Consider the following 55,268-nt stretch of genomic DNA (forward strand, 5'->3'; position numbering starts at 1 on the left):
CTCGACGGGAAGGTCGACCTTGATCGGGTCGGCCTTCTCGAAGTGCAGCTCGATGCTGACCTTGTCGCCCTGCTTCGGCTTGGTCTTCAGCCCCATGAACATGATGTGGTTGCCGCCACGTTCGAGGTCGAGTTCGCCGTTCGCGGGGATGTCGAAGGACTTCACCTGCTGCATCTTCTGGTTCTTCGTCTCGTGGATCTGGACGTCGTCGGAGAGGGAACTCGTCACGGAGGTGAGCTTGTCGGCGGTGCCGCTCTCGTTCTTGATGGTCAGGAAGCCGCCGGCCATGTCCATCACGGGCTGCGGCATGAACGCGCCGCTGACCTTCAGTTCGGGCTTGCCGTCGGACCCGGCGGCTCCCGAGGAGCTGTCGGAGGAGCATCCGGACAGCGTCAGGGCGGCCGTCAGGGCGACGACGGCGGTGGTGGACAGGACGGTGGTGCGGCGGTTCACGGGTTCTCCCCCTTGATGAGCTTCGGCAGATCCTTGGCGTAGTCGTCGACGGTCGTGTCCTCGCCGTAAAGGACATAGCCCTGGTCGGTCGTGGGCGAGAACGCGATCACCTGCGCTCCGTGCATGGAGACGACCGAGCCGTCCTTCTCCTTCTTCGCCGGATCGATGCCGATGCCGATCTGGCGGGCGCCGGCCTGGATCGTGGCGAAGTCGCCGGTGAGGCCGATGAAGGACGGGTCCCCGGCGGCGGGCAGCCACTTGGCCAGCTCGGCCGCGGTGTCCCGCTCGGGGTCGGTGGTGACGAAGACGACCTGGAGCTTGTCCTGGTCGGCCTTGGGGAGCTGCTTCTTCGCGATGGCGATGTTGCTCATCGTCAGCGGGCAGACGTCGGGGCAGTGCGTGTAGCCGAAGTAGATCAGCGTCGGCTTGCCCTTGGTCTGCGCGCGGAGGTCGAACTTCTGGCCCTTGGTGTCCGTGAGGACGAGGTCGGGCTTGGTGAAGGGGCGGTCGAGGACAGTGGCCGCCTTGTCGCTGCCGCTGCCGCCTTCGGCGGAGATCTCGGCGACGGCTCCGCTGCCGGAACCGCCGGCCTTGTCCTCTCCGCCGCCGAGGCCGACCGCGACCGTCACCGCGAGGGCGGCGACGACCGCGACGGCGGCGAGGATCAGGGGTGCGCGTCGGCTGGGCCTGGCCCGCTCGTCGGTGGCCGGCTCGGCCGCTTCTTTCTGGACTGACATGGAACGTGCTCTCTCGTGTCTCGCGTGTGTCGCGTGTCCGTGGGGTGTTCTGACTCGGTGTTCTGAGTCTTCGGCGCTCTCGGCGCGCGGGGTGGTCAGGCCGAGCGGCGACGGCCGGCGAGCAGACCGAAGGCGACACCGGCGACACCGATGAGGATGCCGACGACGCCGAGCACGCGCGCGGTGGTGTCACTGCTGTCGGACGCGGACGCGGCGGACTCGGTGTGCCCCTTGCCGTCCTCGGCCTTGGCGTCGTGGCCGGCCTTGTCGTGGGCCTTGTCGTCGGCCTTCGCGTCCGTCGTCGCACCGCCGCCGTGGTGGTCGTCCTTGGCGGCGGAGAGCTTCAGGACGGGAGCGGGGTGCTCGGGCTCGGCGGCGCCCTCCTTCGGCTCCTCGATCCAGCGGACGACCTCGTTGTTGTCATAGGTCTGGATGGCCTTGATGACGAGCTGGTCGGCGTCCTCCGGCAGCTGGCCGAGGGAGAGCGGGAACTGCTGGAACTGGCCGGGGCCGATCTTCGCGCCGCCCTCGGCGGTCCAGGTGACCTTGGTGACGGCCTGCTTGATCGTCTTGCCGTGCAGCTCCAGCGGCTTGGCGAGGTCCGACTTGGTGACGTCGGCCTTCCAGCCGGGGACGGGCTGCGGCATCACCGAGGCGAGCGGGTGGTCGGCCGGGAAGTTCACCTCGACCTTGATGGTGGAGGCGTTGTCGCGCTCGTTGGGGACCTTGACGTTGACGGTCGCGTAGCCACCCTTCGCCGCCTCGCCCTGCGGCTGCACGCCGACATGCGCGAAGGCGGTGCCGGAGAGCAGCACGACGGAGGAGAGGGCGATGCCGCCGGCGACGGCGATACGGGAAACGTTCATGGCAGAAGACACTCCAGCTCTGGAGAGGGGTCAGGGTTCCGGCACGCCGACGCCCGGCAGCTTGCGAATCCAGGTACGTGCGGGTGCTGGTGGTGCGGGGCGCGGGGCCGGCGTACGGACGACGGACGTACGGACGACAGGGCTACGGACGACGGAGGTACGGACGTGCGGACGTAGGGGCGGACGGAGGTGCGTACGCGGGTGTGAGTACGGGAGTACGCACGGGTGTCGGTGGTACGCGAGTCGGTCCTACGGATGCAGGTCGTACGGATGCGGTCGTACGGATGCCGGTCGTGCCGAACGGTTGGATCCGGGTACGGCCCCGGTCCCGCCATTGGCCCAGGCCTGTGCCGCCCTTGCCGCCTGCACGGTCCGCGAACGGCGGAGATTCCGCCGCTGACGAGTCGTCCGCGTCAGGCCGCGAGGACGAGGCCGGAGGCCGGCGGCCCGCGCCGGACGACCGTGTGCTGGAGTGCCTCGGCGCCGGTCGGCGGCGAGACGTCGTGGCCGGTCCGGGCGGGCCGGCGCGGCTCGGCGGCCGGCAGCCCGGGAAGACCGGAGAGCAGAGCCCGCGCGAGCGTCAGCGCGGCGCGCAGGGAGCGTACGAGGGCGCATTCGGCGAGCTCGGTCGCCCCGTGCGCGGAGAGCCGGGCGAGCCGGCGGAGAGCCAGGTCGCTGCGGCGCAGCAGCCAGCCGGTGGCGAGCGCCGCCAGCAGGTGGCCGAGCACCATCGGCAGACTGGGCAGGAGTTCGCCCCCCTGCGCGGCCGTGCCGGTCGCAAGCTGGGCGACGTGGCCGGGATGCGCGTGGGTGGCGGTGGCCGCCGGGCCGAGACCCGCGTCGGCGACGATCCGGGCGGCGTCGGCGGGGCTCAGGGAGCTCGCCGCGGGGCCGCAGACGATCTTCGCGGCCATCCGGATCAGCGCCTCGTCCGTGGCCGGTCCCAGGGAGCCGGCCGTGAGAGGCCGCTGCCCGAGCCCGAACAGGACGTGCAGCCCGAGCTGTCCGCCGGCCAGGGCCGCGACGATGACCGGCAGCGAGCGTTCCCGCCCGGCGAAGAGCACGGTGACACCGAAGATGAAGAGGAATCCGGCGACGAGCGTCCACAGGGCGATCCCCGCACATGCGGCGATCGCGTGCCCGAGGCCGGACAGCACGACGCAGACCGCGGTGAACACCGCGGCCCTCAGCAGTCGTGGCGCGAGCGCGGGGGCAGACATGGCGGGAGTCATCATCGCACCAGGCCCCCACCCGCCATGCGGCAGGTCCGTAAGATCGCTTTTCGGCCCGTTCGGGCGCGACATACACCGGTGCGCGGTGTGCACACATCCGCCGAACGAGCCCTCTTCTGCCTCGCGGGGGCTTACGGACCGCTCGACGCGGCAATAGGTATCGGTATGTCGCGCCGCAGCATGTCGAGCCGCAGCCAGGAGGCTGAAGCATGAGCATCTGGTGGTCCCTCCATTTGAGGCGCGAGGCTGCGAGCGTCCCGCTCGCCCGGCGGCTGCTGCTCGGCACGATGGAGACGGCCGGGGTCGACCCCGATGTCTCCTACGACCTGTCGGTGGCCCTGACCGAGGCGTGTGCCAACGCCGTCGAGCACGGCGGAGACACCGGTTCCGGCCCGGCGTCGGAGGCGTACCGGGTCACGGCCTATCTGGACGGCGAGACCTGTCGTATCGAGGTGGCGGACGCGGGACCGGGCTTCGCCGGTGTGGCGCGCCCTGCTGCCGCCGTCCCTTCGGACGCGGAGAGCGGGCGCGGGCTGCGGCTGATCGAGGAGCTCGCGGACCACGTCCACTTCGGCCGTACGGGCCGGGGCGGGGCGCTGGTCAGCTTCGACAAGATCGTGAAGTGGCGCGCGGACGCGCCGCTGGCGCTGACCTGAAGCGCTGCGCGTACGTTTCGGACGCGCATACGTGCAGCGGAGTACGTAGATGTAGACGTGCGGCCGCGTAGACGCGCAGGCGCGTAGACATGCAGACATGCAGGCGTGCACGCGCGCACGCGGGTACGGGAAAGGCCCCCGCCGACCGTCGTCGGTGGGGGCCCTTCGCGTGGTGCGTCGTGCGCGAGCGTTCCGGCTCAGCCCTTCAGGCCGGCCATCCACGCCTCGACCTCGTCGGAGCGGCGCGGCAGGGAGTCGGAGAGGTTCCGGTTGCCGTCCTCGGTGACGAGGATGTCGTCCTCGATCCGGACGCCGATGCCCCGGTACTCCTCCGGCACGCTCAGGTCGTCGGCCTGGAAGTAGAGCCCCGGCTCGACGGTCAGGCACATGCCCGGCTCGAGCGTCGTGTCGACGTAGGCCTCGGTGCGCGCGGCGGCGCAGTCGTGGACGTCCATGCCGAGCATGTGGCCGGTGCCGTGCAGGGTCCAGCGGCGCTGGAGGGCGAGCTCGAGGACGCGGTCCACCGGGCCCTCGACGAGGCCCCACTCGACGAGCTTCTCGGCGAGCACGCGCTGGGCGGCGTCGTGGAAGTCGCGGTAGGCGGCACCCGGCTTGACCGCCGCGATGCCCGCCTCCTGCGCCTCGTACACGGCGTCGTAGATCTTGCGCTGGACGTCGGTGTAGCGGCCGTTGATCGGCAGCGTGCGGGTCACGTCGGCGGTGTACAGCTCGGTGGTCTCGACGCCGGCGTCGAGCAGCAGCAGGTCACCGGAGCGCACGGCGCCGTTGTTGCGCACCCAGTGGAGGGTGGTGGCGTGCGGTCCCGCGGCGCAGATGGAGCCGTAGCCGACGTCGTTGCCCTCGACGCGGGCGCGCAGGAAGAACGTGCCCTCGATGTAGCGCTCGCTGGTCGCCTCGGCCTTGTCGAGGACCTTGACGACGTCCTCGAAGCCGCGGGCGGTCGAGTCGCAGGCCTTCTGCAGTTCGGCGATCTCGAACTCGTCCTTGACGAGCCGGGCCTCGGAGAGGAAGACGCGCAGCTCTTCGTCGCGCTCGGCGGTGACCTTGTCGGTCAGCGCGGCCTCGATGCCGGCGTCGTGACCGCGCACGGCGCGGACCGGTCCGGTGGCCTCCTTGAGGGCGGCGGCCAGCTCGCGGACGTCCTTGGCGGGGATGCCGAGGAGCTGCTCGGCCTCGGTGAGGGAGTGCCGGCGGCCGACCCACAGCTCGCCCTGGCCGTCGAGCCAGAACTCGCCGTTCTCGCGGTTGGAGCGCGGCAGCAGGTAGATCGTCGCCTGGTGGCCGGCCTTCGTGGGCTCCAGGACGAGGACGCCGTCCTCGGTCTGGTCGCCGGTGAGGTAGGCGTACTCGGTCGAGGCGCGAAAGCTGTACTCGGTGTCGTTCGAGCGCGTCTTCAGGTTGCCCGCGGGGATCACCAGGCGCTCGCCGGGGAAGCGCGCGGACAGCGCGGCGCGACGGGCGGCGGTGTGCGCGGCCTGGGCGATCGGCCGCAGGTCGTGCAGCTCGGTGTCGGCCCAGCCGGACTTCATGTTCTCGGCGAGCTCGTCGGACACGCCCTGGTAAAGGCCGTTCTTGCGCTGCTTGATCGGCTCTTCGGTCTCGTCCGGGGTTTCCGGGGTGAGCTCGTCTGCCACGGGGGGTCTCCTTCGGTACGACGCTGAACCCAGTCCATCGTACGGTCGTACGGGAAAAGGCCCAGGGCCGGAAGACCCGTCAGCGCAGCGTCACGCACAGCTCACGCGAAGCGGTCGAAGTGCCAGAAGCATCTGGAATGTCCGCACTGCCTGCGGTGTGTGAGATGGTCCCGTCTCACTCGAAGCGGGCCGCGAGCAGGACCACGTCCTCTCCGTCGACATCCACACCCACGGCAGCGTCGCCGCCACCGCCCGGTCCCTCGGGCAGCAGCGTGCGCAGGATGTGGTCGGCGACGGCTCCGGGGTCCGTACGGTCCGCCTTCGGGACGCTCGCCGCGGCGGCGTGCAGCCGGGCGAAGGCCCGGTCCATGGGGTCGCCGGTCCGGCGGAGCAGCCCGTCGGTGTAGAGCAGCACCGTTTCTCCGGGGGCGGGAGCGATCTCGACGCTCGGTGCCTCCCAGCAGGCGAGCATGCCGAGCGGCGCCGACAGCGAGGTCTCGACGAACTCGGTCCGGTGCTCGCCGATGATCAGCGGCGGCGTGTGGCCCGCCCCGGCGAGGACGAGCTTGCGCTGCTTGGGCTCGGAGTACGCGAAGAGCGCCGTGGCCGAGCGGGCCGGCTCGGTGAGCCGGAGCAGGAGTTCCAGGTCGGACAGGACGGCGACCGGGTCCTCGCCCTCCATGACCGCGTACGCCCGCAGGGAGGCGCGGAGCCGGCCCATCGCGGCGAGCGCGCTCGGGCCGGTCCCGGAGACGGAGCCGACGGCGAGGCCCAGGGCGCCCTCGGGCAGCGGCAGGGCGTCGTACCAGTCGCCACCGCCCTGGGGGCCGGTGCGGTGGCGGGCGGCGAGCTGGACGCCGGGTACGCGGGGGAGGCGGCTGGGCAGCAACTCCTCGGCGACGGTGGCGACCTGGACGCGGGCGCGCTCGAGATCCAGGAGACGGGCGAGGTGCTCGGTGGCGTAGCGCCCGTAGAGACCGACGAGATCGCGCTGGCGCTCGACGGGTTCGGCGGGCTCGTCGTAGAGCCAGACGACGGCCCCGAGCTTGCCGGCGGCCTCGGTGGCGAGGGGCAGCGCGTAGCTGGCGGCGTACCCGAGCCGTGCGGCGACCTCGCGGTGACGCGGGTCGAGCTCGGGCTCGCTGAGCAGGTCGGGGACGGCGATGGGGTCGGGGATGGCAGCGGTACCGGCGAGGGTGCCGGGGCGGGCCTCGGTGGAGCCGGGGGTGCTCAGTGGGTCGGCGGGGGCGCCCGGCGACCTCGACCCGGTCGGTGGCCCGGTCCGCGACCCGGCCGGTGACCCGGTCGGTTCCGGGAGGCCGTCGAGGATGCGGCCGTAGGAGGTGACGCTGCGCGGAACCGTCTCGATCGTGCCGAGCTCGGCGTGGGCGAGCCCGAGCCCGATGGTGGACGCGGGGCCGCGTCCGTCGGCCGGCTCGAAGACCGCCATGCCGCGGCGCGCGCCGACGAGGGCGGCTCCGGCGCGCAGCACCTCGCGCAGTGCTTCGTCGAGCGAACCGGTCTTGATCAGGCGTTCGGTGAGTTCGTGGAGCGTGGTGAGGTCGGAGACCCAGCCGGCCAGCCGGTCCTGGATCAGCGCGCCGGGGATGCCCGGAAGAGCCGCCGCGGAGGGGTTCACGGGCGCGGCGGGCGCGGTAGTGTGCGCGGGCGAGGGAACCGTGGAATCGATTCCAGCCACTTTCGGCAGGTGTGGGGCGCTCATGTCGGACGGCTTTCCGACGGGTGCGTTTCGCTCAATAGCATCGCAAACCCCCATGTCAATCTGCGCCGCTAGCAATGCATCCACATGTACACGCACAAGAGGAGCGATGTCCAGCATTGTCCCCACGGGACTTGTGGTGTCCGTGGGGTTTGGCAGAAGGGTTGAAGTGCAGGCCAAGTTGGCTGAAAATTGCCCCCTCGGTGCACCATTTGCGGTCGACTGGCGTCGTTTGAAAGCGCGTTGATTTGAACGTGATGGGTACGTAATCGGTGATGGCCAGGGGCAGTTGGAACAGCCCCGGAACCTGGCAGGGTGCCTGGGCGTCCTCACCGCCGCAGGCCGCGCCCCCTCTAGTGGACGACGAGCCTCAGCTCGGCCCCTCCCGCCCCACCGCACGGGGCGGTGACCCGCCGACCTTGTACGCGCTGCTACGCACGGTGAAGTGATCTGCACATGGTGTGATGTGGATTCGGCGTTCAACGGAAAGGAACGAGCGCTCATGCGCGAGATCCTCGGAAGGCGACGCAGGTTCCGGCTTCGGCGCAGGGAAAGGACCGTCCAGCTCGACGCGGCGCTCGTCTGCGCCACCGAGTGGGGCTGGCCCGTCCTGCCGGGTGTCGGGCTCAAGGCGACGACCCGCACGTCCAGAGGGGCCGGCTGCGCCTGCCCCGACCCCGGGTGTGTCGTCCCCGGCGCGCACCCCTTCGACCCCGGACTGCTCGCGGCCACCACCGACGAGCGCATGATCCGCTGGTGGTGGACCCGGCGCCCGGACGCCCCGGTCGTCCTGGCCACCGGAGGTGGCGCGCCCTGCGCGGTCAGCCTCCCGGCGGTCGCGGGGGCGCGCGCCCTGGCCGCCCTCGACGCGATGGGCATGCGGCTCGGTCCGGTGGTGGCGACGCCCACGCGCTGGTCGCTGCTGGTCGCGCCGTACGGGCTCGAACAGCTCGGCGACCTGCTGTACGCGAAGGACAGCGTGCCCAGTTCGCTGCGGTTCCACGGAGACGGCGGCTATCTGCTGCTGCCTCCGTCGGTCGCGGGGACGGGCCAGGTGCGCTGGGAGCGCGCCCCGCTGGAAGGATCGGCCCGGCCCTGGCTGCCGGACGTCGAGGCGGTCGTGGACGCCCTGGTCGAGGCCGGCACGGGCGCGCCCGGGGGCGGCAGCAGACTCTCCTACTGACGGGGCGCCGGGGCGTTCGGCCTCACCCATACGGGTGTGAGGCCGCCCGACTTGTCAGGGAAACGGGCGCGCGGCGCACGATGCGCCGCCGGTCCGCCGATATCTTCGGCGGACCGTTCACGAAGCGTCGTAGCCAGCCGGGCAGGTGGGTCCCATGAATCTCCGCATGATCGGGCTCGGGGCCGTCGTGGCGTGTGCCACGCTCCTGCCGCTCGTGGCCCTCGCGGGCCCGGCGTCCGGCCCCGGGCGCGACGGTGACTCCAAGCCGCGGGCGGACGGTGGCGCGGGCGGGCGTGCGGACGGCGGTCTGCTGCCGGGCCTCGGCGTCGGCGGGTCGGGGGCCGGGGCGGAGCGGGGGCGGCAGGCGGGATCGGACTCCGGCGCGGACTCCGGCACGGCGCGCGGTTCGGACCCCGGCGCCGCGGGCCCCGGCGCGGACCGCGGCGCGGCACCCGGTTCGGCATCGGGCGCGGAGGCGGGTGCGGAAGCCGGTGTGCGGGACGGATCGGGGGGCGCACGGGACTCCGCGCCCCCGAGCGCGCTCCTGGGCGCCCCCGGGGCTTCCTCCCCGGTTCCCGCCCGCAGCGCGCACTGTGGCCCGGAACTGACCTCTCCCGACGGGATCGAGGCGCAGACCTGTGTGCTCACGGAGGGCCCCGACACCTGGGGACGTACGTACTACCGCAACGCCGGCGGCCAGCGGCTCGACGCGGTACTCACCCTGATGGGGCCTGCCGGGCGGACCGTACAAGTGCGATGTGCCGTTGTCGCGCGTGATGAACCGGGGGTGTGCGAGACGCCCAGGGAGCGTGCGCGGGGCGCGGTCTCGGCATATTCGGCCGTCGCGGAATTCGCGGGTGCGGGAGAGGGATCAAGCACGCCTCTGCTGCTCCGAGCCGGGAGCAACACGGCCGGTGCGGGCGGAAGTTGAGATTCCGGATAACTCCGTCCGGGCATGAGAAGACCCGATCGCTGGCGACGGGGGATGCACCAGCGACCGGGCTTCTAGAACGGTAACAAGAGATCTGCGGTTCGCAAATTCGATCTCGGTTATTCGGACAGGGATTTACCTGACCGCACAGGGAGTTGTGGCGGATGTCACCGACTGGTCGGTCTGTCAGTTCACACCGTCACCGCACGCACCACGCCTATCAGCTGAGCGTGACCTGGCGGTTGGTGAGGCCGCCGCGCGCCCGCCGCTCCTCGGGGGTGAGCGGGGCGTCGGAGGCCAGCGCCGCGGCCAGCCGCTCGGCGAACTCGGCCGCGGGCTTCTCGCAGTCCTCGGCGCTCATCGACGTCGGCAGGTCCCAGACGGGGACCATGAGGCCGTGGGCCCGGAAGGAGCCGACGAGCCGGGTGTTCTCGCCCAGGGAGGACGTGCCGGCGGCCTGGAGCCGGGCGAGCGCGTCGAGGAGCTTCTCCTCGGGGTGCGGCATGACCCAGCGCAGGTGGTTCTTGTCCGGGGTCTCGCACCAGTACGAGGAATCCACGCCGGTCAGCTTGACCGTGGGGATCGCGGCGGCGTTGGCGCGCTCCAGGGAGGCGGTGACCTCGGGGTTGGAGTTGTCGGCGGACTCCGGAATCCAGAATTCGAAGCCCGTGTGCACGACCGGCGAGAAATCGCTGTTCGGGTCGAGCAGATCCTGCAGGCGCGGCCCTTCGGCCGGTACGCGGCGCGGGGTGACCGGGGAGCCCGGCTCCGTCTCCAGGGCGCGCAGCAGCGTGTCGGCGAGGTCGCGGGCGAGGTCGCCGGAGGAGGAGTCGTTCTGGAGGGCGAGGAGGACGGAGCCGTCGTCGCGGCGGAGTGCGGGCCATGCCATGGGCAGCACGGTCGCGAGCGTCACGGACGGGACGCCCTCGGGGAGGCCGTCCTTCAGCGTGAGCGGGACGGTGGCGGCGGGCACCAGCTCGCGCAGCGCGACCCAGTCGCACTCGCCGGGCAGCCCCTCGAAGGGACGCTGGACCAGCTCGGTCACGGCGTGCGCGGCGGCGCGGCCGTGGCACGCCTTGTAGCGGCGGCCCGACCCGCAGGGGCACGGCTCGCGCGCACCGACGACCGGGATCTCCCCGTTCGTGACCTGTGCCTTGGCGGCCTTCGTCTGGGGGCGCTTCTTGGCCATGGTGTGGCTTCTCCCGATCGCGGCAGTGCTGTGGTGCAGGGCCGCACGTGGTGCACGGCTCTGTGTCGGGCGAGCCTAGCCGTACGGGAGTGCCGAGGGGCTCAAGCGGGGACGTTCCCCGCCCGGAGCGCGGTTCGCGCGCCGGGGGCGCGGTCCCCGTGCCGGGGGGCGCCGTCCCCGTGTCGAACGGGGCGCGCCGGGGCGGTCGTCCGGTCGGGGATCGAGGCGCACGCTGTCGCCCCGATCCGGGGTGGTCTCAATCCAGGTCTTCGTACGCGTCCAGGAACTCGAAGCCCGAGCCGCCGCCGACCCGCGCGGCGAAGTCCTCGCGGCGATGGCCCTCGGTGACCAGCACCCAGACCGTCACCTCGCCCGACGCACTGTCGCGCACGCCCCAGTCCTGGGCCAGGGCGCTGATGATGTTCAGCCCACGACCACCGCGCGCGGTGACCGAGGGCGTCGACGGAACGGGCCGGGTCGGACCACCGCCGTCCGTCACCTCCACCGTCAGCCCACCGGACGGATCGACGCGCCAGGCCGCGCGGACGTCTCCGTCGCCCACGTCGGCGCGCCCCAGCGGCCTGCCGTGCCGGCAGGCATTGCTGAGCAGTTCGGAAAGGATCAGTACCGCGTCGTCGACGACCGACTCGGACATCCCGCTGCGGATCAACTGCTCCCGCATACGGTGTCTCGCTTCACCCACGCCCGCAGGGCCATGGGGTACGGCCATGCTCGACGACGTGGGCACCTCCTGTGCCACCACCAACGCCACCCCCGAGACCTCCTTTGCCCCACGCCACGGTGTGGATGCCCCAATGGCCTGGACCGGAAACCGCCCCATGAGCGTGCGGTGACGCACTCGTGACGATCGAGTACGGACCGAACGCGCCGGTGCACTCCCTGTAAGTCAGGAGACGGGTGGGGCGGAGGGGGCGGAAGGGGCCCGCGAAGGGGGCGGAGAGGGGGTCAAAGACGGCCCAACTGGGACAGCACCTGCTGGGGCCGGTTGGTGATGATCGCGTCCACGCCGAGCCGCACGCAGAGTTCGACGTCCTCCGGCTCGTCCACCGTCCATACATGGACCTGATGTCCGGCCTTCTGGAGGCGGAGGATCACGGCCGGGTGGTGGCGGACGATCCGGATCGACGGTCCGGCGATGACCGCGCCCGCCGGCAGCCTGCCGTCGCGCAGTCGCGGGCTGACGAACTGCGAGAGCGAGACGGTGGGCAGCGTCGGCGCGGCGGCGGCGATCCGGTGCAGGGAGCGCGCCGAGAAGCTCATGACCCGTACGGGAGACTCCTCGGGGCTCGCGGGCTCCGCGAGTCCGAACCTCTTGAGCAGGTGCAGCAGCCGTTCCTCGACCTGACCCGCCCAGCGGGTGGGGTGCTTGGTCTCGATGGCCAGTTCCACGCGGCGCCCGGCGTCCGAGACCAGCTCCAGGAGGCGTTCGAGGGTCAGTACGGAGGTGAGCCCGGGGTCCTTCCAGTCCGGGCTCTCGCCCGCCTCCTCGCGCCCCTTCCAGGTACCGAAGTCGAGGGCGGCGAGGTCCGCGAGCTCCAGGGCGGAGACGGCGCCGCGGCCGTTGGAGGTGCGGTCGACGCGCCGGTCGTGGACGCAGACGAGGTGGCCGTCGGCGGTGAGCCGGACATCGCACTCAAGGGCGTCGGCGCCGTACTCGATGGCCTTCACATAGGCGGCGAGCGTGTGCTCGGGGGCTTCTTCGGAGGCCCCGCGGTGGGCGACCACCTGGACGGGGGTGGAGTTCGGATGCGGCCGAGGGTGCTGCCGTGCGTGGGTCACCGCGTCATGGTGCCATTGGCGGAGCGGACCCACGGGGTCGCGTCCGTTCTGTCCGTAAATAAAGAATGGGACGCAGACGCACAGCTCCGCCTTACAGTGGCCTGACGTCCCGTGGGAAAAGCTGTTCGCAGCACCTTGCGAGGCATCCACCCGCGCAGTGAACCGCAGTGAACGAGGAGAGAGCCGTGAGCACCGAGAACGAGGGCACCGAGGTTCCGGCGGACCCGAGTGCCCCGTCCGTCCCTCCCGCCCCTCCTACGCCTCCGGCACCCACGGCGCCGCCCACCGCGCCCCCGGCGGACCTCCCGAGGTCGGATCAGCCGACGCAGGTGCAGCCGCAGGTCCACGACCAGGCGCAGCCCGACGCGCAGGCGCAGTCCCCTGCTCACGCGCAGGCTCAGGCGCCGGCGGCCGGCGCTCACGCACCGGCCGCACCGGCCGCGGCCGGTGCGGGCGGCTGGCCTCCGCCGCCCCCGGCCGTGCCGGCCTGGGGCGCGTCGGTCCCGCCCGTCCCGGAGCCCTCCGCTCCGCGCAAGCGGACCGGCGGCCTGGTCGCGGCGGTCCTCGTGGCGGCTCTCGTGGCCGGCGGTGTGGGTGGCGGCATCGGCTACTGGGCGGCTGAGCGCGGCGACGACGGCATCAGCTCGACGACGGTCTCCGCGGGCGACTCCCCGGCGTCCTTCAAGCGCGACCCGGGCACGGTCGCTGCGGTGGCCAACAAGGCACTGCCGAGCGTGGTGACCATCCAGGCGAAGTCCGGTGGCAGCGGCGGCGGTGGTGACAGTGAGGGCGAGGGCGGCACCGGCACCGGCTTCGTCTACGACAAGGAAGGCCACATCGTCACCAACAACCACGTGGTGGCGTCGGCGGCGGAGGGCGGCACGCTCTCGGCGACGTTCTCGAACGGCAAGACGTACGACGCGGAGGTCGTCGGCCGGGCGGAGGGCTACGACGTGGCCGTCCTGAAGCTGAAGAAGGCGCCGGACGGGCTGGCTCCGCTCCCGCTGGGCGACTCGGACAAGGTGGCCGTGGGCGACTCGACGATCGCGATCGGCGCCCCCTTCGGCCTGTCCAACACGGTGACGACGGGCATCATCAGCGCCAAGAACCGCCCGGTCGCCTCGGGCGACGGATCCGGCGGCAACAACTCGTACATGAGCGCCCTGCAGACGGACGCCTCGATCAACCCGGGCAACTCCGGCGGCCCGCTCCTCGACGCGAGCGGCGCGGTGATCGGCATCAACTCGGCGATCCAGTCGACGGGCAACGGCTTCGGCCAGTCCCAGGCGGGCTCGATCGGCCTCGGCTTCGCCATCCCGGTCAACCAGGCCAGGAACGTGGCCGAGCAGCTGATCAAGACGGGCAAGCCGGTGTACCCGGTGATCGGCGCGACGGTGAACATGACCGACAAGGGCGAGGGCGCCACGATCGCCCAGGAGGGCGCGGGCGGCACCCCGGCGATCACCCCGAACGGCCCGGCGGCGAAGGCGGGCCTGAAGCCCGGCGATGTGATCACCGCGCTCGGCGACCGCCAGATCGACAGCGGCCCGACGCTGATCAGCGAGATCTGGACCCACAAGTCCGGCGACACGATCAAGCTCACCTACGAGCGCGACGGCAAGCCGACCACGACCACGGTCACCCTCGGCGAACGCACGGGCGACAACTGACCGGCTAGGCTGTCCCCCGCGCCACCCGAACGGGACCCGGCGCGGGGTGGGTTGCCCGAGCGGCCTAAGGGAACGGTCTTGAAAACCGTCGTGGCAGCGATGTCACCGTGGGTTCAAATCCCACACCCACCGCCAGGTGAAACGGCCTCTGACCAGGATCGACGGTCAGGGGCCGTTCTCGCGCTGTTGCGCGTCGATCACCTTGGTTCCCCGTCAGTTCCCGCTAGATCGGGCACGCGAGGGGCACGGCCACCGAGCCCGTTGCGGGGCGGCCAGCCCTTCGGCCTAAGCTGCGCCTATGTGGAAGGAAGCCGCTGCCGAAGCCTTGCCCGGCGTCGAGTTCAGGGCACCCGTTGACGCGACGGCTCTAGCCGAGGCGGAACGGCGACTTGGCCGAGGCTTGCCGGCGCAACTGACTGCTGTCCTGACCGAGACAAATGGGATCGTCGGCGAGTACGGGAAGGACGTCGTCTGGTCCCTGGATCGGATTGTGGAGCAGAACCTGCTGTTCTGGTCCCCCGATACGTTCCCAGGCCTGTACATGCCCTTCGACCCTCTGCTGTTCTTCGGCGACAACGGTGGGGGCGACCAGTTCGCCTTCGTGCTGACGCCGGAGCGTCCGGACATTTTCGTCTGGGACCACGAGGATGACAGTCGGCTGTGGGCTGCAAACGAGCTGGAGGACTACCTGCACCGCGCCCTCGCGGGCGATGGCGACTGGTACCGGTAGCCACCGTCCACGTCCCTGGTTTGGAAGACCCCGTATGCAGGTGCCCGCTGAGCTGCGGATACGTTGACCTGCGGCGGAGCGCCTTTGCTGCTGGTGTTCCCCCTGGTTCCCTCCTCGCCCCCGCTCGATCGGGCACACCAGGGGCACGAGACCCTGGTGCCGTGACTCGTGAACAGTTGGCCGCAGCCCTCGCTTCGCATAGCGGCGCCTGGGCGCGTGAAGCCCGCGCCGTACTACTTGGTGGGGCCAAATTCGAGTTGCTCGGAGCGGGGGGAAGAACCGTGTCCGCTCAGAGGCTTTGGGACACATGGTCTTGGCGCCTCGAAGGGCTGAGGGAGGCTGGTATCCCGCCGACGACAGGGGTCGCAGAGGTGGTCGATGCCCTCCGTGATGCAGGTGATGAACAGATTCGAATGGCGATGATTCTGGGTCCCGATCGAGCGCGCACGGTGTTCCTCTCGGCTGACCTCCGCGTGTGCATTGCTTGCACGTGAGGAGAAACTCGGTCCTGTCTTTGAGCGACACGCTCATCAGCCACAACGAGACCCAGACCGACGCGGAGCGACCACACCGGCCCCCGCCGCATCGCGGCAGCAGCTGCTCCCCGCCCGCCCATTCCCGGTGGTGCGGTCGCCTCACGCTCCCGTCATCCGTGACGACGGGGGTACGGCGCTCCGCCCCACTCAGCCCGGCAGTCGGCCGGCCATGCGCAAGAGGCCACCCCTCCCCCGCTGCTAGCCGTCTTTGGCCGCCCGTCTCCGCCGCAGTCGGCAACGCTCGTGGCTACGCATGCCATGTGACGGCTGCCGTGCTTGAAGGCCCGCTTCTGCTGCCCATCAACCCAAGCTGTCAGGCGTGCGGACGGCGGCCGGGCTGGAGCGGGGCGTAGACAGGAGCGCAGGCCCGGGCGACGGGCCGCGCGCGCCGCGCTGTGCGCGGCGGGTGCCTTGATGAGGTAGAGAAACCTGTAACAGCTCCCCGCTCCCCTACGGGTGGATGTACGCAATCGTCGCGTCGTCGTACTGCTTGCTCCGGGGCCATCGGCTGAGATCGGGGTCAGATCGCTCCGCTTCACGAACCTGCCGGATCACGTAGTCGGGGCCGTTACGGGCGAGGAGATCCATGTACCCCCGCCAATCCGCCGCATGGAACGTGGTCACGAGTCGCGCCGCACCGTCGGTCAGTAGGGCGCCCGTGTGGACATCAGATGTGCTCTGCACGCCGGTGAGTGCCCGGCTTGCTGCTGCCGGGTCGGCCGCTGCTACCCAGTACCCGCCGGGCGTGTTGCGCATGCTGCGTTCCTCACTGACGAGCGCCTGATGGGCTGCTCTCCGCGCTGCTGAGCCAGGAGTCGCCCCTGAAAGAGCCTCGCGGGCTTGCTGTGCCACGAGGGCAAGGCGGTCGTCCGTCGTAGCCGCGACGATGCCGTTGCTGTCCACGAGGAGCGTGCAGTCTCCCAGGACCAGCCATTCGAAGCGATCACCTTGTGCCCGGACGATGCCCACCGTCGCGGATGGCGAGAGCGGATCATCGACAGCACATGAGCCCCTGTGCAGAGCAGCCGTGGACTCGATGGCCATGGCCAAGCAGTCGGTAAGAGGGGACTCCTGCCGGGCAGCCTCGGCATGGAGGCGGGTGCCCAGCTCCTGTACGTACCAGGCGACTCCGTGCTTGCACCCGGACTCCATGCCGGGCGCCATGCCGGCCCCATCCAAGACCACGACGGCACCGGGGCTGGAGAGTACGAAGTCCTCGTTCGCCCCACGGGGTCGCGCGCGACTGGCCTTGCGTACGAACACGTCAGGCGGCCTCGTGGATCAGGACATCGCTCAGGGCTCGGCTGCCGGTGATCGCCTTGGTTCCCGGCTCGTAGTCAGCCGTGATCACCATGGAGAACGGGGCGGTGCCCGCCTCCTTGTAGACGCTCGCGATGTTCTCAGCGAGGAAGTGGGCCACACCCAACGACCCCACAGCGTGAACGCCCGCGATCAGGAGGAACGTCCCCTGCCCGTCGGGCCTCGGCAGTCGGCCGAGATAGGCGATGTCCGTGGACGTCGGGTCTTCTGGGCTGTCGGTGGGCGAGGTGTGAACGGTGCCGCTTTCCCGCTCGATCAGAGCCCAGCGTCCATCGGGCAGGGTCTCGAAGGCCAACCGCGGGTCGTTGCCCAGAGCTTCGGCGGTGACGGGCGACGTCTTGGGTCCGCAGACGACGATGAGGTCGTCGTGGTCGAGGTCGATCTCGCCTGAGGTCGGGATGTAGCCCAGGTCTCCTTCGAGCTGGAGCTGATGTGCCAGTGCGAGCAGCTTCTGACCTGTGGAGCTGTCTTCGAGCGCCACGTAGTCCCGCTCTCCCGGACGCATCGGGACGAGTACCTGTACGTCCTGGGTGCCAAGGAACGCTCGCTCGGGCGGCGGGCCGGCGTCACGGAGCTGCGCCACGCGTGCCCGGCTGACGCCCATCAGCTTCGCCACATCCGCCATCGAGTGCCCGTGATCACGGAGCCAAGCAATGCTCTCCTTCCGCATGCGCGAGGTCTCTACGACGGCGGCCTGAAGCTCCCCCATGAGGTCCACTGCGGCCTTCACGCGGAGCGCGTGATCTTGCATGGCGGCGACGTGCCGCACTTCGTCAATCACGGCGGGCACCTCGCGGAAACGGACGGGGGACTGTCTTCATACCCAACATGCTAAGGGGGGCTTGACACCTCGCACCAGTCGCGTGCATCTTAGGTGGTAACCCCCCCTTAACGGAGTGGGGGTTCGACGCTCGGGCTGTTAAGCCCCCCTTACCGGGAGAGTGGACATGCCGTCCTTCAAGATCGACCTTTCGACCGCCGTGGTGTTCGTTGCGACCGCCCCGACTCCGAAGCTCGTGAGCAAGCAGACCGGTGAGCGTGCCGTCGACCGGGAGACCGGCGCCGATCTGTCCACGGTGGGCCTGCTGATCTCGGACGAGGGAGACGGCAACCTCTACCAGGTGACCGTTCCGGTGACCGGTCTCCCCGAGGGTCTGGCGCCGGGTATGCCGGTGTCGGTGATCGGGCTCAAGGCCCGGGACTGGGAGAACACGTTCAACGGCCAGACCCGGCACGGCATCTCGTTCCGCGCGGTCGCCCTCACGGCCGGGGCCTGACCATGAACTGGACCGCGTTATCGGTCGCGCTGGCGCTGGTCACCACGGTCGCGCTGGTGCTGCGGTGGCAGCGTCCGGCCTGGTACTGGATGACCTTCGGCATCCTGTTCGCCACGGTCCGGGTCCTGGTCCGGTACTCCTCGGTCATGGACGCGTGCGGGCTGACGGTCCCGCCGTCCCGCTTCCGCCTCGCCCTCGCCCGGATGACGAACCGCCCGGCCCCTGAGCCACGGGCTCCTCGGATTCTGCGGCTGAGGCCGACGCGGACCGGTCTGGTCCTGCGGGTGAAGCTCCGGGCCGGTCAGGACGCGTTCGACTTCTCCGCCGCGTCGGACCGGCTTCGGCACTCGTTCGTCATGCAGAACGTCACCGCTCGGGAGATCAAGTCGGGTGTGGTCGAACTGCGGATGACCGGCTACGACATTCTCAAGCGCGTCCAGATGCCCGCTGCTGCGGGTGGTGGGGTGATGCGAGTTCCGGTCGCGATGCGGGAGGACGGGGAGGTCTACTACCGCGACTACCGGCAGAGCCCGCACGCGCTGAACGTCGGTGCCACGCAGTCCGGAAAGTCGGTCTATCAGCGCAACCTCGTCGCCGGCCTCGCCACGATGGATGTCGCGCTGGTCGGGATCGACTGCAAGCAGGGGGTTGAACTCGCGCCGCTCGCGCGCCGGTTCACCGCCCTGGCCGACAACCCCGACTCCGCCGCCGAACTCCTCGACGCACTCGTCGAGCACATGGCCGACGTCTACCAACTCATCCGCCGCGAACAACGGCTGAGCGCCGACGTCCCGGACGCGGAGATCACCGCCGACATCTGGGACCTCCCCGACCACCTGCGCCCGACCCCGATCGTCCTCGTGGTCGACGAAGTCGCCGAACTCGCACTGTTCGCCACGAAGGAGGAAGAAAAGCGCCGCGACCGGATCATCACCGCCCTGGTCCGCCTCGCCCAGCTCGGCCGCGCCGCCGGCATCAACCTGGAGATCTGCGGACAGCGATTCGGCTCCGAACTCGGCAAGGGCATCACGATGCTCCGCGCCCAGCTCACAGGCCGTACCGCCCACCGCGTCAACGACGAGACCTCGGCGAACATGGCCTTCGGCGACATCGCCCCGGACGCGGTCCTCGCCACGATCCAGATCCGTACCGACCGGCCCGGCACCGCCGTCGCCGGTGACTCCTCCGGCGGCTGGGTCCGCATCCGAACCCCGCACCTCACCCTCCGCCGGGCCGTGAACATCGCGAACGCCCACGCACACCGCACCCCGGAGATCCCTGCGCTGGACGCCTTCCGGCCCGCCCTCCCGAGCCTGGTCAAGGTCCCGGCCCCGACGGTCGAAACCGCCCCGGCCCCGGCCTAACCACACCCCCCGCCCCACGGTCGGCGTGACCGCATCCGCGCCATGTCCCTACCCCGCCCATGCCCGATACCGGAAGGAAGCGTCCGCTATGGCCGCTCGCAGGAAGCCCGCGCCGAAGAAGTGCCCGGACTGCAAGGGCACCGGAGAGACCGCCGAAACCGTCCAGGTCGGCGCCCGCAAGCGCCGCGCCACCGACCACCGTCAGGCCGCGCTCTGCCTCTCCTGCTTCGGCACCGGCGAGCCCACCACCTGACCCGCTGGGACCGGGCGGCCGGCCAACCCGTGCCCCGCCCCGTCCCGGCCCCAACCACCTGGAAGGAGGAACCCCATGAAGCGCTCGCCGATCCGCATGGACGCCGTCCTCGTACAGGCCGTGATCGCCGGGGCCCTGTCCTTCGCCCACCTCCACGACCTCGCCGCAGCCGCCGGACAGACCGGCTGGAAAGCCTGGGCCTACCCCGTCTCCGTCGATCTCCTGCTCGTCGCCGCCTGGCACCGACTGCGGACCCTGCGGGCTGCCGGTGCCTCTGCCCGCTCGGCCTGGACTTGGTTCGCCGTGGCGCTGGCAGCGTCGCTGGGCGCGAACGTGGCCACCGCTGGACTCCTCGATCTGGGCGACGTGCCCGGCTGGCTACGGATCCTCGTCGCCGGATGGCCCGCCCTGGCCTTCCTCGGCGGCACGCTCCTCGTCCACACCCCGACACCCGCGACCGATCCTCCAACTACCACCACGGACGACGCCGAGCCTGCGGCTGTCGAGGCAGTCATCGACCGCGACGACGCGGCCTCTCTGGAGCCCGAGCCCGTGGCTGCGCCTGCTCTGACCGCCGCTGAGCCTGAGCTGACGCCGACCCAGGCACCCGCGCCGCCTGCCGTTGCCGTACCGCCCGCCCTGGTCACCCACGCCCGGAAGCTCGCCGACGAACACCACGCCCGTACTGGCTCGCCGATCGACGCCGACACCCTGCGCGCCCGCCTCGGTGTCCCGCCCGTGATGGCCGATGCCATCGCCGCCCAACTCGCCTGAAGGAGAGCACCTGATGCCCGCTCGCGATCACTTCCACTCCGTGATGCGGATCGGCCCGGTGCAGATCGGCACCCGGCGCGACCGCCACGGCCGCACCAAGCACACCGCGGCCTGCACCGCCGACGGCTGCGGCTGGTCCGCCGACTACTCCAACCAGTCCGCCGCCCAGCTCGCCGCCCGCACCCACCGCTGCCAGCCCCGCTAACCGCGAAGGAGACCGCGTCATGGACGTTCCGCTCTGGCTCGCCCTGATCGTCGTCGGCGCCCTCGGCATCAAGCTCATCCGCCCGCCCTGGTGGCTCGTCGCCGTGATCCTCCTCGGCGGCTACCTCCTTGCCGACAGCGTCCTCGCCCCCGCCATCGACACCGCGATCACCAAGTAGGGAGAACCGCCATGCTCCGACCGCACGTCCCGGTCAACCCTCTCCCGACCGGCATCGTCACCCCGCCCGTCCAGCCCACCCCGAACACCGCCATCGAGTCGACTGCCTGCCACCACGACCACACCCCGGCCCCGGCCACCCCGGCCCGCACGTCGGTCCAGCTCACCCCCGGCAGCGCTGTCGCCCTCGCCGCCGGCGGTGGCGCGGTGGTCCTGGTCGTCGGCGCCGTTGTGGTCTCGCTGCTCCTGGCGGTCGCCATCACCGGCGTCTCCGTCGCCGTGATCGCGGTCGTCCTGCGGCTGCTGGTCCGCGACATGCAGAAGGGCCGGTAACCCTCGTGGACACGCAGACCATCGCGGCCGCGGGCTTACCGGCCCTCGGCTGGGCCCTGCACAGCAGCATGCTCGTCCGCCGCCTGGCCACCGCCCGCCGCGACCCGCTGACCGGCCTGCACACCCGCGCCGGATGGACCGCCCGCGCCGAACGTCTCATCGCCAAGCACCCCGGTGCGCTCGTTCTCCTGGTCGACCTCGACGACTTCAAGGCCATCAACGACACCCACGGCCACGCCGCCGGAGACGCGGTCCTCACCGCCACCGCCCAACGGCTGAGCAACTGGTGCGGACACCACGGCATCGCCGCCCGCCTCGGCGGAGACGAGTTCGCCGCCATCATCACCAACCACGGTGCTGCCGACCTCCTCGACCTCTGGGCCGCGCTGGACCAGCCGGTCACCCACCAGGGCCACGTCCTGCGGGTCTCGGCCTCGGTCGGCCACTGCGCGCCCGACCACCTGCCGGTGGCGACCCTCACCGACGCCCTCTCTGCCGCTGACGCGTCGATGTACGCGGCCAAGGGTCACGGCAGGCGCAACACACACTGAGCGGCCCCCGGAGCGGCCTCGGTCGCCAAACTTCCGCCGCCCCGGGCGCCTTCAACCCCCTCCTGATCCACCGGACCCGAAAGGGACAGCTCATGATGCCCCAGACCTCGACCGCCCGCGTGTGCTCGCACTGCGACGGCTTCCCCGTCGTCCACATCACCACCGGCACCACCACCCAGGGCGGACGCCGCCGGACCCTGCCGGCCACCTGCCCGGCCTGCAAGGGCACCGGCACCCGCACCATCCCCGCCGCCCTCGTCCGCGCCGGGAAGTGACCACCTTGACCGACACCGCCACCGCGGCGGGCCTGGACCCGGCCACCCTGAGTGATCTGCTCCGGGTGGCCGGGTCCCCCGGCTTCGACCGCCTCCACGAACAGATCCGCCGCACCGGGGGATGCGCTTCCCCCATCCGGCTGTCCGGCGGCTCCAAGCTCCTCGACCCGGCCACCAAGACCGTCCTCCACGCCTACACCACCGACAACGAGCCGGGCGGAGTTCTGCGGGTCGCCTGCGGCAACCGGCGGGCCTCCCGCTGCCCGGCCTGCGCCTGGACCTACGCGGGCGACACCTACCACCTGATCCGCGCCGGACTCGTCGGCGCCCCGGACAAGGGCACCCCCGACACGATCCGCGACCACCCCCGCGTGTTCGCCACCCTCACCGCCCCCTCCTTCGGCCCCGTCCACAACCGCCCCGGGACCCGGCCGTGCCGATGCGGCGTCCAGCACCCCGAGGACGCGCCCGAACTCGGCACTCCGCTCGACCCGTTCACGTACGACTACGCGGGCGCGGTGCTGTGGAACAACCACGCCTCCGAGCTGTGGCGCTACTTCACGATCTACCTCCGCCGCGAGGTCGCTGCCCGTGCCGGCCTCACGCAGAAGGCCGCCCGTGAGCAGTCGCGGGTCTCCTTCGGGAAGGTCGCCGAGTATCAGAAGCGCGGCGCCGTCCACTTCCACGCCGTCGTCCGATTCGACGGACCGGACGGCCCTGACACCCCGCCCCCGGCATGGGCCACCCTCGACCTCCTGACCGACGCCATCCGGGCCGCAGCCACCCGCGTCCGCGTCGTCGTCCCCGCCAACGAGGACCACGGCTACGTGAAGGACTGGGTCCTTCAGTGGGGCACGCAGCTGGACGTCCAGCCCATCGGCGCCTTCGGGAACGGCGAGGACCTGACCGAACAGGCGGTCGCTGCCTACGTCGCCAAGTACGCGACCAAGGCCGCCGAAACGACCGGCACCGTCGACCACCCGGTCGGCAACAAGGAAGCGCTCGTCCTCCTCGGCGTCCCCGACCATCCCCGGCGCCTCATGGAAGCCTGCATGGACCTCGACCCCGCATACCCCGACCGGCGCCTTCGGGCCTGGGCTCACATGCTCGGCTTCCGCGGCCACTTCTCCACCAAGTCCCGCCGCTACTCCACCACCCTCGGCGCCTTACGCCAGGTCCGCGCCGACTACCGCGCCGCCCAACAACGCGCTGCACTTGGCCTGCCCGACCCCGACGAACACCCCGAGGCCACCGTCCTCGTCGTCGCCCACTGGGCCTACGCCGGCCACGGGGCCACCCCCGGTGAGTCCTGGCTCGCCGCCAACGTCCGCCGGGACCTTCAGCACCAACGTGAGCACGCACGTGAGATCCGTGCCGAACTCGAAGCCGACAACACCCAGGGGGAGTGGTGACCATGGATCGACTGCTGAGCGTGACCCAAGTGGCCGAACTCCTCGGTACCACCGCCCGGTTTCCCCGGCGGCTCATCGAGGAGCGCCGGATCACCTTCGTCAAGGTCGGCCGACACGTCCGCATCCCCGAGAGCGCCGTCACGGCCTTCGTCGTTGCCAACACCGTGGAGCCGATGACGCTTCGGCCTGCCGCGCTTAGGAGGGCTGCGTAGTGGCTCGTAAGCGGAAGGCGCGCCGTAGTTTCGGGCGCGTGCGCAAGCTGCCCTCCGGGCGCTACCAGGCTCGCTACCCCGGGCCTGATGGGCTGCTGCGGCCTGCAGACCGGACGTTCGCCACCTCGACCGACGCGGATCTCTGGCTCGCGAAGAAGCGCGTGGAGATCGAAGACGGCCGATGGATCGATCCGGCCGAGGGGGCGACCACCGTCCGGGACTGGTCGGCTCGCTGGCTCGCCGCCGTCGCTCCGCAGCTCAAGCACAAGACCCAGGCGACGTACCGGTCGCTGATCAACTCCCGGATCAACCCCGCGCTCGGCGACCGGGAGCTGTCCAGCCTGCGGCCGATCACGGTGACTGAGTGGGTCGCGGACATGAAGGGCGCCGGGCTCAGCTCCTCGCGCATCCGGCAGGCGTACCGGGTGCTGTCGCAGGTCATGGCCTCGGCTGTCGACAACGACCTGATCGCGCAGACTCCCTGCCGTGGTGTGCGCCTGCCCCGGATGCCGCAGACCGAGCCGCACATCCTCACGCAGGTGGAGGCGTCCAGGATCGTCCGCTTGGCCGAGAAGCCGCACGACCTCCTGATCGCCCTGCTCGCCTTCGCGGGCCTCCGGGTGGGGGAGGCGTTCGCGCTCCGTCGCATGGACGTCGACGTGGCTGCTTGCCTCCTGGTCGTGGACGAGAACCTCGCCGAGGCGAACGGGACGCTGGTCTTCGACACCCCTAAGTCGCATCAGAAGCGCGTCCTGACGCTGGCGCCCTCGCTCGCGAAGCGGCTCGGCGCCTACCTCTGCTCGCTGCCGGGAGGTGACGAAGCTCTGCTGTTCACGAACCGGTCCGGCCGGCCACTGCGCTACAACCAGTGGCGCAAGGCGCACTTCGACCCGGCAGTCACCGCGGCTGGCCTGACCGACGTGACCCCGCATGACCTTCGGGCCTCGCACGGGACGTGGGTCGCCGATCGGTACGGCGTCATGACTGCCGCTCACCGCCTCGGCCACTCGAACGCCAGCGTGACCACCCGGCACTACGCCCGTCCTGTCGCCGGGCGGGACGCCGAAGTGGCAACCGCCTCCGATGCCTGGCTGGAGGGGCACACGGATGCCGATAGGGCACGTAGAGGGCACGACGACGGTGACGACGGCTCCGCTGGTGTCCCTGCACGCCTCTGACCTGCGGCGGAGCGCCGGTTGGCCTTGATCGCCGAAAGGTCTTGAAAACCGTCGTGGCGCGAGTCACCGTGGGTTCAAATCCCACACCCACCGCCAGACGGAACGGCCCCTGACCAGGTACATCGGTCAGGGGCCGTTCCGCTGCCGGTGCCCGGTGGCCGGTGGCTGGTGGACGGCGCGGGGGTCGGCGAGGCCGGCGAGCGTGGCGAAGCGGTCGAGGTCGGTGTTCCGGCCGTACAGCTCCCAGGTTCCGGCCGGGCTTTTCTTCAATGCGGTAGAGCCGCGCGCGAGGGGATTTCCTCGTTCAGAGAGCGCGCTCCCGGGGCGGGGGCGGTGAGGTCTCGGTGTGCTGGGTCAGGCGGGCCGCCGACTGGATGGTGGTGCGGGCCTCGTGTTCGGTCAGGCCCGTGTGGACGGCCGCTGTGGTGAGCGCTTCGGTGAGCGAGTCGCCGAGGCCGTTCTCGTAGGCGCGGCAGGCCGCCCAGAAGAGGCGCGTGTTGCGCTGGCCCTCGTGGGCCGTGCGGACGAAGTGGACCAGGCCCCTGCCCTGGCCGTGGCCGTGGGCTTGGCCAGGGGGTGTGCCGGGTGTGTGGGCCGCGCGGGACCGTGGGGGTGCTGGGGGCGGCGCGATCAGGGCCAGGAGCGGGCGGGGGCACGGCGCCGGGTCGAGGTGTTCGCTGCCCGGTGCCAGCCTGTACGCGCCCTTGGCGGTGACCGAGCCCGGTCCCACGAGGTAGCCGCCGGTGCCGCGGATGTCGATGCCGGGGGCGAGACGGCTCGCCGAGTTCGGGACGACGACGTCCGGCGGGCCCGTCAGCCACAGGTGCCGGCCTCCGCTCGGAGTGAGCACGGTGACCGTGGGCGGCAGCGTGAAGAGGTGTTCGAGCGCCAGGTGGCGCAGCTCGGCCGTGACGTCCGCGGGCGCGTCCGCGTGCTTGACGTCGAGGTCGACCCCGATCAGGTGGAACGGCGGGCGCCCGCACGCGATGCCGTAGCCGGTGGCCCAGGGGGCGGCGGCGAACAGTGCCCGTACCTCCGCGAGGTCGGTGGTCGCGTCGTGCACGCCGTGCCCGGGGCGCCCGCACTCCCCGTGGCAGCCGACGGGGTGCGGGTCGTCCCGGTGCGGGGAGCGGATGGCGGGGAGCTTGGTGGCGGACAGGGGGATGACGGGGAGCCCGCGCTCTGCCGCTGACAGCGCGTGGGCGAGGGCCAGGGTGGCGGAGCGCCGGTCGAAGGTGGCCATACGACTAGTTTCGTACACGCGTTCGAGTAAGGGAAGGGGGGAGGGGTCGGGAGGATTGGCTGAAAATCTGCCGGAACGCTTCCTCCCTTGCTGCGCCTCGCTCCGGGTGGCGCACGGCCGCCGTCCCGCGGGTGAGCTGCGCCTTTCGGGGTGCGAAGGTGGTTTATCGACTTGTCATCACGCTTGAGGGGGAATTGGCCGCTGAGGGGTGGTTCGCCGGGGATTGTGTGGGCAACTCTGGAGTCGCGACGTCGAGCACAACGACCGAGGCGGTCGGCCAACCGCCTTGAAATAAGCCGTACTTCACAGCTTCAGTTCAGCTCAGCTCACGGAGGAAATGACATGGCAAGCATCCGTACCGCCCGCGTTCTCGCCGCCGCCGCCGCGCTGCCCCTGGCCGCCGCACTTTTCACCGGCGTGGCCCAGGCCGACAACGGCGGCTTCGCGGACGACGGATCGAACACGAGCGTCGCCTCCATCATCGGCAGCGGCGTGGGTGGCGACAACTTCGGCAACTCGACCACCACGCAGCAGGTGGCCACCGGCTCCGGTGCCTCCAATCAGAACAACACCGCGAGCGTGAACGGCTCGGCTTTCACGAACATCGAGCAGTCGAACGCCACGGTCAACTTCTACCCCTGGTGGTTCTAGTCCCACAGCTGGGGTCCGGCCCGACGGGGGGAACGACGACGGCGGGGTGAAGGCGGCCCGCGTGACGGTGCTTCGGCACCGGCACGCGGGCCGCTGTCGTGTGCGGGTGTTGCCGTCGTGGGTGTGGGTGTGGGTGGGCGTGGGTGTATTCGCGGTTGCTGGGTCGGGGCCCAATGCCCTGAGCGGTCCGTGACCTTGACAGGATCCCGGGATCTGACGGACAGTCAGAAACCTTAGTCGTACCCCCGGGAGGCCGTCGCCGTGCACCTCGCCCCGACCGAGCGGCAGCTCAGGCTGCGCGCCGAACTCCGCGCGTACTTCCGTGACGTGATGCCCGACGGGCCGCCGCCCGCCGCCGACACCGCCGCGCAGCGCACTCTGCTGCGGCGCATCGGCCGGGACGGCATGCTCGGGCTCGGCTGGCCGGAGGAGTACGGAGGTCAGGGCCGAGGCCCGGACGAGCAGTTCGTCTTCTTCGACGAGGCGTACCGTGCCGGTGCCCCCGTCTCCATGGTCACGCTCAACACCGTCGGCCCGACCCTGATGAAGTACGGGACCGAGCAGCAGAAGGCGTACTTCCTTCCCCGGATCCTGCGCGGCGAGACCGTGTTCGCCATCGGGTACAGCGAGCCCGAGGCCGGTACCGACCTGGCCTCGCTCCGTACGAAGGCCGTACGGGACGGCGACTCCTGGCTGATCGACGGGCAGAAGATCTTCACCTCGAACGCCCAGAACGCCGACTGGATCTGGCTCGCCTGCCGCACCGACCCCGGCGCCCCGCAGCACCGGGGCATCTCCATCGTCCTGGTCCCGACGGACGCCCCCGGCTTCTCCTGGACCCCGATCGAGACGGTCGGCGGGCTGACGACGACCGCGACGTACTACGACGGCATCCGCGTTCCCGCGGGGAACCTCGTCGGGCCGGAGAACGGCGGCTGGGGGCTGATCACCAACCAGCTCAACCACGAACGGGTCGCCCTCGCGGCCATCGGGATGCAGGCCGAGGACTTCTACGCCGCCGCGCTACGCCGGGCGCGCACACCCGATCCGGTGACGGGGCGACGGCGTGTTGACGAGCCGTGGGTGCGGATTCGGGCCGCCGAGGCGCATGCCCGGCTCGCGGCAACACGCCTGCTCAACTGGCGTTTGGTGGGGGATGTGGGGGCGGGCCGGCTGGCCCCGGGGGACGCCAGCGGCGTGAAGTTCGCGGGAACCGAATCGGCGGTGGAGGTGTACCGAATATGTCAGGAGATCGCGGGCGGAGCGGGACTGGTGAGGGCGGGGTCGCCGGGAGAGTTCGACGGCGGTGAGCTCGAGCGGATGAACCGCGCCGCGCAGATCAACACCTTCGGGGGAGGGGTGAGCGAGGTGCAGCGCGAGATCGTCGCGACGATGCGACTCGGCATGAAGGGAAGGGGGCGGCGATGAGGGACGGTCGGAACGGAGAAGCCGGTCGCGGTCCCACCGGCCTCGACCTCGCCGGTTTCCACGAGCGGCTCAGGGCGTACGAAGGGCAGCCCGCCGCCACCGCGGGCGTGGGCAAGGACCTGGTCAACGAGGCGATGATCAGGCACTGGTGCGAGGCGATGGGCGACACCGACCCGGCGTACCGGGGTCCTGACGCCGTCGCGCCGCCGACGATGCTCCAGGCCTGGACGATGGGCGGTCTGTCCGGCCACAGCGACCGCTCCGGGGCCTACGACGAACTGCTCGCGCTCCTCGACGAGGCGGGCTGCACGTCCGTCGTCGCCACCGACTGCGAGCAGGAGTACGTGCGGCCGCTGCGGCCGGGCGACGCGATCACCTTCGACGCGGTCATCGAATCGGTGTCGGCACGCAAGACCACCAAGCTCGGTACCGGGCACTTCGTGACGACCCGCATGGACATCCACGCCGACGGCGAACTGGCGGGCACCCACCGGTTCCGGATCCTCAAGTACGCGCCGGCGGTGGCGGTGGCGGCGCAGGCGCCCGCGAAGCCGCAGCGGACCGGCGCGCCGGCCGCCCGTCGGCCCCGGCCGGTGATCAACCGGGACAACGCGGGGTTCTGGGAGGGCGTGGCGGCGCACCGGCTGCTGATCCAGCGCTGCACCGGCTGCGCGACGCTCCGCTTCCCCTGGCTGCCGGGGTGCAACGGCTGCGGCTCGCAGGAGTGGGACACCGTCGAGGCGAGCGGGGCGGGGACCGTCTTCTCGTACGTGGTGATGCACCACCCGCCCTTCCCGGCCTTCGACCCGCCCTATGCGGTGGGCCTGATCGAACTGGCCGAAGGCGTACGGATGATCAGCAACGTGGTCGGGGTGCCGTACGACAAGGTCCGGATCGGGATGCCGGTCCGGCTGGAGTTCCTCCGCGTGGACGAGGAGTTGGAGCTGCCCGTGTTCCGGGCGCAGGACGGCGGGGATGGCTGACATGGACTTCACACCCACGGAGGAGCAGGGCGCGGCCCAGGAGCTGGCGGCACGGATCTTCGGCGATCTCGCCACGCACGAGCGGCTCGCGTCGGCCGGCACGGGTACGGACGGTGAGCTGTGGAAGGCCCTGTGCGCGGCCGGCCTGCCCGGGGCCGTCGAGGAGATCGGGCTGGTCGGCCTCGTGCTGCTCGCGGAGGAGCAGGGGTGGGTGACGGCGCAGGTGCCGTTCGCCGCGAGCTGCGTGTTCGGCCTCCTCGCCGTCGCCCGGCACGGTACCGACGAGCAGCGGGCGCGGCTGCTGCCGGACCTCCGGGACGGTACGGCGGTGGCGACCGGAGCCTTCCCGCCCACCGGACACGTACGGGCCGGAGCGGACGGCCTGCTCACGGGGACGGTGGCGTGGGTGCCCTGGCTCAGGGACGCCACGCACGTCCTCGTACCCGATCAGGAAGCGGCGCTCTGGCTCGTGCCTGTGCCCGCGTCCGGGGCCGGGGCAGGGTCCACGTCCGGGGCCGGGTCCACGGCGGCGGGGGCGGCCGTGGGAGCCGCGGTCGCGGTGGAGCCCGTCGAGCTCACCGCGCCCTGGGCGGCCGGGCGGCTCGTCCTCGACGGCGCGCGCGGGGAGCGCATCGGGGATAGGGATGCGTGCGCGGACGTCCTGACGATGGCCAGGATCGTGTTCGCGGGGCTCCAGGCCGGCGTATGCGCCGGGTCGCTCGCCCGGGCCGTGGCGTACACCTCGGTACGGGAGCAGTTCGGCCGGCCTCTCTCCACCCACCAGGCCGTCCAGCTCCGGGCCGCCGACGCCCACATGGACACCGAGGCGATCAGAGTGACCGCCTACGAGGCCGCCTGGCGCCACGACGAGGGCCTGCCGGCCGAGGAACACGCGCTGACCGCCGCCTGGTGGGCCTCGGAGGCGGGGAAGCGGGTCGTGCACGCGGGTCAGCACCTGCACGGCGGCATGGGAGCCGATCTGGACCACCCCGTCCACCGGCACTTCCTCTGGGGCCGCCAGCTCGACGCGTACCTCGGCTGCGGCACCGAACTCCTCGCCGAACTGGGCGACCTGATCGCGAAGGAAGAGCCCTCATGAAGCCCACGAAGCCCACGAGGCCCATGGAGCCCACGAGGCCAACGAAGGCCATGGAGCCCGTGCAGTCCGTGCAGCCCGGGTACGCCTTGGCGCCGCTGGTCGTCCCGATCACCCGCACCCTGATCGTCGCCGGGGCGGTCGCCTCCCGCGATTACCAGGACGTGCACCACGACGCCGAACTGGCCAGGGCGAAGGGTTCCCCCGACATCTTCATGAACATCCTGACGACCAACGGCCTGGTGGGGCGGTACATCACCGACCGACTCGGCCCGGGCGCGGTGTTGCGCAAGGTCGCGATACGGCTCGGCGCGCCCAACTACCCCGGAGACACGATGACGTTGACCGGGACGGTCACCGAGGTCGACGGTGTCACGGCGCAGGTGCGGGTGGTCGGCGCCAACGGGCTCGGCCACCACGTCACCGGCACGGTGACGGTCACCCTGCCGGAGGTGGGGGCATGAGCCTCCGTAAGCGCGACCTGCTCGGGGGCCGGGCCGCCGTCGCGGGGATCGGCGCGACCGAGTTCTCCAAGGACTCGGGCCGCAGCGAGCTCAAACTGGCCGTGGAGGCGGTGGGCGCGGCCCTCGACGACGCCGGTCTCACCCCCGCGGACGTCGACGGCATGGTCACCTTCACCATGGACACCAACCCGGAGATCACCGTCGCCCAGGCGGTCGGCATCGGCGAGCTGTCCTTCTTCTCCCGGGTCCACTACGGAGGCGGCGCCGCCTGCGCCACGGTCCAGCAGGCCGCCCTCGCCGTCGCCACCGGGGTCGCCGAAGTCGTCGTCTGCTACCGCGCGTTCAACGAACGCTCGGGGCGCCGCTTCGGCTCGGGGGTCCAGCAGCGCGAGCCCTCCGCCGAGGGCGCCGCGCTGGGCTGGCAGCTGCCGTTCGGGCTGCTCACCCCGGCGTCCTGGGTCGCGATGATCGCCCAGCGGTACCTCCACACGTACGGTCTGACGCCGGACGCGTTCGGGCACGTCGCCGTCACGGACCGCCGGTGGGCGGCCACCAACCCCGCCGCGTACTTCCACGGCAAACCGATCACCCTGGCCGATCACGCGGCCTCGCGCTGGATCGTCGAGCCGCTCCGGCTTCTCGACTGCTGCCAGGAGACCGACGGCGGCCAGGCGATCGTCGTCACTTCCGCCGAGCGCGCCCGCGACCTGCGCCACCCACCCGCTGTGATCGTCGCCGCCGCCCAGGGGGCCGGCCGCGCCCAGGAGGCGATGACCAGCTTCTATCGCGACGAGCTGACCGGCCTGCCCGAGATGGGAGTGGTCGCCAGGCAGCTGTGGCAGACCTCCGGACTCGCGCCCGGTGACATCGACGTCGGCATCCTCTACGACCACTTCACCCCGTTCGTACTCATGCAGCTGGAGGAGTTCGGGTTCTGCGGACCGGGGGAGGCGGCCGACTTCGTCGCGGCGGACGCCCTTCCGCTGAACACGCACGGCGGGCAGCTGGGGGAGGCGTACCTCCACGGGATGAACGGCATCGCCGAGGCCGTACGCCAGGTGCGGGGCACCGCGGTGAACCAGATACCGGGCGCCGCCAGGACGCTGGTCACGGCGGGCACCGGGGTCCCGACCTCGGGACTGATCCTGGCGGCGGACGAGCCCTGACCCCGGTGGGGGCTGGTGGCGGACGGCCGGTGGGTGGGGGCGGGCCGGGACGGGCGGACCCCTACTGGGGCGTCGCCCGCCCTCCACCTTCAGGAGGTCCAGCAGTCCCTACCCCTACAACCTGAGGGGGAGTGCGGTTCGGGACCTGGGGCCGATCCGTCGCCAGGTGCCCGCTCCTAGCGTGGAGTCATGACTCCGCCACCTTCCGGCCCCGTCTGCGTCGGCGCCTCCACGGCCGCCGCCGGCTACCCGTCGTTCTCGTCCTACGTACGGGCTCGGGGGCCCGTGCTGCTCCGTACCGCCCGCTCGCTGACCGCGAACCCGTCGGACGCCGAGGACCTGCTGCAGACCGCGCTGACCAAGACGTTCGTCGCCTGGGAGCGGATCGAGGACCATCGCGCCCTGGACGGCTACGTCCGGCGCGCGCTGCTGAACACCCGTACGTCCCAGTGGCGCAAGCGCAAGGTCGACGAGTTCGCGTGCGAGGAGCTGCCGGAGCCGACCGGGCTGCCCGAGCCCGACCCGGCCGAGCGGCAGGTGCTGCACGACGCCATGTGGCGTGCGGTGATGAAGCTCCCCGACCGCCAGCGCGCGATGGTCGTCCTGCGGTACTACGAGGACCTCAGCGAGGCCCAGACGGCCGAGGTGCTCGGGGTCTCGATCGGCACGGTCAAGAGCGCGGTCTCGCGCGCCCTCGGCAAGCTCCGCGAGGACCCGGAGCTGGCCCCGGTGCGGTGACCGTGTGGTGACCGTGCGGCGAATCCTGCGGTGACGGTCCTCGCCGGGCCCTCGCCGGGTCCTCGCCGGGTCGCCGGGCCCTCGCCGGGCGTCGTCCGCCGGGCGCCCGCCCGCCTCTGCCAGTGATCGCTGGCAATTTACGTACTCCCGGGTAGTGACATACCGCGTGGTATGTGCGCAGAATCTGCACACCCCTACCACTGCCACGTAGCGCCCACCGGGAGGACGCCGTGCTGAGCACCATGCAGGACGTACAGCTGACTGTGAGCCGCATCCTGAACCACGGGATGACGATCCACGGGAAGTCCGTCATCACCACCTGGACCGGGGAGCCCGAGCCGCACCGTCAGACCTTCGCGGAGACGGGCGCACGCGCGACCCAGCTGGCGAACGCCCTGCGCGACGAGCTCGGAGTCACCGGCGACCAGCGTGTCGCGACACTCATGTGGAACAACGCCCAGCATGTCGAGGCGTACTTCGCGATCCCCTCCATGGGCGCGGTCCTGCACACCCTCAACCTGCGGCTTCCCCCGGAGCAGTTGGTCTTCATCGTCAACCACGCCGTCGACCGGGTCGTCATCGTCAACGGCACGCTGCTCCCGCTCCTCGCCCCGCTCCTCCCGCACCTGCCGACCATCGAGCACATCGTGGTCGCGGGCCCCGGCGACCGTTCCGTCCTCGACGGCGTGACGCCCCGCGTGCACGACTACGAAGAGCTGATCGCGGGCCGCCCCACCACCTTCGACTGGCCCGAGCTCGACGAGCGTTCGGCCGCCGCCATGTGCTACACCTCCGGCACCACCGGCGACCCCAAGGGTGTCGTCTACTCCCACCGCTCGATCTACCTGCACTCCATGCAGGTCAACATGGCCGAGTCGATGGGTCTGACGGACCGTGACACGACGCTCGTCGTCGTCCCGCAGTTCCACGTCAACGCCTGGGGCCTGCCGCACGCCACGTTCATGACCGGCATCAACATGCTCATGCCGGACCGCTTCCTCCAGCCCGCCCCGCTCGCCGACATGATCGAGCGCGAGAAGCCGAGCCACGCCGCCGCCGTCCCCACCATCTGGCAGGGCCTGCTCGCCGAGGTCACCGCCAACCCCCGCGACCTCTCCTCCATGCGGCAGGTCACCATCGGCGGCGCCGCCTGTCCGCCCTCCCTCATGGAGGCGTACGACCGGCTCGGCGTCCGCCTCTTCCATGCCTGGGGCATGACGGAGACCTCCCCGCTCGGCACGATGGCCCACCCGCCGGCCGGTCTGTCCGCCGAGGAGGAGTGGCCGTACCGCATCACGCAGGGCCGCTTCCCCGCGGGCGTCGAGGCCCGCCTGGTCGGCCCCGCCGGCGAACGGCTGCCCTGGGACGGCGAGTCGGCCGGTGAGCTGGAGGTGCGCGGTACCTGGATCGCGGGCGCGTACTTCGGTGGGATCGACGGCGAGCCGGACCGTCCGGCCGACAAGTTCAGCGAGGACGGCTGGCTGAAGACCGGCGACGTCGGCGTGATCAGCCCGGACGGCTACCTCACCCTCACCGACCGTGCCAAGGACGTCATCAAGTCCGGCGGCGAGTGGATCTCGTCGGTCGAGCTGGAGAACGCGATCATGGCGCACCCCGAGGTCGCCGAAGCGGCCGTCGTCGCCGTCCCGGACGAGAAGTGGGGCGAGCGCCCGTTGGCGACCGTCGTCCTCAAGGAGGGTTCGACGGCGACGTACGAGTCGCTCAAGGAGTTCCTCGCCGAGTCGATCGCCAAGTGGCAGCTGCCGGAGCGCTGGGCCCTGGTCCCGGCGGTGCCGAAGACGAGCGTCGGCAAGTTCGACAAGAAGGTGATCCGCAGGCAGTACGCGGACGGCGAGCTGGCCGTCTCCGAGGTGTAGTACCGACGCGCGAGCACCCATGGAGCGAGAAGGGGAGCGGCCCACCGGCCGCTCCCCTTCTCGTACGTGCTGCTCCCGTACGTGCTGCTCCCGTACGTGCTGCTCCCGTATGTGGTGCTCCCGTACGTGGTGCCTCTCGGCGGCGAGGGCCGCTCAGTTGGTGCCGATCTTCGCCAGCAGGTCGACGATCCGGGACTGGACCTCCGCGCTCGTCGACCGCTCGGCCAGGAAGAGGACGGTCTCGCCCGACGACAGCTTCGGCAGCTCCTCCTCGTCGAGGCCGGTGGAGGTGTAGACGACGAGCGGGGTGTGGTTCAGCTGCCCGTTCGCGCGCAGCCAGTCGATGATCCCGGCCCGGCGGCGGCGCACCTGCATCAGGTCCATCACCACCAGGTTCGGCCGGATCTGCGTGGCCAGCGTGACCGCGTCGGTGTCCGCGGACGCCCGCGCCACCTGCATTCCGCGCCGCTCCAGGGTCGCGGCGAGCGCCTGCGCGATGTCCTCGTTCTCCTCGATGAGCAGCACGCGCGACGGGTGCTGCTCGCTGTCGCGGGGCGCCAGCGCCTTGAGGAGTACGGCGGGATCGGCGCCGTACGCCGCCTCCCGGGTCGCCTGCCCGAGACCGGCCGCCAGCAGGACGGGCACCTCGGCGGCGACGGCGGCCTGGCGGAGGGACTGGAGCGCGGTACGGGTGATCGGCCCGGTCAGCGGGTCGACGAAGAGCGCGGCCGGGAAGGCGGCGATCTGGGCGTCGACCTCCTCGCGGGAGTGGACGATCACGGGACGGTAGCCCCGGTCGCTCAGCGCCTGCTGGGTCTGGACGTCCGGGGCGGGCCAGACGAGGAGCCGACGCGGGTTGTCCAGGGGCTCAGGGGGCAGCTCGTCGTCGACGGGCCGGGGCGGCGGCTGGTTGGAGACCTCGACCGCGCCGCCGGGACCGTCGAGCGGCTCGGGGCCTTCGGCGGAGCCCTCGGCGGGGGCTCCTATCGCGTACGCGCGCCCTTCGGGCGCCGCCGGGGCGAGCTTCGGCTGCGGGTGCGGCTTGGCCGCGGGCTCCGCGGAGGACGCCTCGACCACGGCCGCGGGCGTGCGGTCGCCCTCGGGCGGGGTGGCCAGCTTGCGGCGCCGTCCGGAGCCGTTGGCGGTGCCGGTCGAGCCGTTCTGGCTGGTCTGGCCGTTCTGGCTGGTCTGGCCGTTCGGCTGGACGCCTGCCTGCTGGGCGAACGGCACCCCCTGTCCGAGCGTCCGCACGCTGAACGCCCGCCCGCCCAGCGACGCGTCCTTCGGCGGAGCGGCCGGAGCGGCCGGAGCGACCGAGGCGACCGGGGCAAGTGCGGCGGCCGCGGCGGGCGCGGGCATCTCCGGCGGCAGCGGCACGGATCCCGTACCCGTACCGGTACTGGTAGCCGCAGGGGTGTCCTGGGACGCGTTCGGGTTGCGGCGGCGGCCGGTCGGTTCGGGCAGCGGGTGGGGCTGCGGCGGGGTGTGGTCGGCCTCGGGCTCGGACCGTACGGCGTCGTGGCGCCCCTCGTCGTCCACGGGCAGCGGCATGGGCGCGGGCATCGGCGCCGAAGCGGGCATCGGCATCGCCATGGGCATCGGCATCGGCGTGGACGCCTGGGGCTCCGGGGCGCGGTCGGCCTCGGCCGGTGGCAGGGCGAACGGCGTACGCGGACCGGCCTCGGCGGCGGTGTTCCGCTCCTGGGCCGCCAGTGCGCGGCGGGCGCGCCGCCCGGTGGGCTGCTGGGCCGCGTCCTCGCCACCCGTCGCGGCGGGCAGGGCCCGGGCGAGGGCGGGAGCCTCGGCGGGGGCGCCCTGAGCCGGTACCGGTACACCCTGCGGGGGCACGGCGTCGCCGAGCGCGGCCCGGCCCTGGGCACCCTCCGACGCGGTCACCACGGCGCCCTCGGCGGGCCGCCCGCGCCGACGCCCGGTCGGTTCGAGGGCGGCGGGCGCGCCGGCGTTCTGCGCGGGGATCAGTTCGGCGGGGCCGGCCGCGGCCTCCTCCGTACGCCCACGGCGCCGCCCGGTCGGTTCGACGGCCGCACCCGTACCGGCGGCGGGCGTGGCATCCGCTCCCCCGCCCATCGGGCTCGCCAGGAACGCGTCCGTGGAGGCACGCCGGGCGCGGCGCCGTCCGCCGCCGTTGGTGTCCGAGGCCTGCGCGGGCAGCGCGAGCGCGCCCCCGTCGGCGGAGGCGGGAGTCTCCGAAGCAGCCGGAGACGGAGCCGGAGAGGGAGCCTGAGCGGGCGAGGTGGGCGAGGTGGGCGAGGCGGGCGAGGCGGGCGAGGCGGGCGAGGCGGGCGAGGCGGGCGGGGCGGGCGGAGGCGTGATCGTGCCCTTGCCGGCGCCGAGCGGCACCTCCAGGACGTACGCGATGCCGCTCATCCCCGGCACCTCGTGCGTCTGCACGACGCCGTCGTGGGCGCCGACGATGCCGCGCACGATGGGCTGGTGGACCGGGTCGCCACCGGCGTACGGCCCCCGGACCTCGATGCGGACGACGTCACCGCGCTGCGCGGCGGCGACCACGATCGTCGAGTCGGTGTACCCGGCACCCGGTACGACCCGGGCCTTGCCGGTCGAGTCGACCCCGGCGACGTCCGCGACGAGATGCGCGAGCGCGGTCGCGAGGCGACCCGCGTCCACCTCGGCCTCGATCGGCGGGGCGTGCACGGCGAACTGGACGCGGCCGGGCCCGATGAGTTCCACGGCCCCGTCGACGCCTGCCGTGACGACCCCGTCGAGGAGGACGACGGACTTGGTGAGCGACTCCGCACCGGAGTTCAGCCGCTGGTAGCCGAGGACGTTGTCGACGAGGGTGGTCATCCGGGCGTAGCCGGCGGCCAGGTGGTGCAGGAGCTGGTTGGCCTCGGGCCACAGCTGCCCGGCGTCGTCGGCGGCGAGGGAGGACAGCTCCGTACGCAGCTCCTCCAGCGGCCCGCGCAGGGACTCGCCGAGGACGGCCGTCAGCTGCTCGTTGCGGGCGGTGAGGGATTCGTACCGGGCGGCCAGGGACTCGTACCGCTCCTTCTCGTCCTTCGCCCGTTCCTCGTGGCTCTGCTTCAGCTCGGCGAGTTCGGCGGCGTGCTGCTCGGTGAGCGTGGTGAGGGCGCTCGTGTGCTCGTCGGTGAGCTGCTCGTACGGCCTGCGGTCGGTGAAGGTCATCACCGCGCCGACGAGCTGGTCGCCGTCGCGTACCGGCGCGGTGGTGAGGTCGACCGGTACCTGGGAGCCGTTCTTCGCCCACAGCACCTGCCCACGGACCCGGTGCTTGCGCCCGGACTTGAGGGTGTCGGCGAGCGGGGAGCCCTCGTACGGGAACGGCTCGCCGTCCGCGCGCGAGTGCAGGATCAGCGTGTGCAGCTCCTTGCCGCCGAGGTCGCTGGCGCGGTAGCCGAGGATCTGCGCGGCGGCGGGGTTGACGAGGACGATCCGCCCGTCGGTGTCGGTGCCGACGACGCCCTCGGCGGCCGCGCGCAGGATCATCTCGGTCTGGCGCTGGGAGCGGGCGAGTTCGGCCTCGGTGTCGAGCGTGCCGGTGAGGTCGCGGACGACGAGCATGAGCAGCTCGTCGCCGGTGTAGGAGGTGTACGAGTCGTAGGCCTCGCGGCCGTCCTCCAGGCTGGCGCTGGTCACCTCGACCGCGAACTCGCCGCCGTCGGTCCTGCGGGCGATCATCCGGGTGGGCTTCGTCCGGCCGTGCTCGTCGGCGCCCTCGGGGCGCCGCATGGAGCCGGGGATCAGCCGCGAGTCGAACTCGGGGAGCAGGTCGAGCAGCCCGCGCCCGACCAGTGCGGTGCCGGGGGTCTCGAACATGCCGAGGGCGATGGTGTTGGCGTTGACGACCGTGCCGTTGCAGTTGACGAGCACGAGGCCGTCGGGGAGGGCGTCAAGTATGGCTGCGAGGCGAGCAGCGCCTCGGGATGGCCTGCTGCTCACGACGACGCTTCCTCCCTGACCCACTGCACCTTGCTCACTGCGCCTTGCTCACTGCGCTCTGCCCGGCCGGCGGCCGGCCCGCCCCATCTTGCCCGTCGGGCCGCAGCCTGTCACTGAGGGGAGTCTAAGGGCAGGCCCGGCGGGCTCGGGGGACGGTTGCATGCCCGGGGCAACATCCGAACGGCATCCTCACGTCATCCCCGCACGTGGGAGAGGCGGGGCAGCACGGGCGTGAGGTTGTCCCACCGCTCGATCTCGCAGCCGTCGGCGCGCGAGAAACGGGCGTCGACGGTACGTCCCCGCCATTCGCCGGTGATGCGCGCGACGGCGTCGCCGCCGTGCTGGAGGGAGCAGATCCGGTCCTTCGCCACGGGCGCGAACGGGTCCGCCCCCGCCTCGGCGTGCTCGGCCAGCCGTGTGCAGGCCCCGGTGGCGGCGGGGTGGTCCCCGCCGGCCTTGTCCCCGCACTCGAGGCGGAAGGTGCCGTCGGCGCTCCGGTGCCCGCTCTTGGAGATGGTCACGGTGAGCGCGTCGGACGGCGAGGAGAGCAGGGGCAGGGGCGGCAGGGGCCCGAGCGCACCGGCGCCGGCGGCGGAGGTGACGAGGGAGGCGAGGACGAGACGTCGCAGCATGGGAACTCCAGGGGTCGGGCGTGCGAGCCGGGCGGGCCGTGGCCCGCACCCTCTAACGCTCCGTACGGCCGTACGTTGCGCAAGCGGGGTGGGCCGACGGGGGTCGACGGGCTTTGCTCTCCGCCCCGGAGGACTAGTACGGTGAGAAGCGATTGGTGACAGCAGGCTTGCCTGTGTCATCATCTGCACGCACCACTCGCGCCCGCGCGAAGGTGCGGATGGAGGCGTCGCCTAGTCCGGTCTATGGCGCCGCACTGCTAATGCGGTTTGGGCCTTAAAGCCCATCGAGGGTTCAAATCCCTCCGCCTCCGCACCACCCCCGAAGCCCCGGCCCACACGGCCGGGGCTTCGGCCGTTCCCGACCCCGGCGACATGCCCGCTTCCGCGCCCGCTTCCCTGCCCGGTTCCGCACCCGCTTCCGCGCTCACGCCCCCGTCAGCGCCCCGCCCGCCGCGCACCCCGCAGATCACCCAAGATGGCCCAGGATCACGTTTCCGCAGGTCAGAGGGGGTGTGGCTAATGGATTTCGCGCTACGCCGCAGGTCATGTAATGTTGTCCACGCAACGCCGACCGGCAAGAAAAAAGCCGAGAAGCACAAGCACTCGTAGCTTAACGGATAGAGCATCTGACTACGGATCAGAAGGTTGCAGGTTCGAATCCTGCCGAGTGCACAGCAGGTGAGAGGCCCGGACGAGAGTCCGGGCCTCTTGCGTTTCCGGGCCGTACAGCAGCGAAGTACAGCAACCGCGCTGATTGTGGGTGCACCTTGGGACAGGGACGCTGACGCGGACGCGGTCCCGGACCAAGTTTCTGATCCGGGACCGGGCCCCTGCGGTGATTGAGTGAGAGCTCGGAGGCGCCGCTGCGCTCTCACGTCTTCGCGGTTCCGAAGCTAGAACCGTCCGCGGATCTGCTTACCCGTTGCACTCTCAGAGTGGTTCAGCGCGTCGTAGACCTTGTGGCCGGAGTCGCGTGCACCGCCGGCCCAAGACACGGTGCCCCGGTCGGTTACCTTGGCGGCGATACCGCTCCAGTACTTCGCCTCGCGCTCCCACTGGATGCCCTCCAGCAGGCGCTCCAGGGTGACGCCCTCGGGCAGGGGGTCCGTGCTCCAGGACATGGCCCGATTCATGGTCGCGCCAAGGCCGGCCACGACGGCAGGGGCGGTGACAGCAGTCTTGGCGTGGAAGAGTGCGGCGTTCTCCTGCAGGAATGTCCCCACCGTCTCCATGACCTCGCGCTGGACGACGAGCTTGTCCGGGCGGTCGCCGTTGGAGTCAGCGGGGATGTCCTCGTGCTCGATGCCGGTCGACGCGGCGTGGATGCCCGCCTTACCGAGCATGGCCGTGGAAATGAGGGTCCTCAGCACCGACAGCGTCATCCACTCCGGAGCCTTGTCCGACACCTGACGCTTGCCGGTAAGGATCAGGCTGGACAGCGGGACCGTGGTCTCGTCGACCACGACCTTCAGTGACTCCATCAGCTTGCGCGTCACAGTGGTGCCGAAGTCGCGACCATCCATGGACATGGCCAGGGACTTGTCGACCGGAACGCCCTTCAGGTTGCGGTCGTGGAAGATCTGGCGAGCGGCGATGGTGCTGATGCCATGGAAGATCTCGAACGACAGCGGGATCGCGCCGAAGTCGAAGTCTTCCTCCAGCTCGAACGCAGCCGGGTTCTTCTTGATCCGGTGCCAGGCGGTGACCTGGGTCTCGCTGTCGAGAGCGTAGAGGCCGTCCTTGATCGGCAGGGCCGATGAGCCCTCCTCGGAGATGACCAGAGGGCGCGGCGACCACAGGGTGATCTGCGGCAGCGACCAGCCGTCGCCGTAGTCCCCCCGCAGGCCGGCCGCAATGTAGTCGGCGTACTCGCCGACGTTCTTGGCCTTCTTGCTGCCCGCCGTGCCGATGAGGCGCTGGATCTCGGCACGCGTGCGGGCGTATTCGCTCACCGGCTGGCCGGCCTTCTGGGCGCGCTTGGTCGCGTCCTCGACCTCCTGAGGGTCGTTGACGATGGCGAGCAGGTTCTCGCAGTCGATGACGCCATTCGCCATAACCCCCTTACGGATCTCCCGGAGGTCGACAGGCAGGCCGGTGGTCACCGGCTTCAGGGACTTGGGAACAGCCATGAGTTCTCCCCCTCGTTGGGCGTCGCCGTGACGCATCGTCACGCCGGAGGACGCTACCGGACGGGTCGTCAGGAATGCAACTGAGGTGTCGAGATTCGCCTGATGGCATTCGCCGCAGTACGTGATTGCTGATCTGCGGTGAAGATTTCTCGCCTGAACGCGACTGCGGTTAGCGTTTGTGCGCTAGATGGTTCGTCCGCGGAAGCGGCAGCTACCCATCGGAGGTGTCCTCCCTTGCAAGGTCGGCTGGGAGTGTGATCCTGCGGGGCTGACTTCGTGCCCCGTCTGACATCGGAAGCTGACATCAACAGGCGGGGGGCGTGGGCGCGGAGGCGGTCCGGGATGTCCTGCCAGCCGGGCGTGATGAAGGGCCCCCAGCGCTTCACCCGACCGGGCCGGGAGACGGGCCCGGGCACGGTTCCGGTGGTGCGCGCCTCGTTCGGGTGAACGTCCTCTCATTCCATGACAATTGAATATGCCATCGGCCTAGCGTCCCTGGTGGAGGTGGTGCTCGGTGGAGGAGCAGAGGTATGTGGGTGGGGGCTCGGAGGGGGAGTCGGACGCGATCGACATCGGGGACTTCGTGCTCGCCGCCACCGGTGCGCGGGTGCGGAGGCTGACGATGCCGGACGGGACGCACTGGTTTCCCGCCGTCGATGCCGCCGGGCAGTTGGGGTACGTCAACACGCGGCAGGCGGTGCTCGTCCATGTGGCGGCGGGACGGCAGCGGGTGCTCGGTGAGCTGGTGCGCGAGGTGCGCGGGGACGAGGTCGCGCGGGTGCTCGCGGGGAGCGGGCTGCGCAAGTCGATGAAGATGCTCGACCTCCAGGGGCTCGTCCAGCTCGTCATCGCCGGCACCAAGCCCGCCTGCGCACCCTTCAAGGCCTGGGTCTCCGAAGTCGTCGCCTGCATCCAGCGCGACGGTTCGTACGGCCTCGAACCCTCGACCGCGCACTGGGGGTACGTCATGCCACCCCAGCTCGTCGACATCGTCGTACGCGCCGAGACGGACGCCGGGTTCCACCACGTTCCCGTCCAGCGTTCACGGCACGCCGTTTCGCCGCAGGAGCTCCTCGACTCCTGGCAGGCCGACCACCGCGCGGTCACCGGTGACGTGCGGGCCGTCGCCGCCTGCCTCGCCCCCGCCCTCGTCCGCGGCGGCGCCCGCTACCGCCTGGAGGACATCGCCCGGCGCACCGGGCTCGCCGTGGAGCGCGTACGGGACTGCGTCGGGCTGCTCGTCGAGCGCGGGTGCGTCCGCGAGAGCGCCGTCTCCGCCGACGGGGCGCGGATCTATCTGCTGCCGTAGGAGGTTGCGTACGGGGGCGGGACCGCCACCACCTGGTCCGCGTCCTCGTACACGATCCGGCCCGGCGCACGGGTCTCCAGGCGTACGCAGGGGATCCCGTGCGCCGACAGGATCTCCAGGTACGGGACCACCCGCGCCAGCAGGCCCGTCGCCGTGGCGCGGAACCAGGCCGCCGCCCCCGGGTTCAGCGCCGGGTCGTAGACCGTCGGGTCGACCGTCGTCGGGTTCGTGACGTGGGTGTCGTACCAGTCGTTCGACGCCCGCCACACCGCGTGCTGCGACGCCGACAGTCTGCCCTCCCGCGCCAGGCCGTTCGTCAGGGCGAAGACGCCCGGGAAATGGCCCCGCCCGCTTCTCGTCGGGGACTGGAAACGGATGTAGCCGGACTCGGGGAGACTGGGGGGACTGGAGGGCGCAGACACCTTCATCAGACTAGGACGGACGGGGACTGCGCGTGGTGTGGCGGTGTGCCGGGATGCGGTGGAGTGGTGGTGTGCCCGCGCTGCGCTGGGAGGGCGGGCGGGTGTCCACGCTCGCTCACGGCCAGGCGGTCGCCTTCCGCGCCGTCGGGCCCCGGCTCTGCCCCGGCGCCCGCGCCAACCCCTGTCCGCTCGCCGCGACCGTCCCCGCCCGCGCCGGCGGCGGCCAGTGCCCCGAGTGCGCGCGGCTCGACCGGGCCCACTCGGTCGCCGCCGACACCCTCGCCGACGACCCCCGCCCGTACCGCGTCTACCTCGCCTGGTTCGGGCCCGGCATGACCAAGGTCGGGATCACCGCCGAGGAGCGCGGCGACGCCCGCCTCCTGGAGCAGGGCGCCGTCGCCTTCAGCTGGCTCGGGCGCGGGCCGCTCATGGCCGCCCGGCGGACCGAGGAACTGCTGCGGCACGCCCTGAAGGTGCCGGACCGGATTCCGTACGACCGTAAGCGCGCCGTGCGGCACCGGCTGCCGGGACCCGACGCGCGCCGCCGCGAGATCGAGGAGCTGTACGGGCGGGCCACCGCCCTCGCCACCTGGACCGAGACCCTGGAACCGCTGGAGTTCCGGGCGTACGACCACGGTGACGTCTTCGGGATCGACGGGCTTCCTCCGCTCACCGGCACCGTCACCGAACTCGTCGACGGCGGGGTCGTCGCCGGCCGCCTCCTCGCCGCCGCCGGGCCCGACCTGCACCTCCTCGACGTCGCCGGCCGCTGCCTCGCGCTCGACACCCGGCTCGTGCGGGGGTGGGCGCTCGTGACGCCGAGTACGCCCACGGCCCCCGTCACGGTTCCGGTGAGGCCGGTGCGGAGCGTGGACCTCGATGTGCAGGACAGCCTGTTCCCGTCCTGACCGCCGCCTCGTGCTCATGACCCCCGGGAGTAAAGACTTGGATCCCTTCCGGCGGCCCTTATGGACACGCCCACCCCGCCCGGCGGAGGGTGATCCACATGACCCCGAACCTGGTGGCGGGCCTTGAACCGCCTTACTACACCGCTGTCTTCACCTCGGTCCGTCCCGACGCCGCCGAGCTGGAGGGGTACGCCGAGACCAGTGACCGTATGCAGGAGATCGTCGCCGGACTCCCCGGCTTCCTCGGCTACGAGTCCGCCCGCACCCCCGGCGGCATCGGCATCACCGTCGCGTACTTCCGCGACCTGCCCTCCCTCGACGCCTGGCGGGACAACGCCGAGCACCTCGCCGCGAAGCGGCGCGGCCGGGAGCAGTGGTACGAGAGCTACAGCGTCCACATCGGGAAGGTCGAGCGGAGTTACGGCTTTGCGCGCTGAGGAGCCGGCAGGGGAGGAGGGTGAGGCCGCTGCGGAGGGTGAGGCCGCACCGGAGGGCGGGAGCCCGCGGGAGGGCGAGGGCCCGCGGGAGTTCGCCGCGCGGCTCGGGATTCCCGGGTTCGTCGACGTGCACACCCACTTCATGCCCCAGAACGTCCTCGACAAGGTCTGGGCCTACTTCGACGCCGTCGGTCCGCTGACCGGCGTGGAGTGGCCCATCACCTACCGCGAGGAGGAGGACCGCCGCGTCGCGCTCCTCCGGGAGTTCGGGGTCCTCGCCTTCACCTCGATGCTCTATCCGCACAAGGCCGGCATGGCGGAATGGCTCAACAGCTGGGCCGCCGCCTTCGCCGCCCGTACGCCCGACTGCCTGCACACCGCCACCCTCTACGCCGAACCCGGCGCGACCGCGTACGTCGCTCGGGCCCTCGAATCCGGCGCCCGGGTCTTCAAGGTGCACCTCCAGGTCGGCGGGTTCGATCCCAATGAGGCTGTGCTCGACGAGAGCTGGGGGGCTCTTGCCGATGCCCGCGTGCCCGTCGTCGTGCACTGCGGCTCCGGGCCCGTCCCCGGCAAGTTCACCGGGCCCGGGACGATGGGGCAGCTTCTCGCCCGGCACCCCCGGCTGCGGGTGATCGTCGCGCACATGGGGATGCCCGAGTACGCCGACTTCCTCGACCTCGCCGAGCGGTACGACGGCGTCCACCTGGACACCACCATGGCCTTCACCGACTTCAGTGAACGCCTCGCGCCCTTCCCCGTCGCCGAACTGCCCCGGCTGCGCGAGCTGCGGGACCGCATCCTCCTCGGCACCGACTTCCCCAACATCCCCTACCCCTACGTCCACCAGCTCCACGCCCTCGAACGCCTCGGCCTCGGCGACGACTGGCTGCGGCGGGTGCTGTACGGGAACGGCGCCGCGCTCCTCCGCCTGCCGTAGGCCGCGGCGCTTTCTCAGGGAATTCACAGGGAACGAAAAGGGAGATCTCAGTACGCCCCTCCAGCGTGGTCCCATGACCTCCGCGACCAAGCCCCAGGGGCGTACCGACATGCTCCGGCCCGACGGTTCCGCCGTCCGCGTCCTCGTCGTCGACGACGAGGCCTCGCTCGCCGAGCTGCTCTCCATGGCCCTGCGCTACGAGGGCTGGCAGGTCGACAGCGCGGGCGACGGCGCCTCGGCGCTGCGCGCGGCCCGGGCCTTCCGGCCCGACGCCGTGGTCCTCGACGTCATGCTCCCCGACATGGACGGGCTCTCCCTCCTCGGCCGGCTCCGGCGCGATCAGCCGGACGTCCCGGTGCTCTTCCTGACCGCCAAGGACGCCGTCGAGGACCGGATCGCCGGGCTCACGGCAGGCGGCGACGACTACGTCACCAAGCCGTTCAGCCTGGAGGAGGTCGTGGCGCGGCTGCGCGGGCTCATCCGGCGGTCCGGAGCCGCCCAGGCGCGCAGCGAGTCGGTGCTCGCCGTCGGGGACCTGACCCTGGACGAGGACAGCCACGAGGTCACGCGCGGCGGCGAATCGATCCACCTCACCGCGACCGAGTTCGAGCTGCTCCGCTATCTGATGCGCAACCCGCGTCGCGTGCTCAGCAAGGCGCAGATCCTCGACCGGGTGTGGTCGTACGACTTCGGCGGTCAGGCCAACGTCGTCGAGCTGTACATCTCCTACCTCCGCCGGAAGATCGACGCCGGCCGCCCGCCCATGATCCACACCCGGCGCGGGGCCGGCTATCTGATCAAGCCGGGGGAGTAGGACCGCCCCATGCTCCGCTCGCCCCGGTCCCGGCCGCCCCGGTCCTGGCCCCCTCGGAGGCGGCCGCTTCGGACGTGGTCGCTCCGTACCCGGCTCGTCGTCTCCGCCGTCACCCTGATCGCGATCGTCGCCGCCGTCATCGGGACGGTCACGACGATAGCGTTCCGGTCGTACCTCTACGACCAGGCCGACGACCAGCTGCGGAACGTCGCCAACCGCGCCCAGGGGCCACCGCCCTCGATGCGTCTCTCCGGCGACCCGGGCGCCCGCGATCCGCTCGCCTTCGTCCTCGGGCCCGGCGCCCCGCTGGGCACGGTCGGCGCGGTGGTCGGGGAGGGCGGCGGCCTCGGCTCGGCCGACCGGTCAGTGGAGGTCGAGCAGGCCGGCTACGGGCCGGAGACCACCATCCGTCCGCTCGACGAGGCGCAGCGCGCCGCGCTCGCCGGGGCGTCCCGCGACGGCCGGCCGCACACTGTCGAGCTGCCGGGTCTGGGCGACTACCGGGTCTCGTACGTCTCGGGTGTCGACTCCGACGTCCTCGTCGGGCTGCCGCTCGAACAGCTCCAGGGGTCGATCTCCACCCTGATCCTCGTCACGGTGAGCGTCACCGGCGCCGGTCTCGTCGCCGCCTCGCTCGCCGGGAGCGCGGTCGTCGGGATCGCGCTGCGCCCGCTCCGGAGGGTCGCCGCGACCGCCACCCAGGTCTCCGAACTGCCCCTCCACAGCGGTGAACCCGCGCTCCACCACCGGGTTCCCGAGGCCGATCCGCGGACCGAGGTCGGACAGGTCGGCGCGGCCATCAACCGGATGCTCGACCACGTCCACGGGGCGCTCCACGCGCGCCAGCAGAGCGAGACGCGGGTACGGCAGTTCGTCGCCGACGCCAGCCACGAGCTGCGCACCCCGCTGGCCTCGATCCGCGGCTACGCGGAGCTGACCCGGCGCGGCCGCGAGGAGTGCGGGCCCGACACCCGGCACGCGCTCGGCCGGATCGAGTCCGAGGCGACCCGGATGACGGGGCTCGTCGAGGACCTGCTGCTGCTCGCCCGGCTGGACGCCGGACGCCCGCTCTCGCACGAGCCCACGGATCTCGCGCCGCTGGTCGTGGACGCCCTCTCCGACGCCCGCGTGGCCGGCCAGGACCACAAGTGGCGGCTCGAACTGCCCGAAGGGACGGACCGGACCGGGGGTGCGGTGACCGTACGAGGGGACGGCGCGCGGCTCCACCAGGTGCTGCTCAACCTCCTCGGCAACGCCCGTACCCACACCCCGCCCGGCACGACCGTGACCGCCCGCGTGCGCGCCGAGGGGGACGCCTGGGCGCGCGTCGAGGTCGAGGACGACGGGCCCGGCATCCCGCCCGAGCTGCTGCCCTCGGTCTTCGAACGGTTCGCGCGCGGCGACGCCGCCAGGACCCGCCACGGGCGCGGCGACGGCGCGAGCAGCACCGGGCTCGGCCTCGCCATCGTCCGCGCGGTGGCGGTGGCGCACGGCGGGGACGTCGAGGTCAGCAGCCGGCCGGGCCGGACCGTCTTCGTCGTACGGCTGCCGCGCGAGCCCCAGGTCCCTTCGGGCGGCACCCAGGGCATCTCGGGCGCCACCCAGGTCCCTTCGGGCGGCGTCGCCCAGGGCATCTCGGGCGCCACCCAGGGCCTTTCGGGCGGCGCTCCCCGGTAGCCCGGTGCCCCCGGCGCCGACTCACAGCCGGGCCACAGGTCCATCACACAGCCGTGACAGCCGCCCTGGCGAGGGTCTGTGCCATGCGAACCCAAACGATCGCGGACCCCGCCCCGGGCGCGGACACCCTGCCCGCCCGGGAGCATCTCCCCGCCCACGAGCACCTCCCCGTCGGAGCGTCCGGGCGTCCCGTCCTCGACGTGGTCGTCCCCGTCTACAACGAGGAGAAGGACCTGGAGCCGTGCGTCCTGCGGCTCCACGACCACCTCACTCGCACCTTCCCGTACGGCTTCCGCGTCACGATCGCCGACAACGCCTCCACCGACCGGACCCCCGAGGTGGCGGCCGCCCTCGCGGACAAGCTGCCGGAGGTGCGGTCCGTACGGCTGGAGCAGAAGGGGCGCGGCCGGGCGCTGCGCACGGTCTGGTCGCGGTCGGACGCGCCCGTCCTCGCCTACATGGACGTGGACCTGTCCACCGACCTCAACGCGCTCCTCCCGCTCGTCGCGCCGCTCATCTCGGGCCACTCCGACCTCGCGATCGGCTCCCGGCTCGCCCGCTCCTCGCGGGTCGTGCGCGGGCCGAAGCGCGAGTTCATCTCGCGCGCCTACAACCTGATCCTGCGCGGCTCGCTCGCCGCCCGGTTCTCCGACGCGCAGTGCGGGTTCAAGGCCATCCGGGGCGAGGTCGCCGAACGGCTGCTGCCGCTGGTCGAGGACACCGGCTGGTTCTTCGACACCGAGATGCTCGTCCTCGCCGAGCGCGCCGGGCTGCGGATCCACGAGGTGCCCGTCGACTGGGTCGACGACCCCGACTCCACCGTCCACATCGTGAAGACGGCGACCGACGACCTGAAGGGCGTCTGGCGGGTCGGCCGGGCGCTCGCCACCGGCTCCCTGCCGCTCGACCGGCTCGCCCGCCCCTTCGGCGACGACCCGCGCGACCGCCGGCTGACCGGTGTACCGGGCGGACTGGCCCGGCAGCTCGTCGGCTTCTGCGTGGTCGGCGCCCTGTCCACGCTCTTCTACCTGGCGCTGTACTCGGCCTTCCGGCTCGGCGTCGGCCCCCAACTCGCCAACGCCGCCGCCCTGCTGGTGTCCGCCGTCGCCAACACGGCCGCCAACCGCCGCCTCACCTTCGGCGTACGGGGCCGGGACCGGGCCGTCCGCCACCAGGCGCAGGGGCTCGTCGTCTTCGGCATCGGCCTCGCCCTGACGAGCGGCTCCCTCGCCGCGCTCGGCGCGGCCACCGGCGACCCGGCGCACTCCACCGAACTCGCCGTCCTGATCGTCGCCAACCTCGCCGCGACCGTCCTGCGCTTCCTCCTCTTCCGGCTCTGGGTCTTCCCGGACGCCGCCGCCTCCTCAAGGAACACCCGATGACCACGGCCACGCCCCTCCCCGCCCCTGCCGAGGCGCCTTCCGGCGGCCGGCTCGCGCGCCTCCCCCACCGCCTCTGGCGCGGCAGGGCCGAGGACGCGCCCTGGGTACGCCCCGCGTTCCTGGCCCTCCTCCTCGTCACCACCGCGCTCTATCTCTGGAACCTGAGCGCCTCCGGCTACGCCAACTCCTTCTACTCCGCCGCCGTCCAGGCGGGCAGCGAGAGCTGGAAGGCCTTCTTCTTCGGCTCGCTCGACGCGGCCAACGCCATCACCGTCGACAAGCCGCCGGCCGCGCTCTGGCCGATGGCCCTGTCCGTGCGCCTCTTCGGGCTCGGTTCCTGGCAGATCCTGCTGCCGGAGGTGCTGATGGGGGTGGCGACGGTCGCCGTCCTGTACGCGGCGGTACGGCGCCGGTTCGGTGCGGGCGCCGGGCTGATCGCGGGCGCGGTCCTCGCGCTCACCCCGGTCGCGGCGCTGATGTTCCGCTTCAACAACCCGGACGCGCTGCTGGCGCTGCTGATGACGGTCGCCGTGTACTGCGTCCTGCGTGCCCTGGAGGACGCGAAGAGCGGGACGAAGTGGCTGGTGTGGGCCGGGGTCGCGTTCGGTCTCGCGTTCCTCGCCAAGACGCTCCAGGCGTTCCTGATCCTGCCGCCGCTCGCGGTCGTGTACGCGGTGTGCGCGCCGGCCGGGTTCGGTCGCCGGATGGGCCAACTGGCGCTCGCCGGGCTCGCGATGATCGTCTCCGCCGGTTGGTGGGTGGCGCTGGTCGAGCTCTGGCCGACCGGCTCCCGCCCGTACATCGGCGGCTCGCAGAACAACAGCTTCCTCGAGCTCACCTTCGGCTACAACGGCCTCGGCCGGATCAACGGCAACGAGGTCGGCAGCGTGGGCGGCGGGGGTCGCGGTGGCGGTCCCGGCGGCGGCGGTGGCGGCGGCTGGGGCGAGACCGGCATCGGGCGAATGTTCAACGACGCCGTCGGCGGCCAGATCTCCTGGCTGCTGCCCGCCGCGCTGATCCTGCTGGTGGCAGGTCTCGTCGTCACCTGGCGCTCGTCCCGTACGGACACGGCCAGGTCCGCGTTCCTGGTCTGGGGCGGTTCGCTGCTGATCACGCTGGCCGTGTTCAGCTTCATGGCCGGCATCTTCCACGAGTACTACACGGTGGCCCTCGCCCCGTACGTCGCCGCCCTGGTCGGCATGGGCGTGAGCGTCCTGTGGGAGGAGCGCGGCCGATTCCTCGCCTCCGCCGCGCTCGCGGTGACCGTCGCGGCGACGGCCGTCTGGGCGTACGTGCTGCTTGGCCGGACGCCCGACTGGCTGCCGTGGCTGCGCTGGACGGTCCTGGTCGCGGGTTCGCTCGCCGCGCTCGGCCTCCTGCTCGCCGGGCGGCTCGACCGGCGCGTGGGGCTCGGGCTCGCGGGCCTCGGGCTCGCGGCGGGGCTCGCGGGACCGTTCGCGTACACCCTGGAGACGCTGAGCACCGGCCACCAGGGCTCGATCGTGACCGCGGGGCCCGCGGGCGGGCGTGGCATGGGTCCGGGTGGCATGGGGATGGGCGGTCGGATGCCGGGCGGCGACGACGACGGCATGCGCAGGGACGGCGGGCGCGGCATGGGCCAGGGCCAGGGGCAGGGGCAGGGCCAGGGTCAGCCCGGGGGCACTCCGCCGCAGGGCACGGGCCAGTTCCCCGGCGGTACCCCGCCGCAGGGCCAGATGCCCGGCGGCACGGGCCAGTTCCCCACCCCGCCGCAGGGCGCCATGGAGCGCGGTGGCCCGGGAGGATTCGGCGGAGGCGGCATGGGCGGTCTCCTCAACGGAGCCTCGGTGGGCGCGAAGGCCAAGGCCGCGCTCCTCGCCGACGCCGACGACTACACCTGGGTCGCGGCCGCCATCGGCGCGCAGAACGCCGCCAGTTACCAGCTCGCGACCGAGAAGCCGGTGATGGCCATCGGCGGCTTCAACGGCAGCGACCCGTCCCCGACGCTCGCGCAGTTCAAGCAGTACGTGGCCCAGGGCAGGATCCACTACTTCATCGCCGGAGGCGGCATGGGCGGCGGCTCGGAAGGCGGTACGGGCGGAGGCGGTATGGGCGGTGGCTCGGAGATCTCCAGCTGGGTCTCGGCCACCTTCGAGGAGGTCACCGTCGACGGCGCCACGCTCTACGACCTCACGACCCCCAAGGAGTAGCCCGGAAATAACCGCTATACGGCGTACGAGAAACCCTTGTACGGTGTACGAGTCCAGCCCCCGTACACCGTACAAGGAGTGCCGCCCATGACGGCGACGACGACCACCGAGTCCTCACCCCCCGCCGCCACCGGCGGCCATCCGCAGCGCTGGCTGATCCTCGGCGTCATCTGCCTGGCCCAGCTCACCGTGCTGCTCGACAACACCGTCCTCGGCGTCGCCATCCCCTCGCTGACCTCGGAGCTCCACGCCTCCACCAGCGACATCCAGTGGATGATCAACGCCTACTCGCTCGTCCAGTCCGGCCTGCTGCTCACCGCCGGCAACGCGGCCGACCGCTACGGCCGCAAGAAGCTCCTCGCCCTCGGCCTCGCCCTCTTCGGCCTCGGCTCGCTCGCCGCCGGACTCGCCGAGTCCACCGGCCAGTTGATCGCCGCCCGGGCCGGCATGGGCGTCGGCGGCGCGCTGCTCATGACCACCACGCTCGCCGTCGTCATGCAGATCTTCGACGACTCCGAGCGGGTCAAGGCCATCGCCCTCTGGTCCACCGTCAGCTCGCTCGGCTTCGCCGCGGGACCGCTGATCGGCGGGGTCATCCTCAACCACTACTGGTGGGGAATGATCTTCCTCATCAACATCCCGGTGGCGCTCATCGGTCTCGTCGCCGTCCTCAAGCTCGTACCGGAGTCGAAGAACCCGCAGGGCGAGCGCCCCGACCTGCTCGGCGCGCTGCTCTCCACCATCGGCATGGTGGCGGTCGTGTACGCGATCATCACCGGCCCCGAGCACGGCTGGACCTCGGCGGAGGTGCTGGTCCCGGCCGCCATCGGCGTCCTGGTCCTCGGTGCCTTCGCGCTCTGGGAGCTGCGCATCCCGTACCCCATGCTCGACATGCACTTCTTCCGGAACCAGAAGTTCATCGGTGCCATCGGCGGTTCGCTGCTCGTCGTCTTCGGCATGGGCGGCTCGCTCTTCCTCCTCACCCAGCACCTGCAGTTCGTCCTCGGCTACGAGCCGCTCGAAGCCGGTCTGCGGATGGCCCCGCTGGCCCTGACCATCGTCGGCCTCAACCTGACCGGCCTCGGCCCGCGCCTCGTCATGAAGATCGGCACCCCGCTCGCGGTCCTGCTCGGCATGACGCTGGTCTCCGGCGGACTGCTGTCGATCGCCGTGCTCGGCGGCGGTACGGACGGCAGCTACTGGGGCATGCTGCTCGGCCTCGTCCTGATGGGCGCGGGCATCGCGGTCTCCTCCCCGGCCATGGCCAACGCGATCATGAGCGCCATCCCGCCGGAGAAGGCGGGCGTCGGTGCCGGGATCAACGGCACCCTCGCCGAGTTCGGCAACGGCCTGGGCGTCGCCGTCCTCGGCGCCGTCCTCAACGCCCGGTTCGCGGCGCTCGTCGCCGTCACCGCGACCTCGCTGCCCGCGGCGCTCGCGGCGGCGGGCAGCGACACCGAGCGGGCTCAGATCAGCGACGCCTTCGCCTCGGGGCTGCAGACCAGCCAGCTGGTCGGCGCGATCTCCGTCTTCGCCGGCGGTCTGCTGGCGGCGGCGCTGCTGAAGCGGGCCGAGCGCTCGGAGAGCAGGGCGGAGAGCAAGGCGCAGGGCTCGGAGATGAAGGCGGCGGCTGAATAGCATGGGGACGAAAGACGCGGTGACGGGCCGCTGAACGTGAGCACACGGAGGAACGCGATGGTCAAGGCCGCCGACCGGGCCAAGAACCCGGCGCGTTCCAGCGTGTGGCTCGAACAGCGCACCCCGCGCACCGGAGGCGGCCCGGCCGGCCTCGACCGCGAACGGATCGTCACGACCGCGATCCGGATGCTGGACGAGGAGGGCCTGGCCGGCCTCTCCATGCGCAAGCTGGCGACCGAACTGGGCGTCACGGCCATGTCCCTGTACTGGTACGTGGACACCAAGGACGACATCATCGAGTTCGCCGTCGACTCCGTGTACGGCGAGATCGACCTCGCCGCGGTCGCCGCCGCCGGGGAGTGGCAGGACCGGATCCGCGTCCTCGCCCTGGACTACCGGCGGATGCTGGTGCGCCACCCGTGGATGTCGCCGATCGCAGGCCAGTACCTGAACATCGGCCCGCACGCCATCGCCGTCGGATCCAAGATCCAGGAGGCGGTCCAGGACACCGGCCTGACCCTCGACCGGCAGCCGAGTGCCATGTCGGCCATCTTCCAGTTCGTGTACGGGTACGGGACGATGGAGTCCCAGTTCGCGCGGCGGGCGGACGAGGCGGGCATGTCGCAGGACGACTTCTACGGTGAGGCGATCAACGCCTTCCGCGACGACCCGAAGTTCGTCGAGGCGCTCGAACCGATGGCGGAGCTGCTGGACGAGCGGGCCTCGCACGGCAGCGTCAGCGCGATCTGGGACCGCGACTTCGACTACGCCCTGGACGTGCTGGTCGCGGGCATCGAGGTCATGGTCGCGCGGGAAGCCGGGACGAGTCCCGAGGCTCGGAGCAGCTGAGGACCCGAGGTTCGGAGCAGCTGAGGAAATGACGGAGCGGCGGGCCGTCCCCTGCCCGCCGCTCCGTACCCGACCCGGCCGCGCCTCCGCTCGGAGCGCGGCCGGGAGTCTTTCAGCCTTCCTTCGCCGTCGTCGTGGTGTTGCTCTTCAGGGCGACCTCCTTGATGAAGAGCGTCACCACGAAGGCGAGCAGCGCGAACGGCGCCGAGTAGAGGAAGACGTCCGCGACACCGTGCCCGTACGCGCTCTCCATGACGGTGCGGATCGGGGCCGGCAGCTTGTCCATGTCCGGGATCGCGCCGGAGCCCGCCCCGCCGCCCTGGCCCATGGCCGCCGCGGCCTTGGGGCCGAGTTCGGCCATGCCTTCCTTGACGTAGTCGGTGACCCGGTGGGCCATGACCGCGCCGAGCGCCGAGACACCGACCGCACCGCCGAGGGAGCGGAAGAAGGTGACGACGGAGGAGGCGGCGCCGAGGTCGGAGGGGGCCACCTGGTTCTGCGTGCAGAGGACCAGGTTCTGCATCATCATGCCGAGGCCGAGGCCGAGGACCGCCATGAAGAGCGCGATGTGCCAGTACTCCGTGTCGTAACGGATGGTGCCGAGCAGTCCGAGCCCGCCGGCGGCCAGGGCGCCACCGCTGACCAGCCACGCCTTCCAGCGGCCGGTCTTGGTGATGACCATGCCGGAGACGGTCGAGGAGACGAACAGGCCCGCGATCATCGGGATGGTCAGGACGCCGGACATCGTCGGCGACTCGTTCCGGGCCAGCTGGAAGTACTGGCTGAAGAAGACCGTGCCGGCGAACATCGCGACGCCCACGAAGAGCGAGGCGAGCGAGGCGAGGGTGATGGTCCGGTTGCGGAAGAGGCGCAGCGGGATGATCGGCTCGCTGGCCCTGGACTCGATGAGGAGGAAGAGCGCGCCGAGGAGGACGGAACCGCCGACCATGGCGGCCGTCTGCCAGGACATCCAGTCGTACTTGTCGCCCGCGAAGGTCACCCAGATGAGGATCAGGGACACGGCGGCGCTGATCATGAACGCGCCCGCCCAGTCGACCTTGACCTCGCGCTTCACGACCGGGAGCTTCAGGGTCCGCTGGAGGACCAGGAGCGCGATGATCGCGAACGGCACGCCGACGTAGAAGCACCAGCGCCAGCCGAGCCAGTCGGTGTCGGTGATGACGCCGCCGAGCAGCGGGCCGCCGACGGTGGCGACGGCGAAGGTGGCGCCGAGGTAGCCGCTGTACCGGCCGCGCTCACGCGGGGCGATCATCGCGGCGAGGATGATCTGGGAGAGCGCGGTCAGACCGCCGACGCCGATGCCCTGGACGACACGGCAGGCGATGAGCATGCCGGTGTTCTGGGAGAGACCGGCGACGACCGAGCCGGCGACGTAGATGACCAGGGCTATCTGGACCAGCAGCTTCTTGGAGAAGAGGTCCGCGAGCTTGCCCCAGAGGGGGGTGGTCGCGGTCATCGACAGCAGCGCGGCGGTGACGACCCAGGTGTACGCGGACTGGCCGCCGCCGAGGTCCTTGATGATCTCCGGCAGGGCGTTGGAGACGATCGTCGAGGACAGGATGGCGACGAACATGCCGAGCAGCAGCCCGGAGAGCGCCTCCATGATCTGGCGGTGCGACATGGGCGCACCGCCGGTGGAGTGGC

53 protein-coding genes and 3 tRNA genes (2 of these 56 only partly in view) are annotated in these 55,268 nt (G+C 71.6%); 38 read left to right on the top strand and 18 right to left on the bottom strand.

Annotated elements, in window-relative coordinates; genetic code table 11:
* From AB0E14_RS10635 to AB0E14_RS10650, 4 genes are all read right to left on the bottom strand, one after another.
* A protein-coding gene (locus tag AB0E14_RS10635; RefSeq protein WP_362414704.1) for a copper chaperone PCu(A)C crosses the window boundary here: on the bottom strand, positions 1 to 453 show its 5' portion. The gene continues 30 nt to the left of window position 1, outside the view; the window shows 453 of its 483 coding nt (coding positions 1-453); its start codon is at positions 451 to 453; its stop codon lies beyond the left edge, outside the window.
* Positions 450 to 1,190, bottom strand: coding sequence for an SCO family protein (locus tag AB0E14_RS10640; RefSeq protein ID WP_362414706.1), 741 nt, complete (start codon positions 1,188 to 1,190; stop codon positions 450 to 452). The genes AB0E14_RS10635 and AB0E14_RS10640 overlap by 4 nt, the downstream gene beginning before the upstream one ends.
* 95 nt (positions 1,191 to 1,285) lie before the next feature.
* A complete protein-coding gene (locus AB0E14_RS10645) occupies positions 1,286 to 2,056 on the bottom strand; it encodes a YcnI family protein (RefSeq protein ID WP_362414708.1) in 771 nt (256 codons plus the stop codon).
* Between the two features lie 413 nt (positions 2,057 to 2,469).
* Positions 2,470 to 3,276 (bottom strand): hypothetical protein, encoded by an 807-nt coding sequence (locus AB0E14_RS10650; protein ID WP_362414710.1) that lies wholly within the window; start codon positions 3,274 to 3,276, stop codon positions 2,470 to 2,472.
* A 221-nt stretch (positions 3,277 to 3,497) separates the two neighbouring features.
* Between AB0E14_RS10650 and AB0E14_RS10655 the strand changes: the two genes are divergently transcribed.
* A complete protein-coding gene (locus AB0E14_RS10655; RefSeq protein WP_362414712.1) occupies positions 3,498 to 3,944 on the top strand; it encodes an ATP-binding protein in 447 nt (148 codons plus the stop codon).
* Between the two features lie 197 nt (positions 3,945 to 4,141).
* On the opposite strand, the gene AB0E14_RS10660 is transcribed toward AB0E14_RS10655, so the two are convergent.
* Both AB0E14_RS10660 and AB0E14_RS10665 read right to left on the bottom strand, forming a co-directional pair.
* Complete coding sequence (locus AB0E14_RS10660; protein ID WP_362414714.1) at positions 4,142 to 5,599, bottom strand: aminopeptidase P family protein; 1,458 nt, start codon at positions 5,597 to 5,599, stop codon at positions 4,142 to 4,144.
* A gap of 175 nt (positions 5,600 to 5,774) precedes the next feature.
* Complete coding sequence (locus AB0E14_RS10665) at positions 5,775 to 7,439, bottom strand: PP2C family protein-serine/threonine phosphatase (protein WP_362414716.1); 1,665 nt, start codon at positions 7,437 to 7,439, stop codon at positions 5,775 to 5,777.
* A gap of 382 nt (positions 7,440 to 7,821) precedes the next feature.
* Between AB0E14_RS10665 and AB0E14_RS10670 the strand changes: the two genes are divergently transcribed.
* Both AB0E14_RS10670 and AB0E14_RS10675 read left to right on the top strand, forming a co-directional pair.
* Entirely contained in the window at positions 7,822 to 8,502 is a 681-nt protein-coding gene (locus AB0E14_RS10670; protein WP_362414718.1) for a bifunctional DNA primase/polymerase, read from the top strand.
* A gap of 154 nt (positions 8,503 to 8,656) precedes the next feature.
* On the top strand, positions 8,657 to 9,433 hold the full coding sequence (locus AB0E14_RS10675; protein ID WP_362414720.1) for a hypothetical protein: 777 nt from the start codon (positions 8,657 to 8,659) through the stop codon (positions 9,431 to 9,433).
* Positions 9,434 to 9,653: 220 nt separating this feature from the next.
* On the opposite strand, the gene AB0E14_RS10680 is transcribed toward AB0E14_RS10675, so the two are convergent.
* From AB0E14_RS10680 to AB0E14_RS10690, 3 genes are all read right to left on the bottom strand, one after another.
* Positions 9,654 to 10,622, bottom strand: coding sequence for a DUF5926 family protein (locus tag AB0E14_RS10680; RefSeq protein ID WP_362414722.1), 969 nt, complete (start codon positions 10,620 to 10,622; stop codon positions 9,654 to 9,656).
* 256 nt (positions 10,623 to 10,878) lie between these two features.
* Entirely contained in the window at positions 10,879 to 11,481 is a 603-nt protein-coding gene (locus tag AB0E14_RS10685) for an ATP-binding protein (RefSeq protein WP_362414724.1), read from the bottom strand.
* Positions 11,482 to 11,588: 107 nt separating this feature from the next.
* Positions 11,589 to 12,422 carry a glycerophosphodiester phosphodiesterase gene (locus AB0E14_RS10690; RefSeq protein ID WP_362414726.1) on the bottom strand — a complete coding sequence of 278 codons (834 nt, stop codon included), beginning with the start codon at positions 12,420 to 12,422 and terminating at the stop codon, positions 11,589 to 11,591.
* A gap of 185 nt (positions 12,423 to 12,607) precedes the next feature.
* Between AB0E14_RS10690 and AB0E14_RS10695 the strand changes: the two genes are divergently transcribed.
* From AB0E14_RS10695 to AB0E14_RS10705, 3 genes are all read left to right on the top strand, one after another.
* Positions 12,608 to 14,092 (top strand): trypsin-like peptidase domain-containing protein, encoded by a 1,485-nt coding sequence (locus AB0E14_RS10695; RefSeq protein WP_362414728.1) that lies wholly within the window; start codon positions 12,608 to 12,610, stop codon positions 14,090 to 14,092.
* Between the two features lie 45 nt (positions 14,093 to 14,137).
* Positions 14,138 to 14,227, top strand: a tRNA-Ser gene (locus AB0E14_RS10700).
* A 163-nt stretch (positions 14,228 to 14,390) separates the two neighbouring features.
* The gene (locus tag AB0E14_RS10705; RefSeq protein ID WP_362414730.1) at positions 14,391 to 14,822 is read left to right on the top strand and encodes an SMI1/KNR4 family protein; all 432 of its coding nucleotides are present in this window, start codon (positions 14,391 to 14,393) and stop codon (positions 14,820 to 14,822) included.
* A 986-nt stretch (positions 14,823 to 15,808) separates the two neighbouring features.
* Here AB0E14_RS10705 and AB0E14_RS10710 read toward each other — a convergent pair.
* Both AB0E14_RS10710 and AB0E14_RS10715 read right to left on the bottom strand, forming a co-directional pair.
* The gene (locus AB0E14_RS10710; RefSeq protein WP_362414732.1) at positions 15,809 to 16,621 is read right to left on the bottom strand and encodes a protein phosphatase 2C domain-containing protein; all 813 of its coding nucleotides are present in this window, start codon (positions 16,619 to 16,621) and stop codon (positions 15,809 to 15,811) included.
* 1 nt (position 16,622) lies between these two features.
* The gene (locus tag AB0E14_RS10715) at positions 16,623 to 17,468 is read right to left on the bottom strand and encodes a sigma-70 family RNA polymerase sigma factor (RefSeq protein ID WP_362414734.1); all 846 of its coding nucleotides are present in this window, start codon (positions 17,466 to 17,468) and stop codon (positions 16,623 to 16,625) included.
* A 157-nt stretch (positions 17,469 to 17,625) separates the two neighbouring features.
* Between AB0E14_RS10715 and AB0E14_RS10720 the strand changes: the two genes are divergently transcribed.
* From AB0E14_RS10720 to AB0E14_RS10775, 12 genes are all read left to right on the top strand, one after another.
* Positions 17,626 to 17,955, top strand: coding sequence for a hypothetical protein (locus AB0E14_RS10720; RefSeq protein ID WP_362414736.1), 330 nt, complete (start codon positions 17,626 to 17,628; stop codon positions 17,953 to 17,955).
* Between the two features lie 2 nt (positions 17,956 to 17,957).
* Positions 17,958 to 19,319, top strand: coding sequence for an FtsK/SpoIIIE domain-containing protein (locus tag AB0E14_RS10725; protein WP_362414738.1), 1,362 nt, complete (start codon positions 17,958 to 17,960; stop codon positions 19,317 to 19,319).
* Positions 19,320 to 19,407: 88 nt separating this feature from the next.
* A complete protein-coding gene (locus AB0E14_RS10730; protein WP_362414740.1) occupies positions 19,408 to 19,572 on the top strand; it encodes a hypothetical protein in 165 nt (54 codons plus the stop codon).
* Between the two features lie 75 nt (positions 19,573 to 19,647).
* Positions 19,648 to 20,346, top strand: coding sequence for a DUF2637 domain-containing protein (locus tag AB0E14_RS10735; protein WP_362414742.1), 699 nt, complete (start codon positions 19,648 to 19,650; stop codon positions 20,344 to 20,346).
* A gap of 13 nt (positions 20,347 to 20,359) precedes the next feature.
* Positions 20,360 to 20,551: a mobile element transfer protein gene (locus AB0E14_RS10740; protein ID WP_362414744.1), complete on the top strand. Its 192-nt coding sequence runs from the start codon at positions 20,360 to 20,362 to the stop codon at positions 20,549 to 20,551.
* Between the two features lie 19 nt (positions 20,552 to 20,570).
* Positions 20,571 to 20,729, top strand: coding sequence for a hypothetical protein (locus AB0E14_RS10745; protein WP_362414746.1), 159 nt, complete (start codon positions 20,571 to 20,573; stop codon positions 20,727 to 20,729).
* Positions 20,730 to 20,740: 11 nt separating this feature from the next.
* Positions 20,741 to 21,061: a SpdD-like protein gene (locus AB0E14_RS10750; protein WP_362414747.1), complete on the top strand. Its 321-nt coding sequence runs from the start codon at positions 20,741 to 20,743 to the stop codon at positions 21,059 to 21,061.
* Positions 21,062 to 21,066: 5 nt separating this feature from the next.
* Complete coding sequence (locus AB0E14_RS10755) at positions 21,067 to 21,612, top strand: GGDEF domain-containing protein (protein WP_362414748.1); 546 nt, start codon at positions 21,067 to 21,069, stop codon at positions 21,610 to 21,612.
* 92 nt (positions 21,613 to 21,704) lie between these two features.
* Positions 21,705 to 21,887, top strand: coding sequence for a hypothetical protein (locus AB0E14_RS10760; RefSeq protein ID WP_362414750.1), 183 nt, complete (start codon positions 21,705 to 21,707; stop codon positions 21,885 to 21,887).
* A gap of 5 nt (positions 21,888 to 21,892) precedes the next feature.
* A complete protein-coding gene (repSA, locus tag AB0E14_RS10765) occupies positions 21,893 to 23,299 on the top strand; it encodes a replication initiator protein RepSA (RefSeq protein ID WP_362414752.1) in 1,407 nt (468 codons plus the stop codon).
* Positions 23,300 to 23,301: 2 nt separating this feature from the next.
* Positions 23,302 to 23,511: an excisionase family DNA-binding protein gene (locus AB0E14_RS10770; protein WP_362414754.1), complete on the top strand. Its 210-nt coding sequence runs from the start codon at positions 23,302 to 23,304 to the stop codon at positions 23,509 to 23,511.
* Positions 23,511 to 24,689 carry a site-specific integrase gene (locus AB0E14_RS10775; RefSeq protein ID WP_362414756.1) on the top strand — a complete coding sequence of 393 codons (1,179 nt, stop codon included), beginning with the start codon at positions 23,511 to 23,513 and terminating at the stop codon, positions 24,687 to 24,689. Before AB0E14_RS10770 ends, AB0E14_RS10775 begins: the two co-directional genes overlap by 1 nt.
* Before the next feature lie 126 nt (positions 24,690 to 24,815).
* On the opposite strand, the gene AB0E14_RS10780 is transcribed toward AB0E14_RS10775, so the two are convergent.
* Positions 24,816 to 24,959 (bottom strand): hypothetical protein, encoded by a 144-nt coding sequence (locus AB0E14_RS10780; protein ID WP_362414758.1) that lies wholly within the window; start codon positions 24,957 to 24,959, stop codon positions 24,816 to 24,818.
* Between the two features lie 34 nt (positions 24,960 to 24,993).
* Entirely contained in the window at positions 24,994 to 25,932 is a 939-nt protein-coding gene (locus AB0E14_RS10785) for a bifunctional DNA primase/polymerase (RefSeq protein WP_362414760.1), read from the bottom strand.
* 342 nt (positions 25,933 to 26,274) lie between these two features.
* On the opposite strand from AB0E14_RS10785, the gene AB0E14_RS10790 reads away from it, so the two are divergent.
* The 8 genes from AB0E14_RS10790 to AB0E14_RS10825 all read left to right on the top strand — a co-directional run bounded on the left by AB0E14_RS10790 (position 26,275) and on the right by AB0E14_RS10825 (position 34,335).
* Positions 26,275 to 26,583, top strand: coding sequence for a hypothetical protein (locus AB0E14_RS10790; RefSeq protein WP_362414762.1), 309 nt, complete (start codon positions 26,275 to 26,277; stop codon positions 26,581 to 26,583).
* A gap of 261 nt (positions 26,584 to 26,844) precedes the next feature.
* Positions 26,845 to 28,011: an acyl-CoA dehydrogenase family protein gene (locus AB0E14_RS10795; RefSeq protein WP_362414764.1), complete on the top strand. Its 1,167-nt coding sequence runs from the start codon at positions 26,845 to 26,847 to the stop codon at positions 28,009 to 28,011.
* Complete coding sequence (locus tag AB0E14_RS10800) at positions 28,008 to 28,994, top strand: bifunctional MaoC family dehydratase N-terminal/OB-fold nucleic acid binding domain-containing protein (RefSeq protein WP_362414767.1); 987 nt, start codon at positions 28,008 to 28,010, stop codon at positions 28,992 to 28,994. The genes AB0E14_RS10795 and AB0E14_RS10800 overlap by 4 nt, the downstream gene beginning before the upstream one ends.
* A 1-nt stretch (position 28,995) precedes the next feature.
* Positions 28,996 to 30,093 (top strand): acyl-CoA dehydrogenase family protein, encoded by a 1,098-nt coding sequence (locus tag AB0E14_RS10805; RefSeq protein WP_362414769.1) that lies wholly within the window; start codon positions 28,996 to 28,998, stop codon positions 30,091 to 30,093.
* A gap of 50 nt (positions 30,094 to 30,143) precedes the next feature.
* Positions 30,144 to 30,554, top strand: coding sequence for a MaoC/PaaZ C-terminal domain-containing protein (locus AB0E14_RS10810; protein ID WP_362414850.1), 411 nt, complete (start codon positions 30,144 to 30,146; stop codon positions 30,552 to 30,554).
* The gene (locus AB0E14_RS10815) at positions 30,551 to 31,720 is read left to right on the top strand and encodes a lipid-transfer protein (protein WP_362414772.1); all 1,170 of its coding nucleotides are present in this window, start codon (positions 30,551 to 30,553) and stop codon (positions 31,718 to 31,720) included. The genes AB0E14_RS10810 and AB0E14_RS10815 overlap by 4 nt, the downstream gene beginning before the upstream one ends.
* A gap of 189 nt (positions 31,721 to 31,909) precedes the next feature.
* Positions 31,910 to 32,458: a SigE family RNA polymerase sigma factor gene (locus tag AB0E14_RS10820; RefSeq protein WP_362414774.1), complete on the top strand. Its 549-nt coding sequence runs from the start codon at positions 31,910 to 31,912 to the stop codon at positions 32,456 to 32,458.
* Between the two features lie 230 nt (positions 32,459 to 32,688).
* Positions 32,689 to 34,335 carry a long-chain fatty acid--CoA ligase gene (locus AB0E14_RS10825; protein ID WP_362414776.1) on the top strand — a complete coding sequence of 549 codons (1,647 nt, stop codon included), beginning with the start codon at positions 32,689 to 32,691 and terminating at the stop codon, positions 34,333 to 34,335.
* A gap of 153 nt (positions 34,336 to 34,488) precedes the next feature.
* Here the strand turns inward: AB0E14_RS10825 and AB0E14_RS10830 are convergent, their stop codons facing one another.
* Positions 34,489 to 38,277: a PAS domain-containing protein gene (locus AB0E14_RS10830; RefSeq protein WP_362414778.1), complete on the bottom strand. Its 3,789-nt coding sequence runs from the start codon at positions 38,275 to 38,277 to the stop codon at positions 34,489 to 34,491.
* A gap of 194 nt (positions 38,278 to 38,471) precedes the next feature.
* Positions 38,472 to 38,909, bottom strand: a complete 438-nt coding sequence (locus tag AB0E14_RS10835; protein ID WP_362414780.1) for an SSI family serine proteinase inhibitor — start codon at positions 38,907 to 38,909, stop codon at positions 38,472 to 38,474.
* 220 nt (positions 38,910 to 39,129) lie between these two features.
* On the opposite strand from AB0E14_RS10835, the gene AB0E14_RS10840 reads away from it, so the two are divergent.
* Both AB0E14_RS10840 and AB0E14_RS10845 read left to right on the top strand, forming a co-directional pair.
* Positions 39,130 to 39,220: transfer RNA gene (locus AB0E14_RS10840), tRNA-Ser, on the top strand.
* 288 nt (positions 39,221 to 39,508) lie between these two features.
* Positions 39,509 to 39,581: transfer RNA gene (locus AB0E14_RS10845), tRNA-Arg, on the top strand.
* 221 nt (positions 39,582 to 39,802) lie between these two features.
* On the opposite strand, the gene AB0E14_RS10850 is transcribed toward AB0E14_RS10845, so the two are convergent.
* Entirely contained in the window at positions 39,803 to 41,038 is a 1,236-nt protein-coding gene (locus AB0E14_RS10850) for a DNA sulfur modification protein DndB (protein WP_362414782.1), read from the bottom strand.
* Between the two features lie 514 nt (positions 41,039 to 41,552).
* Here AB0E14_RS10850 and AB0E14_RS10855 point away from each other — a divergent pair.
* Positions 41,553 to 42,347, top strand: a complete 795-nt coding sequence (locus AB0E14_RS10855) for a Bro-N domain-containing protein (protein WP_362414784.1) — start codon at positions 41,553 to 41,555, stop codon at positions 42,345 to 42,347.
* Here AB0E14_RS10855 and AB0E14_RS10860 read toward each other — a convergent pair.
* Positions 42,332 to 42,769, bottom strand: coding sequence for a hypothetical protein (locus AB0E14_RS10860; protein ID WP_362414786.1), 438 nt, complete (start codon positions 42,767 to 42,769; stop codon positions 42,332 to 42,334). The two genes, AB0E14_RS10855 and AB0E14_RS10860, sit on opposite strands and share 16 nt — an antisense overlap.
* 53 nt (positions 42,770 to 42,822) lie before the next feature.
* Between AB0E14_RS10860 and AB0E14_RS10865 the strand changes: the two genes are divergently transcribed.
* The 9 genes from AB0E14_RS10865 to AB0E14_RS10905 all read left to right on the top strand — a co-directional run bounded on the left by AB0E14_RS10865 (position 42,823) and on the right by AB0E14_RS10905 (position 53,603).
* On the top strand, positions 42,823 to 43,677 hold the full coding sequence (locus AB0E14_RS10865; protein ID WP_362414788.1) for a DUF2797 domain-containing protein: 855 nt from the start codon (positions 42,823 to 42,825) through the stop codon (positions 43,675 to 43,677).
* 98 nt (positions 43,678 to 43,775) lie between these two features.
* Positions 43,776 to 44,114 carry an antibiotic biosynthesis monooxygenase gene (locus tag AB0E14_RS10870; RefSeq protein ID WP_362414790.1) on the top strand — a complete coding sequence of 113 codons (339 nt, stop codon included), beginning with the start codon at positions 43,776 to 43,778 and terminating at the stop codon, positions 44,112 to 44,114.
* Between the two features lie 109 nt (positions 44,115 to 44,223).
* Positions 44,224 to 45,054 carry an amidohydrolase family protein gene (locus AB0E14_RS10875; RefSeq protein ID WP_362414852.1) on the top strand — a complete coding sequence of 277 codons (831 nt, stop codon included), beginning with the start codon at positions 44,224 to 44,226 and terminating at the stop codon, positions 45,052 to 45,054.
* A 73-nt stretch (positions 45,055 to 45,127) separates the two neighbouring features.
* Positions 45,128 to 45,868: a response regulator transcription factor gene (locus AB0E14_RS10880; protein ID WP_362414792.1), complete on the top strand. Its 741-nt coding sequence runs from the start codon at positions 45,128 to 45,130 to the stop codon at positions 45,866 to 45,868.
* Between the two features lie 9 nt (positions 45,869 to 45,877).
* Positions 45,878 to 47,545 (top strand): HAMP domain-containing sensor histidine kinase, encoded by a 1,668-nt coding sequence (locus AB0E14_RS10885; RefSeq protein ID WP_362414794.1) that lies wholly within the window; start codon positions 45,878 to 45,880, stop codon positions 47,543 to 47,545.
* Positions 47,546 to 47,628: 83 nt separating this feature from the next.
* A complete protein-coding gene (locus AB0E14_RS10890) occupies positions 47,629 to 48,927 on the top strand; it encodes a bifunctional glycosyltransferase family 2/GtrA family protein (protein ID WP_362414796.1) in 1,299 nt (432 codons plus the stop codon).
* Positions 48,924 to 51,116 (top strand): glycosyltransferase family 39 protein, encoded by a 2,193-nt coding sequence (locus AB0E14_RS10895; RefSeq protein WP_362414798.1) that lies wholly within the window; start codon positions 48,924 to 48,926, stop codon positions 51,114 to 51,116. Before AB0E14_RS10890 ends, AB0E14_RS10895 begins: the two co-directional genes overlap by 4 nt.
* 87 nt (positions 51,117 to 51,203) lie before the next feature.
* Entirely contained in the window at positions 51,204 to 52,754 is a 1,551-nt protein-coding gene (locus AB0E14_RS10900; RefSeq protein WP_362414800.1) for an MFS transporter, read from the top strand.
* Positions 52,755 to 52,811: 57 nt separating this feature from the next.
* Positions 52,812 to 53,603 (top strand): TetR/AcrR family transcriptional regulator C-terminal domain-containing protein, encoded by a 792-nt coding sequence (locus AB0E14_RS10905; RefSeq protein WP_362414854.1) that lies wholly within the window; start codon positions 52,812 to 52,814, stop codon positions 53,601 to 53,603.
* Positions 53,604 to 53,715: 112 nt separating this feature from the next.
* On the opposite strand, the gene AB0E14_RS10910 is transcribed toward AB0E14_RS10905, so the two are convergent.
* On the bottom strand, positions 53,716 to 55,268 hold the 3' portion of the coding sequence (locus AB0E14_RS10910) for an MDR family MFS transporter (protein ID WP_362414802.1). It continues 40 nt past the right edge of the window; only the last 1,553 of its 1,593 coding nucleotides appear in the window; the start codon falls outside the window, past its right edge; the stop codon is at positions 53,716 to 53,718.

The organism is Streptomyces sp. NPDC047981 (assembly GCF_040653315.1).
In the GTDB taxonomy this organism is placed as follows: Bacteria; Actinomycetota; Actinomycetes; order Streptomycetales; family Streptomycetaceae; genus Streptomyces.

Excerpts from the sequence above, each read along its gene's own strand:
- AB0E14_RS10815 (WP_362414772.1), top strand. The coding sequence starts at position 30,551 with ATGAGCCTCCGTAAGCGCGACCTGCTCGGGGGCCGGGCCGCCGTCGCG.
- AB0E14_RS10900 (WP_362414800.1), top strand. The coding sequence starts at position 51,204 with ATGACGGCGACGACGACCACCGAGTCCTCACCCCCCGCCGCCACCGGC.
- AB0E14_RS10905 (WP_362414854.1), top strand. The coding sequence starts at position 52,812 with ATGGTCAAGGCCGCCGACCGGGCCAAGAACCCGGCGCGTTCCAGCGTG.
- AB0E14_RS10880 (WP_362414792.1), top strand. The coding sequence starts at position 45,128 with ATGACCTCCGCGACCAAGCCCCAGGGGCGTACCGACATGCTCCGGCCC.
- AB0E14_RS10850 (WP_362414782.1), bottom strand. The coding sequence starts at position 41,038 with ATGGCTGTTCCCAAGTCCCTGAAGCCGGTGACCACCGGCCTGCCTGTC.
- AB0E14_RS10665 (WP_362414716.1), bottom strand. The coding sequence starts at position 7,439 with ATGCTGGACATCGCTCCTCTTGTGCGTGTACATGTGGATGCATTGCTA.
- AB0E14_RS10810 (WP_362414850.1), top strand. The coding sequence starts at position 30,144 with ATGGAGCCCGTGCAGTCCGTGCAGCCCGGGTACGCCTTGGCGCCGCTG.
- AB0E14_RS10820 (WP_362414774.1), top strand. The coding sequence starts at position 31,910 with ATGACTCCGCCACCTTCCGGCCCCGTCTGCGTCGGCGCCTCCACGGCC.
- AB0E14_RS10680 (WP_362414722.1), bottom strand. The coding sequence starts at position 10,622 with ATGGCCAAGAAGCGCCCCCAGACGAAGGCCGCCAAGGCACAGGTCACG.
- AB0E14_RS10725 (WP_362414738.1), top strand. The coding sequence starts at position 17,958 with ATGAACTGGACCGCGTTATCGGTCGCGCTGGCGCTGGTCACCACGGTC.
- AB0E14_RS10675 (WP_362414720.1), top strand. The coding sequence starts at position 8,657 with ATGAATCTCCGCATGATCGGGCTCGGGGCCGTCGTGGCGTGTGCCACG.
- AB0E14_RS10870 (WP_362414790.1), top strand. The coding sequence starts at position 43,776 with ATGACCCCGAACCTGGTGGCGGGCCTTGAACCGCCTTACTACACCGCT.
- AB0E14_RS10740 (WP_362414744.1), top strand. The coding sequence starts at position 20,360 with ATGCCCGCTCGCGATCACTTCCACTCCGTGATGCGGATCGGCCCGGTG.
- AB0E14_RS10835 (WP_362414780.1), bottom strand. The coding sequence starts at position 38,909 with ATGCTGCGACGTCTCGTCCTCGCCTCCCTCGTCACCTCCGCCGCCGGC.
- AB0E14_RS10670 (WP_362414718.1), top strand. The coding sequence starts at position 7,822 with ATGCGCGAGATCCTCGGAAGGCGACGCAGGTTCCGGCTTCGGCGCAGG.
- AB0E14_RS10730 (WP_362414740.1), top strand. The coding sequence starts at position 19,408 with ATGGCCGCTCGCAGGAAGCCCGCGCCGAAGAAGTGCCCGGACTGCAAG.
- AB0E14_RS10760 (WP_362414750.1), top strand. The coding sequence starts at position 21,705 with ATGATGCCCCAGACCTCGACCGCCCGCGTGTGCTCGCACTGCGACGGC.
- AB0E14_RS10645 (WP_362414708.1), bottom strand. The coding sequence starts at position 2,056 with ATGAACGTTTCCCGTATCGCCGTCGCCGGCGGCATCGCCCTCTCCTCC.
- AB0E14_RS10890 (WP_362414796.1), top strand. The coding sequence starts at position 47,629 with ATGCGAACCCAAACGATCGCGGACCCCGCCCCGGGCGCGGACACCCTG.
- AB0E14_RS10805 (WP_362414769.1), top strand. The coding sequence starts at position 28,996 with ATGGACTTCACACCCACGGAGGAGCAGGGCGCGGCCCAGGAGCTGGCG.
- AB0E14_RS10640 (WP_362414706.1), bottom strand. The coding sequence starts at position 1,190 with ATGTCAGTCCAGAAAGAAGCGGCCGAGCCGGCCACCGACGAGCGGGCC.
- AB0E14_RS10885 (WP_362414794.1), top strand. The coding sequence starts at position 45,878 with ATGCTCCGCTCGCCCCGGTCCCGGCCGCCCCGGTCCTGGCCCCCTCGG.
- AB0E14_RS10800 (WP_362414767.1), top strand. The coding sequence starts at position 28,008 with ATGAGGGACGGTCGGAACGGAGAAGCCGGTCGCGGTCCCACCGGCCTC.
- AB0E14_RS10895 (WP_362414798.1), top strand. The coding sequence starts at position 48,924 with ATGACCACGGCCACGCCCCTCCCCGCCCCTGCCGAGGCGCCTTCCGGC.
- AB0E14_RS10770 (WP_362414754.1), top strand. The coding sequence starts at position 23,302 with ATGGATCGACTGCTGAGCGTGACCCAAGTGGCCGAACTCCTCGGTACC.
- AB0E14_RS10745 (WP_362414746.1), top strand. The coding sequence starts at position 20,571 with ATGGACGTTCCGCTCTGGCTCGCCCTGATCGTCGTCGGCGCCCTCGGC.
- AB0E14_RS10655 (WP_362414712.1), top strand. The coding sequence starts at position 3,498 with ATGAGCATCTGGTGGTCCCTCCATTTGAGGCGCGAGGCTGCGAGCGTC.
- AB0E14_RS10735 (WP_362414742.1), top strand. The coding sequence starts at position 19,648 with ATGAAGCGCTCGCCGATCCGCATGGACGCCGTCCTCGTACAGGCCGTG.
- AB0E14_RS10650 (WP_362414710.1), bottom strand. The coding sequence starts at position 3,276 with ATGTCTGCCCCCGCGCTCGCGCCACGACTGCTGAGGGCCGCGGTGTTC.
- AB0E14_RS10720 (WP_362414736.1), top strand. The coding sequence starts at position 17,626 with ATGCCGTCCTTCAAGATCGACCTTTCGACCGCCGTGGTGTTCGTTGCG.
- AB0E14_RS10785 (WP_362414760.1), bottom strand. The coding sequence starts at position 25,932 with ATGGCCACCTTCGACCGGCGCTCCGCCACCCTGGCCCTCGCCCACGCG.
- AB0E14_RS10790 (WP_362414762.1), top strand. The coding sequence starts at position 26,275 with ATGGCAAGCATCCGTACCGCCCGCGTTCTCGCCGCCGCCGCCGCGCTG.
- AB0E14_RS10705 (WP_362414730.1), top strand. The coding sequence starts at position 14,391 with ATGTGGAAGGAAGCCGCTGCCGAAGCCTTGCCCGGCGTCGAGTTCAGG.
- AB0E14_RS10750 (WP_362414747.1), top strand. The coding sequence starts at position 20,741 with ATGCTCCGACCGCACGTCCCGGTCAACCCTCTCCCGACCGGCATCGTC.
- AB0E14_RS10865 (WP_362414788.1), top strand. The coding sequence starts at position 42,823 with ATGCGGTGGAGTGGTGGTGTGCCCGCGCTGCGCTGGGAGGGCGGGCGG.